We start from the raw sequence: 57,671 nt of genomic DNA on the forward strand, positions 1-57,671 counted from the left end.
TCGTGTCCATGCCTTGCAGCACCAGCAACACGCGACGCCTCTGCTGCGCGTGCAGGCACTCCTGCTGCATCTCGAGTTGCGCGCCGATCTGCGCGAGCCGATCGCGGTCCGTGTCTTTTGAGCCGGTTGAAAATGGCTTCGCGCCCGGGTCGAAGTCGTCGAGAGAGAACCTGGTTTTTTTCTTGCCGTCGTCGAAATACGGCACGCGGAAATCGTCGAGTTCGGGTTGCTTCGCCATCCACACACTCCCTGATCTGCGTTCGGGCGTCGCAAAAGCGGGCCCACAAAATGAAACGGGCCGTTGCCACACTTTCGTTTCCGGCAACAGCCCGTGGTGGCCCGCGCGCGAACGCCCGGGCCATGCCTCTTCAACTCAGGACAGCTTCTTCTTCAGCAGTTCGTTCACCTGCGCGGGATTGGCCTTGCCCTTGGTCGCCTTCATCGCCTGACCGATCAGCGCGTTGAACGCCTTTTCCTTGCCGGCGCGGAATTCCTCGACCGACTTCTGGTTCGCGGCGAGCACTTCGTCGAGGATCGCTTCCAGCGCGCCGGTATCCGAAATCTGCTTGAGCCCCTTCGCTTCGATGATGCGATCGGCAGCGGCTTCGTCGGTGGCCTTCTCTTCCCAGATCGCGAGGAAGATTTCCTTCGCAATCTTGTTCGAGATCGTGCCGTCGGCAATGCGTTGCAGCAGCAGCGCGAGTTGCGCGGACGACACCGGCGAAGCGTCGAACTCCAACCCTTCGCGATTCAGCTGCGACGACACTTCGCCCATCAGCCAGTTTGCCGCGACCTTCGCGTTGGCCGGGCCGACCTTGCCGACCACCGCTTCGTAGTACGCGGCCATGGCCTTGCTCGCGGTCAGCACGTTGGCGTCGTACGGCGTGAGGCCGTATTGCGACACGAAGCGCTGCTGGATCGCCACCGGCAGCTCCGGCATCTCGCCCTTCACGCGCTCGACCCATGCCGCGTCGATCACGAGCGGCATCAGATCGGGGTCGGGGAAATAGCGGTAGTCGTGCGCGTCTTCCTTGCTGCGCATGGAACGCGTTTCGCGCTTGTCCGGATCGTACAGACGCGTTTCCTGCACCACCGTGCCGCCGTCTTCGATCAATTCGATCTGGCGGCGGACTTCGTACTGGATCGCTTCTTCGAGGAAGCGGAACGAATTCAGGTTCTTGATCTCGGCACGCGTGCCAAATTCCGCCTGACCGACCGGGCGCACCGACACGTTCGCATCACAACGGAACGAGCCTTCCTGCATGTTGCCGTCGCAGATGCCGAGCCACGTGACGAGCGTGTGCAGCGTCTTCGCGTAAGCCACCGCTTCCGCCGCGCTGCGGATTTCCGGCTCGGTGACGATTTCGAGCAGCGGCGTGCCGGCGCGATTCAGGTCGATGCCGGTCATGCCTGCAAAGTCTTCATGCAACGACTTGCCCGCGTCTTCCTCGAGGTGGGCGCGCGTGAGGTTGACGACTTTCTCGTACGCTTCCTTGCCCGCCTTCTCATTGGCCGGCACCTGAATCGTCACCTGGCCGCCCTGCACGACGGGAATTTCGTACTGGCTGATCTGATAGCCCTTGGGCAGATCGGGGTAGAAATAATTTTTGCGCGCGAAGATGCTGCGCGGCGCCACCGTCGCGCCGATCGCGAGACCAAACTGGATCGCGCGCTCGACCGCACCGCGGTTCATAACCGGCAAGGTGCCCGGCAGTGCCAGATCGACGGGGCAGGCCTGCGTGTTCGGCGCGGCGCCGAACTGCGTGGCTGCGCCCGAGAAAATTTTCGATTGAGTCGACAGTTGCGCGTGGGTCTCCAGACCGATCACGACTTCCCATTGTTTGGCCATGGTGCTCACACTCCTGCCGGTGCTTTGCGGTGCCAGTCGGTCGCGCGCTGGAACGCGTCGGCCACCTGCAGCATCCGGGCTTCATTGAAATAGTTGCCGATGATCTGCAGACCCACCGGACGCTGCGCATTCGCGCCCGCGCCAAAGCCGCACGGCACGCTCATGCCCGGCAAACCGGCGAGGCTCACCGACAATGTGTAGATGTCGGCCAGATACATCTGCACCGGATCGTCGCCCTTCGCGCCGAGATCCCACGCCACTGACGGCGCGACCGGTCCCATGATTACGTCGCACTGCCTGAACGCTTCCTGGAAGTCCTGCGCGATAATGCGGCGAATCTTTTGCGCCTGCAGGTAGTACGCGTCGTAATAGCCATGCGACAGCACGTACGCGCCGACCATGATGCGGCGCTTCACTTCCGGACCGAAGCCTTCGGCGCGCGACTTCTTGTACATGTCGAGCAGATCGCGGTACTCAGCGGCGCGATGGCCGAAGCGCACGCCGTCGAAACGCGACAGGTTCGACGACGCCTCGGCCGGCGCGATCACGTAGTACACCGGGATCGACAGTTCGGTTTTCGGCAGCGAGACATCGACGAGCGTGGCGCCGAGTGCTTCGTACTGCTTGAGCGCCGCGTCGATCGACGCGCGCACGTCGTCGGCCAGACCCGCGCCGAAGTACTCCTTCGGCAGGCCGATGCGCAAGCCGGCGAGCGGCTTGTCCGCGCCGTCTTCCTTCCACGGCTTGCCGAGGTAACGCGTGTAGTCTTCGTCGTCGCGCACGAGGCTGGTCGAATCGCGCTCGTCGAAGCCGGCCATCGCGTTGAGCAGCGTCGCGCAGTCGGCGGCGCTCTTCGCCATCGGGCCGCCCTGATCCAGCGACGACGCGAACGCGATCATCCCGTAACGCGACACGCGGCCATAGGTCGGCTTGATGCCGGTAATGCCGGAGAACGACGCCGGTTGACGGATCGAGCCGCCGGTGTCCGTGCCGGTTGCGGCGGGCGCGAGACGCGCGGCCACGGCCGCCGCCGAGCCGCCCGACGAACCGCCCGGCACCGACTTGCGGTCCCACGGATTCTGCACAGGGCCGAAGTACGAATTCTCGTTGGACGAGCCCATCGCGAACTCGTCCATGTTGGTCTTGCCCACGCACACCATGCCGGCGTTCTGCAAGCGCGCGACCACGGTGGCGTCGAACGGGCTTTCGTAGTTCGCCAGCATCTTCGAGCCGGCGGTGGAGCGCCAGCCCTTGGTGACGAACACGTCCTTGTGCGCGATCGGCAGGCCGACCAGCGGACCGGCATGGCCGGTGTGGAGCAGCGCGTCGGCAGCTTTTGCCTGCGCGAGCGTCAGCTCGTGATCGACCTGGATGAACGCGTTCAGGCCATTGGCCGCGTCGATCCGCTTCAGGTACAGCTGCGCCAGTTCAACTGCGGAGCATTCCTTGGCCGACAGTGCGGCGCGCAGTTCGGTCAGACTCTTTTCATGCATTGCGTTTTATCCTGGAAAGCGCGGCAGCGCAGTCACGCTGCCGTGGAGGCGTTCGGCTGCCCGCCGGCGAGCCTGGCCGGGAACCCGGCGATGGCGGACACGCGCGCCCGTTGCGCGGAGCGCCCTGCCGCGGGCTCGCGAGCCGCGCCGGGCTTGCCGCGCGGGTCTTACTCGATCACCTTCGGCACGAGGTACAGGCCATCTTGCACAGCCGGCGCCGGGCGTTGGAAAGCTTCGCGTTCGACGGTTTCAGTTACGGCGTCGTTACGCAGACGCAGCGCGACGTCTTCGATCTGCTCGATCGGATGGGCTAGCGGGGCGATCCCGGTGGTATCGACCGCCTGCATTTGCTCGACGAGGCCGAAAAAATCGTTGAGCTGGGCACGCGTGTGCTCAGCGTCGGCGTCGGCCAGTTCGAGCCGCGCAAGATGCGCGATGCGCTTAACATCGGTCAGGGTCAGAGCCATGCAGTCACCGGAAAATGTGGTGGGCAGCCGCAGCGCGGAAAAACGACGCTGCGACAGCAAGTTACGACGCGATCGGACAAGTCGGAAAAGGGGGCGGCGGTGGCAAAAGTGCCATCCGTTTCCTTCAAAACAACCAAAATTATAAGGTATGATTACGCGTTCGACCCAAACCCGGACCGACTTACCAAGGCCTTTCTGAACAATTCCCAAAGATCGTTCGGAATTTCCCGCATTGGCTTTGCAACGGCCTCCGGTAGACTCCCTCGCAGCTTCAAGTTCCTGTGGCGCAACTCCCGCCAGGTTGAAGCTGTTATTTTTCCGCTGCCGCCCTACGCATACGTTGCGAGGCCCGGCCCCCAGCGAGACAGGATTTTGAATGTTCGGTTTTTTGCGCAGCTACTTCTCCAACGATCTGGCGATTGATCTCGGCACCGCCAACACGCTCATCTACATGCGTGGCAAGGGCATCGTTCTTGACGAACCGTCGGTGGTTTCGATCCGCCAGGAAGGCGGTCCCAACGGCAAGAAAACCATTCAGGCAGTCGGTAAGGAAGCCAAACAGATGCTCGGCAAGGTGCCGGGCAACATCGAGGCGATCCGCCCGATGAAGGACGGCGTGATCGCCGATTTCACCGTCACCGAACAGATGATCAAGCAGTTCATCAAGACGGCGCACGAGTCGCGCATGTTCTCGCCGTCGCCGCGCATCATCATCTGCGTGCCGTGCGGTTCGACCCAGGTCGAGCGCCGCGCGATCAAGGAAGCCGCGCACGGCGCGGGCGCCTCGCAGGTGTATCTCATCGAAGAACCGATGGCCGCCGCGATCGGCGCCGGCTTGCCGGTGTCGGAAGCCACCGGCTCGATGGTCGTCGACATCGGCGGCGGCACGACCGAAGTCGGGGTGATCTCGCTCGGCGGCATCGTGTACAAGGGCTCGGTGCGCGTGGGCGGCGACAAGTTCGACGAAGCCATCGTCAACTACATCCGCCGCAACTACGGGATGCTGATCGGCGAGCAAACCGCCGAAGCCATCAAGAAGGAAATCGGCTCCGCATTCCCAGGCTCCGAAGTCAAGGAAATGGAAGTGAAGGGCCGCAATCTGTCGGAAGGCATTCCGCGCAGCTTCACCATCTCCAGCAACGAAATTCTCGAAGCCCTCACCGATCCGCTGAACCAGATCGTGTCGTCGGTGAAGATCGCACTGGAGCAAACGCCACCGGAACTGGGCGCGGACATCGCCGAACGCGGCATGATGCTCACGGGCGGTGGCGCACTGCTGCGCGACCTGGATCGCCTGCTCGCCGAAGAAACCGGCCTGCCGGTGCTCGTCGCCGAAGACCCGCTGACTTGCGTCGTGCGCGGCTCGGGCATGGCGCTCGAACGCATGGACAAGCTGGGCAGCATCTTCTCGTACGAGTAAGCGAGCCTTTCTCCATGTCAGTTGCGCGGATCTGGCACACGGCCCCTTGCGGGCCGGTTTGCCGTTGGCTGGGCCAACCAGCCTCCGCGCGCTGACCACGCGCCCCTCGCGCGCCGCCGTCTCACCCAACTGCTCACGCCCCCGGCGCCGACCATGGAATACAGTCCGCCGCCCCTGTTCAAGCAAGGCCCGTCCGCACTCGCACGGCTGGTGTTTTTCGTCGTGCTGGCGATTGCCTTGCTGATCTCCGATGCACGCTTCCAGACGCTTGAAATCGTTCGCGGCGTGCTCGGCGCGGGTCTTTATCCGTTGCAACGCGCGGCTCTCGTGCCCCGCGACATCTTCATGGGCGCCGCCGATCTGGCCGTGACCAGCGCCACGCTGCGCAGCGAAAACGACAAGCTGCGCACCAAAGATCTGCAGCTCTCGCAGCAAGCCAACACGGCTTCCGAACTCGCCGCCGAAAACGCCCATTTGCGCGCGCTGCTGCAACTGTCGCAGCGCTCCACCACGGAATCCCTGCCCGCCGAAATCGAGTACGACACGCGCGATCCGTTCACGCAGAAGGTGGTCATCGGGCGCGGTGCGCAGCAGGGCATTCAGAACGGCTCGCCGGTCGTCAACGAAGACGGCGTGATCGGCCAGGTGACGCGCGTGTTCCCGCTGCAGGCCGAAGTCACGCTGCTGACCGACAAGGATCAGGCAGTGCCGGTGCAGATCGTGCGCACCGGCTTGCGCAGCGTGATTTACGGTACACCGAAGGGCGACACGCTCGACCTGCGCTTCGTGCCGATCAGCGCCGACGTACAGACCGGCGACGAACTCGTCACCAGCGGACTCGACGGCGTGTATCCGCCGGGGCTGCCGGTCGCCAAGGTGGTGCGGGTCGACAAGCAGGCCGATACGGCGTTCGCGCGCGTGGTCTGCCTGCCGGTGGCACCGGTGCGCGGCGCGCGTCAGTTGCTGGTGCTGCACTACGTGAACAATGTGCCCCCGCGTCCGGCCGAAGAACCCGACGCCGCCACGGTCGCGAAGGAAGCGAAGAAGAAGGGCGGCAAGCCGGCCGACGGCAAAGCCCCGGCGGACAAATCCGCGGCCAAGCCTGGCGAAAAAGCGGCCGCAGAAAAGCCGGCCGCCGTCGCTAAAAACGCCGAAAAAGCCCCGGCCAAACCGGCGGTTGCAGAGAAGAAGTCCGCCGACAAGAAGCCGGCTGCCGAGAAGAAGCCGGCCGCCGAGAAGAGCGCGAAGCCGCAAGCCGCGCCGGGGGCACAGCCATGAACCGTCCGCAATACATTCTGCAGCCGGTCAATCCGTACTTCATCGCGTTCAGCCTCGCCGCGGCGTTCCTGCTGAACCTGATGCCGTGGGGCCGCCTCATCGGCGTGCCGGACTTCGTCGCGCTCGTACTGTTGTTCTGGAACGTGCATCAGCCGCGCAAGGTCGGCATGGGTATCGCGTTTTTCCTCGGCTTGCTGATGGACGTTCACAACGCCAGCCTGCTCGGCGAGCACGCGCTGGCGTACACGCTGTTGTCGTATGGCGCGATCACGATCCACCGCCGCGTGCTGTGGATGTCGCTCGGCGTGCAGACTTTCGCGGTGATGCCGCTCCTGGTCGCCGCGCAACTGGTGCCGTTCGTGATCCGTCTGCTGACGGGCGCGGCGTTTCCGGGCTGGGGTTACCTGATCGACGGTTTCGTCGAAGCCGCGCTGTGGCCGATTGCCAGCGTGCTGTTGTTAATGCCGCAACGCCGCCCGGCCGATCCGGACGATACGCGGCCCATTTGATCCCGCATCGGGCTCGCCGGCCGTTCCGTTCTGCTGGAACTCATCCGCCCGACCCGCCCGACGCGCAGCGCTGTTCATGCCTCCCGGTTCCGGCCGGATTGGGCGCACACTCTTGATGGCCGTCACCCGGCCTTTTGCAGAATCGCATGACCGAATTCAAGGACACTCAGCAACAGCTCTCGAAATTCCGCCTGCGCGTCGCGGCGGCGGGCCTGTTCGTGTTCGTCTGCTTCGGGCTGATCGGCTTCCGCTTCCTGTTCCTGCAGGTCTGGCACTACAGCAAGTACTCGCTGCAGGCCGATGAGAACCGCATCTCCGTCGCGCCGATCGTGCCGAACCGCGGCATCATCACCGACCGCAACGGCGTGGTGCTCGCGAAGAACTACTCGGCCTACACGCTCGAACTCACGCCGTCGAAGCTGAACGACTCGCTCGAAAACGTGATCGACAATCTGGCCACCGTCGTGTCGATCGACGCGCGCGACCGCCGCCGCTTCAAGAAGCTGCAGGAAGACTCGAAGAACTTCGAAAGTCTGCCGATCCGCACCCGCCTGACCGACGACGAAGTCGCGCGCTTCACCGCGCAGCGCTTCCGCTTCCCCGGCGTCGAAGTGCGCGCGCGGCTGTTCCGCCAGTACCCGCTCGGGCCGACCGCGGCGCACGTGATCGGCTACATCGGCCGGATTTCGCAGCGCGACCAGGAGCGCATCGACGACGCCAGCGACCAGAACGACAGCGATCCGGACCACTACGATCCGCGTCTGGACGCGAACAACTACAAAGGCACCGACTACATCGGCAAGATCGGTGTCGAGCAGAGCTACGAAACCGAACTGCACGGCCAGACCGGTTTCGAGGAAGTGGAGGTGACGGCCGGCGGCCGGCCGGTGCGCACGCTGTCGCGCACCCAGGCGACGCCCGGCAACAACCTCGTGCTGTCGCTCGATATCGGTCTGCAGCAAGTCGCCGAGCAGGCGTTCGCCGGCCGCCGCGGCGCGCTGGTCGCGATCGAGCCGTCGACCGGCGATGTGCTCGCGTTCGTGTCGGCGCCGAGCTTCGATCCGAATTCCTTCGTCGACGGCATCGATCAGCAGACCTGGGACGAGCTGAACAACTCGCCGGACCATCCGCTGCTGAACCGGCCGCTGCACGGCACTTATCCACCGGGCTCGACCTACAAGCCGTTCATGGCGCTCGCCGCGCTGACGCTGCATAAGCGCACGCCGGGATGGGGCTTCCAGGATCCGGGTTCGTACACGTTCGGCGGCCACACGTTCCGCAACGACGTGCGCTCGGGCCAGGGCTGGGTCGATATGAACCGAGCGATTGTGGTGTCGAACGACACGTATTTCTACATGCTCGCGCACGATCTCGGCGTCAACAACATCGCCAACTTCATGAAGCCGTGGGGCTTCGGCCAGATCACCGGGATCGACATCTCGGGCGAGGCGCGCGGGATCCTGCCGTCGACGGAATGGAAGCGCAAGGCGTATCACAAACCCGAGCAACAACGCTGGTATGAAGGCGAGACGATCAGCCTCGGCATCGGCCAGGGCTACAACTCGTTCACCATTCTCCAGCTTGCTCACGCCACCGCGACGCTCGCGAACAACGGCGTCGTGATGAAGCCGCACCTCGTGCGCGACATCGAGAACCCGATCAACAAGGAAACGCGCGCGGTCGTGCGCGATCCGAGCGACAAGATCGCAGTCAAGCAGTCGGACATCGACATCATCAAGCGCGCGATGGAAGGCGTCGTGACCAACGGTACGGCGTCCAAACTGTTCATCGGCGCGCAGTACCAGGCGGCCGGCAAGACCGGTACGGCACAGGTCTACTCGCTGCAGGGCGCGAACTACAAGGGTCACGCGGTCGCCGAGCATCTGCGCGACCACGCGCTCTTCATAGCGTTCGCGCCCGCCGAGCAGCCGAAGATAGCGCTTGCGTTGATCGTCGAAAACGGCGGCTGGGGCGCGGAGTCGGCGGGTCCGATCGCGCGCAAGGTGCTGGACTACTACCTCGTCGGCAAGAACAAGCCGGGCGCCCAGGCGGCCGCGGTCGCGGCCGCGGCATCGGCGACGCAGGACGCATCCGCGCCGCAAGTCGGCGACGCGCCGCCGCAGCAGGAAGTGGCGGAGCCGGTCAAGATCGCGGCGGGTTTCACCGCGTTGCCGATACCTGGCGCGGCTTCGGCGGCAGCAGCGGCTTCGGCGGCTGCCGCCGCTTCGGGTGCCTCGGCCGCGAATGCCGCATCCGCGCCTGCAGCAGCTTCGGCAGCGGTGGCGGTAGCTGCGTCGGCGCCGGTGCCGGCCTCCGCGTCCGCAGCCGCGAAAAAAACAGCGCCGCGTAAATCGGGCGTTCCGCATCAACCCCGCCCGGCCAGCGATTCCGCGCCGACCGCCGCAGCCCCGTCACGCGACAACGCCATTCAGACCACGTCGCCACGCCAGCCGGTCGCCGGCGGCATCGACGAATAAGGAGAAAGGCATGCAATTCGACAAGCGCGCCTGGCTCGACCGCATCAAGCAGATGTTCGCGGGCTTCGACCGTCCGCTCGCACTGATCGTATTTCTGCTGCTGTGCGTCGGCATCGTCACGCTGTACAGCGCGAGCCTGGACGTCCCCGGCCGCGTGGAAGACCAGTTGCGCAACATCCTGCTGACGTTCGTGCTGATGTGGGCGCTCGCCAATGTGCCACCCACCACGCTGATGCGCTTCGCGGTCCCGCTCTATACGTTCGGGATCGCGCTACTGGTCGCGGTCGCGATGTTCGGCCTCACGCGCAAGGGCGCGAAGCGCTGGATCAACGTCGGCGTGGTGATCCAGCCGTCGGAGATCCTGAAGATCGCCACGCCGCTAATGCTCGCCTGGTACTACCAGCGCCGCGAAGGCGTGATGCGCTGGTACGACTATCTGGTCGGTCTGTTGATCCTCGCGGTGCCCGTTGGTCTGATCGCCAAGCAGCCCGACCTGGGGACGGCCGTGCTGGTGTTCGCGGCCGGCCTCTTCGTGATTTACTTCGCGGGTCTGAGTTTCAAGCTGATCGTGCCGGTGCTGATTGCGGGCGTGATCGCGGTCGCCTCGATCGCGGCGTTCCAGGACAAGATCTGTCAGCCCGAGGTGCAATGGCCGCTGATGCACGACTATCAGAAGCACCGCATCTGCACGCTGCTCGATCCGACCTCCGATCCGCTCGGCAAGGGTTTCCACACCATTCAGGCGGTGATTGCGATCGGCTCCGGCGGCCCGCTCGGCAAGGGCTGGCTGAAGGGCACGCAGGCGCATCTGGAGTTCATCCCCGAGAAGCATACCGACTTCATCTTCGCGGTGTTTGCCGAGGAGTTCGGGCTCGCCGGCGGGGTCGTGCTGCTCACGCTCTACATGCTGCTGATCGCGCGCGGACTATACATCGCGGCCAACGGCGCGACACTGTTCGGGCGCCTGCTGGCCGGATCGCTGACGATGGCGTTCTTCACCTACGCGTTCGTCAATATCGGCATGGTGAGCGGGATCTTGCCGGTGGTCGGCGTGCCGTTGCCGTTCATGAGCTACGGCGGCACTGCGCTGACCACGCTGGGGGTGGCGATCGGACTCATCATGAGTGTCGCGCGGCAGAAACGGCTCATGCAGAGTTAGCGCGACGCCGGTTGTCGGAGGTCGAGGCCGGCAGGCGCAGGCCTGAACGAAGAATCCAAATGCACAAGGGGCGCACCGTCAGGAGCGCCCCTTTTTTGTTTACTGCGGTTTCACTTCCTTCTGATCCCGCAACTGCGCGCTGAGCTGTTGATACTTCAGCCGCGCCGCCGGGTCGCCCTGCGCCGCCGCGGCCGCGTAATAGGCGCGCGCCACGTTCAGATTCTTGTCGACGCCGTCGCCGCCGCGCTCGTAGAAAGAGCCGGTCACGTATTGCGCGGTCATGTCGCCGCCCTGCGCCGCCTTCTTGTACCAGACGAACGCCTGCTGGTTGTCGCGCTCCGTGCCGCGTCCGTCGAGGAACTGGTTGGCGAGCGCCAGCTCCGCCTGCACATGGCCTTGTTGCGCGGCCTTCAGGAACCAGCGGTGCGCCTCGACCGGATCGCGCCCGACGAACTCGCCGTCGTCGTACATCTTGCCGTAGACGTATTGCGCATGCGACATGTTGGCGTCGGCGGCCTTGCGCAGCCATTTCTTGCCTTCGTCGACATTGACCGCGGTGCCCTCACCGTTGAGCAGCATCATCGCGTAGTTGAACTCGGCGAGCCGGCTGCCACGCTCGGCGGCCTTGCGGAATTCGGCAAGTGCCGCGCTCATGTTGCCGGCGTTGTAGTCGGCCACCGCGGTTTGCGTCTCTGGATCGTTCGACTTCGCCGGCCGGTCCTGCGCATAGGCCGCCAGATTCATCGCGCCGCTCGACAGCAACACTGCCGTGACCGCCGCGCGCATGACGACACGTTGCACCTTCCCCTTCATGACCTGACCTCCTGCAACGCCTGGCGAGTCGCGCGCAACATCCACATGACGTCGGCGGCCAGCGCGATGAAACGAAAACCGGCATCGCGATGCTGCTTCGCACTCGCGACATCCATGGCGAAAATGCCGGCCGCGATGTCGGCCTTGCCGGCGGCGCTGACGATGCGCGCCATCGCCGCCTGCACGTCGGCATGCTTCGAATCGCCGAGATGACCGAGGCTCGCGGCCAGATCGGCCGGTCCGACAAACACGCAATCGACACCCGGCGTCGCCGCGATCTGCTCGACCTCCCGCAAGCCGCGGGCCGACTCGATCTGCACGATGGTCGCGATCTGCGCGTTGGCCGTCTGCACGTAATCGCGCCGCATGCCGTAGCCCGACGCGCGCACCACGCCGGCGACGCCGCGCTGGCCGTCGAGCGCTTCAGCGGTCGGATATTGCGTGAGACGCACGGCGTGGGCGGCGTCGTCGGCGGATTCGATGTTCGGGAACATCAGCGTACGCGCGCCGGCATCCAGCACGCGCTTGACGAGCCACGCCTCGCTGGCGGGCACGCGCACCACCGGCTCGCTCGGCAGATGCGCAGCGGCGATCGCGCGCAGTTGCGACGCGACGTCGCCGCTATCGTTCGGCGCGTGCTCCATGTCGATCAGCAGCCAGTCAAAACCGGCGTGCGCGAGCGCTTCGGCCGCGGCATCGCTGCCGAGCGACAGCCACAGTCCGAACAGCGGATCGGTTTCGGTCAGACGTTGCTTGAGAGGATTGGTGAAGGTGCTCATCGCCGCGCTCCTTGAAGGTGGTGGCGATGGTGATGGTGATGGCAATCGTGATCGGACAGATCGTCTGGCACGCTGGAAAGCGCGCTGGCCTCGTGGCCGCGGCAAAGGTTCGGGCAAAGATCGAGGCTCAGGCCGTGTCGGCCTGGATGCCTGCTGCGACGCAATGCGGTGACCGGCATGTCTCGCTCCGTATGGTTATCGGAGCGATCATACCGTGGACAATAACGCGAGGGTTGTGCCGTCCGCCGAGGCGATTTCCTTGCGGCGCGGGCGGCCGTCAGAGGGTTTAGTCGCGGACCACGTCGGCCCAGCAGTTCGGCGTCTCGTATAGACGCACCTTGTGGAGGCGCAGATTCACGCCGTAGTGCGCGTCGTACACGCCCGCGAGAATGTCGAATGCGACAGCGGCAAGATTTTCCACTGTCGGGATGCGGTCGAGCACGACCGTCTTGTGACCAGCCATGCTTTCCAGAAAGCCGCGCACTTGCGTGTCGCCTTCGTAGACGAGGAACGCGTGATCCCACTTGTCGACCAGATGCTCGACCGCGAGCGACTTCACGTCGGCGAAGTCCATCACCATGCCGCGATCGGGCGCGCCTTCGGTGTCGACCAGATCGCCTTGCAGCGTGATTTCGAGCACATAGCGATGGCCGTGCAGATTACGGCACTGGCTGCGGTGATCGGGAATGCGGTGGCCCGCGTCGAATTCGAGTTTTCGTGTAATCGTCAGCACGGCAAATCAGGGAATGTTCAGATACTTGTGGGTCTGCATCGACAGGCGCCATTGCGGATGGCGTTTGCACCAGTCAATCGCGAGCTTGGTGTTGATGTCGCGCGACGGGCCGTCCATCGGCTGGACGAGGAAATACTCGAAGTCGAGCTTCGCATACTCGGACAAGCGCTGGTTGTCCTGCGGAATCACGACCTTCAGTTCGTTGCCTTTGGTGACGACGAGCGGCGCGTCGGCCTTCGGGCTCACGCAGATCCAGTCGATCGTGTCGAGCACCGGCAGCGAGCCATTGGTTTCGATCGCGATCTCGAAGCTCGCGGCATGCAGCGCATCGACCAGCGGCTGGTCGATCTGCAACATAGGCTCGCCGCCCGTGCAGACTACGAAGCGCTCGCCCTCGCCTTGCGGCCACAGCGATGCGATCATTGCCACGAGACCTTCAGCGGTGCGGTACTTGCCGCCGTTCTCGCCATCGGTGCCGACGAAGTCGGTATCGCAGAAACGGCACACCGCGTCGGCACGATCTTCTTCGCGACCCGACCACAGATTGCAGCCGGCGAACCGGCAAAACACGGCCGGACGCCCGGCATTCGCGCCCTCGCCTTGCAACGTGTAGAAGATTTCCTTGACCGCGTAAGTCATGCTGCTTTCTGCCTCGTGTTCCTGAATGTTCCTGAAGATGATCGCCTGATGCGCGCAGGTGCCGCGGCGCCCGCCGTCAGCCCGGCTCGGTGACTTTTTCGCCGGCCAGATAGGCTTCATAGCCGCGCTTGCGCAAGCTGCATGCCGGGCATTCACCACAGCCGAAGCCCCATGCATGCAATTCCGCGCGCTCGCCGACGTAGCAGGTATGCGTCTCGACGCGCACCAGTTCGACCAGTTCGTCGCCACCCAACTCGTGCGCGAGACGCCACGTGTCGGCCTTGTCTAGCCACATCAGCGGCGTCTCGAGCAGCAGACGCGTGTCCATGCCAAGATTCAGCGCGACCTGCAACGCTTTCATCGTGTCGTCGCGGCAATCGGGGTAGCCCGAAAAATCCGTCTCGCACATTCCGCCGACCAACACCTGCAAACCACGCCGATAGGCGATCGCCGCCGCGATGGTCATGAACATCAGGTTGCGGCCCGGCACGAACGTGTTCGGCAAACCGTTGGCCGTGGCTTCGATCTCGATCTCGCGCGTCATCGCGGTATCGCTGATCGCGCCGAGTACCGACAGGTCGATCATGTGATCGTCACCGAGGCGGCCGGCCCACGCCGGAATCGCGCGCGTGACGGCCTGGCGAAACCCTTCGCGGCATTCGAGTTCGACGCGGTGCCGCTGACCGTAATCGAAGCCGAGCGTTTCGACCGTTTCATAACGATCGAGCGCCCAGGCAAGGCACGTGGCGGAATCCTGGCCGCCGGAAAACAGCACGAGAGCGCTACGCTTGGCGTCTTTGCGGATCACCGTGAAACTCCGTGAATGAAGAGTGCCGCGTCGCACTGCGCGAGGTGCGCCATGCAAGCAACGCGGCGCGACGCGTGCCGGCATTGCTGCCGGCCCAAGGCAGTATAGGCCGCGCCTTCCGCATGCAGAGTCGCTGGGCGCTTATACCGTTAATCGTCGGGCGAGGGGTTCGGTGCGGGTGGCGGCCTTTGCCGCGCGACACCCTGGCGCGAATCAGGTGACATGCTCAGATGACGCCCATCGCGCAAGTCCTTGAACTGGCGCGATTTTATCACGCGAGGCCGAACGCCGCCGAACGCGTCCCGCTGTCTGCCTGCGCGCTCGCTGAAGCAACGAATACCCGTCAGTACCCGTTAGAAAAGGAAAAGCCCCAGGAATCTTGCGATTTCCTGGGGCTGAATCCTGGTGGCCTGGGACGGAATCGAACCATCGACACGCGGATTTTCAATCCGCTGCTCTACCAACTGAGCTACCGGGCCAACGAAGAACGAAATAATATCAAAGGGTCAGCAGCTGGGCAAGCCCCTCCGCGAAAAAAGTTATCGAGCCAGGGTGAGCGCATAGGACGTGCAGCGCGGAGCCCGCGCTCGCACGGACATCGTCGCGCTCACTCCCCTTTGTTCTTACCCAGATCGACACCGAGTTGCTTGAGCTTGCGATACAGATGCGTGCGCTCCAGCCCGGTCTTCTCCGCGACGCGCGTCATGCTGCCGTTCTCGCGCGCGAGGTGATATTCGAAGTACGCGCGCTCGAACGCGTCGCGCGCATCACGCAGCGGAATGTCGAACGAGATCGATGCCGTTTGCGCAGCCAGTGCGCCGCTGCCCATGCCATCGGTCGACAGCATCGGCAACGCGGCAGCCGAGGCCACCGCCGATGCGCTTACCGGCAACACCGGCTTGGCCGCCGCACCGCCCGGCACACCCGCCGAGTTGCCGCGCGCGAGACCCTGCTCGACAGCCTTCAGCAGCTTCTGCAACGCAATCGGTTTCTCAAGGAAATTGAGCGCACCGATCTTGGTGGCTTCAACCGCCGTGTCGATGGTCGCGTGGCCGGACATCATGATCACCGGCATGGTCAATTGCCCTTGCGCGGCCCACTCCTTGAGCAAGGTCACGCCGTCGGTGTCGGGCATCCAGATGTCGAGCAGCACGAGGTCCGGTGCCTGACGCAAGCGGAACTCGCGCGCCTCCTGCGCATTTTCAGCGGCCTCCACGACATGCCCCTCGTCGCTCAGGATCTCCGAGAGCAATTCCCGGATGCCCATTTCATCATCTACCACCAGGATGGTTGCCATTTACGCTGCCCTTGTCTGCACTGTTGCTTTTGTCTTTCCTTGCGACGCACTACCGCCGTGCGCCGGTCGCGGCCCTGCACCAGGTGCCGCGGCATCGTCCGCCAGTTGAAGGAAGAGGATCGAAATCTGCGCGCCCTCGATCACGTCGCCCGCTTTCATACGATTGCGAATGTCGATGCGCGCGCCATGTTCGTCGACGATCTTCTTGACCATCGCAAGACCCAAGCCCGTACCTTTGGCTTTGGTCGTTACATAAGGTTCGAATGCGCGTGTGAGGATACGCGCGGGGAACCCGGGTCCGTTATCCGACACTGTCAGACGCACCGCGACGTGTACCTTGCCTTCCGCGTCGGGGTCTCCGTATTCTACTGTCCTCGTCTCGAGCAACACACGCGGATGCTCGACCTCGGCAACCGCATCCTGCGCGTTCTGCAGCAGGTTGTGAATCACCTGACGCAATTGCGTCGCGTCGCCGCGAATCGCCGGCAACTCGGCAAGCTCCACCTGGATCGCGCCTTTACCTTCTTCGATACCGTACAGCGTGAGCACCTCGCTGACGAGATCGTTCAGTTGCAGATGCGCGAGCACGGCCGGCGGCGTGCGCGCGTAGTCGCGGAAATTGTCGACCATCTGCTTCATTGCGGCGACCTGGTTCACGATCGTGGTCGCGCCGCGCTTCAATACGTCGGCGTCGGATGGCGCGAGCTTGTCGGCGAGCTTCATTTGCAGACGTTCGGCGGAGAGCTGGATCGGCGTGAGCGGGTTCTTGATCTCGTGCGCGAGACGCCGCGCGACTTCGCCCCAGGCAATCGAACGCTGCGCGGAGATCACGTCGGAAATATCGTCGAACACGACGACGTAGCCGGAAGTCTGCATGTCTTCCGCGTCGCGGTCCGTCGCCGAAACGAGCCGCGCGCCGCGCACGAGCAACGTGAGCGGTTCGGTTTCGCCCGGCACCTGAATCGAGAACTGCTGCTGCCAGTGGCCGCGATCGTCGTGACCGTCGCCGCTCGCCGCCTCGCGATCGGCAAACGCCTTGCGGACCATGCCGCCGAATTCGCTCAGCGCGCCGATCTGATCGAGCGACGAGGCGAGCACGGTCTGGAACGGCTGACGGAAAATGCGCTCGGCGCCGCGATTCGCAGTGGTGAGCCTGAACTGCCGGTCGAACACGAACACGCCGGCGGTCAGATTCGCGAGGATGCTTTCCAGATACGCCTTCGAATGTTCGAGCGCGATGCGGTTGTTCTCGACCGCCGCGCGCGCTTCGGACAACTGCCGCGTCATCGCGTTGAACGACTGAGTGAGAAAGCCCAGTTCGTCGCGCGATTTGATTTCGCGCTTCGGCGTGTAGTCGCCTTCGGTAATTTCCTTGGTGCCTTGCGCGAGGAGGAACAGCGGCCGCGCCAGCTGATTGCCGAGCGCGAGCGCCAGCATCATCGCGATGAAGGTGGCGAGGAACAGCGCGAGCGTCAGCGTGCCGATGTACATCTTGCGCAAACCGGTACGCCCAAGCGCCTTCTCCTGATACTCGCGATAAGCGCGCTGCACCGCGTCTGCATTACGCGCGAGCGAGGGCGACACCGGCTGCGTGAGTTGCAGGAAGCGTTCGGTGGGTTGCAGCAGCGCCGCGTTCGAATCCGGAATGCGCTGCACGACCCGCAGGCGCAGCGCACCCTTGCCGCCGTGCGCGTGCGGATCGCCGTCCACTTCGCCTTCGATCGCCGCATAGCCGCGGCCACGCGCCTGATCGATCATCAGCGGCGTGGGCAAGTCGTTCGGCAAGAGCGTCGCGTAATTGCTGGACGCTTGCGCGACCACGTGCATTTCGGGTGTCGCGCCCGACATGCTGCGCGTCGGCTCGACGATGAGCGCGTCCTGCACGCCGAACTGATCGCGCAAACGCAACAGCGTGAGCGTGGTGCCGGCGGCATCCGCGCTGGCGATCTGCTCGGACATCAGGCGGCCCTTGGTCTGCAGATCGGACAGCGACGCGTCGAGCATGCCGCGCCCGAGATTCAGGCCGGACGTAAGCGCCGTTTCGACGTTCACGTCGAACCACGATTCGATACTGCGCGACACGAACTGATACGAGACCACGTAAATGATCCCGCCCGGCACCACGCCGACCAGCGCCATGAAGAACGCGAGTTTCGCCAATAGCCGCGTGCCGAACTTACCCTTGCGCAGCCGCGCGATGATGATGATGACGAGCGTCGCCACCACCAACAGGAAGATCATCGCGACTGCGACATTGGACGCGTACAGCCACTGGTAATAGCGGTCGAAGAATTCGGTATTGGCGCTGGCGGCGGCCAGCAGCACGAGCAGCAACACGGCCGTGACCGCGACCGTCGACACCAGCACGCGCACGACGATGCTGGTGACACTGGTGGTTGAGCGCACTTTATTTAGCACGTTCGGTCGCCGTGAAGGTAAAGCGCTTCCATTCGGAGGCGAGATTCCAGTCGCGGTTGTTCACCGCGTCGATCTGGAACGGCTTGGGCATCAGCGCGATGTCGAGCTGCATGCGCACCGACGCGTTGTAGGTCTCGCCGACCCGCACCTGGTTGCGGTCGATCACATGCCATGACGTGACGTGCTTGATCACCGCGAGCGCATCTTTGAGGGTAGTGAAACCAAGCTGCAAACCGCCCGACGACACACTCGACACGCGGTATTCACGTGTCAGCGGCTGAAACGACAGGCGGATGCTCTGCGACACGCTCACCGGCTGCTCGTCGAACCAGTACCAGCGCGGCCGGCTCAACTCGAAGTCGGTCGTGAAATAAAGCGGAATACCTTTGTTGACCGCATCTTCGAGGTTGCTGTTGAGTTCGAAATCGAAACGCGCGTCGAGACTCCAGCCGTTGTTGTCGGCCTGCAGCGACGCCCGCTGCACCGCGATCGAGTCAGCATGCGCCGCGCCCGGCGCCGCCAGCCATACGGCCAGCGCAATCCAGAGCACGGCAGCGAGCCGAAGCGGGAAAAAGCGTTTGATGGTCACCGTTTCTGAAAGCGCGCGTAGAAAAATCCGTCGTGGTCTGAGTTCGCACCGGCGCTGTCTTCAGCGGGTTGTCCGGCATGGGAACCGGCCGATGTATCGGCGGGCGCGCGAGCGACCGAAGGTAAAAGTTGCCCCGGCGCGTCCAATCGTACCGCATCCTGATACTTGTTTCCAAACCAGTGCGCCTGCAACTCGCCTTCTTCGGGAAAGATCGAACACGTAACGTAAAGCAACTCGCCGCCTGGTTTCAGGAGCGGCCAAAGCGCGTCGAGGATGCGACGTTGCTCGGCGACCAGCGCGGGAATGTCCGACGCGCGGCGCAGCCAGCGAATATCGGGATGACGGCGCACGATGCCCGACGCCGAACACGGGACGTCGGCGAGGATGCGGTCGAACGGCTGGTCGATGTCGTCGTGCCATTTCGCCGGCGCGCCCGCGTCGCCGATCCGGACTTCCGCCGCGAGCTGAAGCCGCTGCAGGTTTTCGCCGATGCGCCGCGCGCGCGACGCATCGCTTTCGAGCGCGACGAGCTGCAGATTGGCGAGTTCGAGCAGATGCCCGGTCTTGCCGCCGGGCGCCGCGCACGCGTCGAGCACGCGCATGCCGTCACGCACGCCGAGCAGTTGCGCGGCGAGTTGCGCGCCGGCGTCCTGCACCGAGACGACGCCGTCGTTGAAGCCGGGAATGCGGTCCACTGGCATCGGCGTGTCGAGCCTGACGGCGTAGTCGCCTGCTTTGCCCGCCGGAATGTGATGGTTTTGCAGCACTTGCAGGTAGGCGTCGACCGTCGAGCGGCGGGCGTTCACGCGTAACGTGAGCGGACCTTGCGTGTTGCCGGACGCTAGCACCGCTTGCCACGCGTCGGGCCATGCCCGTTTCACCGCGTCGATCCACCATGCCGGATAGTTCCAGCGCGCGACTTCGTCGGCTTGCGCGGCGTTCAGCAGCGTCTCGCGCTCCCGCAGGAAATTGCGCAGCACCGCATTGACGAGCCCCTTGGCGAACGCGAATTCGCGACGCGCGCCGATCGCGCTCACCGCCTGATCGACCACCGTGAACGGCGTGTACGCGGCGCTCGCTTCCTCGTCGACCAGCAGCGCGAGCGAGCAGGCGAGCACATGACCGACGTGCGGCGGCGGCGCCTTCTTCACCAGCTTCGAGATCAGCCATTCGGCGACGGCCAGACGCCGCATCGTGCGATACGCGATGTCTTGCACCGCGCCGCGCGCGGCGGCGGCGCTCCCTTCAGGCGCGGACACGAACACGGATTGCAGCGCGGCCGGCAAAGCCGCGCCGAGGCGCACGGCGCCGACAGCTTGCGCTGCGCAGTCGAGCGCAAAACCGAGCGATTCGGGCGCGAGATGCAGCGTCGACAAACGAGATTCGCGCGGACGCGCCATTGGGGAGGCAGAACGCGAAGAAGGCTTTGAAGTCATGAAAGAGGCAAAGGCAGGCCGCACGGTGCGCGCGACACAATCAGCGCACATTGTAGCGTGGCGCTGGGCGGGTGCCGCCGTGGGTGGCGGCGGGCAGGTGACGGCGCTGTGTGGGCGAATCGGCGGCCGGCACAACGCGGCCAGGACTGGCAACGGCGGATTGCCTGATGGCACAGGCCAGCGGCGTCGCCAGGTAAGAAGTCCGCAAGCCTCGTGGCCACCAGTCGAAGCTTTTTCTTGAAGTCAGCTGTCTTCGACAACGCTCGCACGCAATCCCGTTGCCGGAAATAAAAAGGCGGGCCCGCAGACCCGCCTTCATCACTCCACGCGCACCGCGCGGGCTTATTCGAAGCGCCCCGTGCGCGCCATTTCCATCAATCGCGCAATGCGTTCTTCAGTAGCCGGGTGCGTCGAGAACAGATTCGCGATGCCGCCGCCCGACAGCGGATTCATGATCATCATCTGCGCGGTAGCCGGATGCTGCTCGGCCACAGGAAACGGAATCCCGCTCGCGTAGCGATGGATCTTGTCGAGCGCCGAAGCGAGCGCTTGCGGATCGCCGGAAATCTGCGCGCCGCCACGATCGGCTTCGAATTCACGCGCACGCGAAATCGCCATCTGAATCAGCGCACCGGCGATCGGTGCCAACAACGCGACCGCAATGCTGGCGATCGGATTCGCCGGACGGCCGTTTTCGTCGCGGCCGCCAAAGAACATCGCGAAATTCGCCAACGCGGAAATGGCGCCGGCCATAGTGGCCGAAACGGTTGAGATCAGAATATCGCGGTGCTTCACGTGCGCCAGCTCGTGCGCCATTACCCCGCGCATTTCGCGCTCCGACAGCACACGAAGAATACCGGTTGTGGCAGCGACCGCCGCATGCTCCGGATTGCGCCCGGTGGCGAACGCGTTCGGCGCGTCTTCGTTGATCAGGTAGACGCGCGGCATCGGCAGATTCGCTCGCGTGGCGAGCTCCCGCACCATGCGGTAAAACTGCGGCGCGCTGTTTTCGTCGACTTCCTGCGCGTTGTACATGCGCAGCACCATCTTGTCCGAAAACCAGTACGAGAAGAAATTCATCCCAAGGGCGATCACGAGCGCGATCATCATGCCTCGCGACCCACCAATCATCCCGCCGATCACGATGAAAAGGGCCGTGATCGCGGCCATCAACATCGCGGTTTTGACCCAATTGAACATGTCTGCAACTCCTTGCCTTAAGCGCGGGCTTCATATCTGCGCCGCGCGGTCGCGGCGCCCGATTGTAAGCAAAACGTTAGATATGGGCAGGTGAGGATAATTCAATCATCTTGACGCAGTGGCGAGCTTGATACCCAGGCCGACGAACGCGCTGCCAACGCCGCGGTCCAGCCACTTCTTCACCGAAGGCTTGCCGGAAAAGCGCTGCGTCACACTGCCCGCGATCCACGCGACAAAGCTGTTCCAGAGCATGCTCATGGCCACGAACACCGCGCCGAGCGTGAGGAATGCGAGCGCTTTCTGATCGCTGCCGGTCGTCACGAATTGCGGGAAGAACGAGACGAAGAACAGCACGACCTTGGGATTCAGCACATTGGTCCAGAACCCTTGCAGGAACAGCTGCTTCAGCGACTTGGGCGCGCCCGCTGCGCGCGCTTCGCCCACCGCCGCAGCGGCTGCGGGTTTGGCGAAAATCAGGCGCGTGCCCAGATAGATCAGATAAATGGCGCCGGCGAATTTGATGACGGTAAACGCCGTGGCCGACGCCGCGAGCAGCGCGGTCAACCCAAACGCGCACGCAAGCGAATGCACACAGCAACCCGCCGAGATGCCGAGTGCGGACATCAAGCCCGCGCCACGGCCCTGAGCGACGCTGCGTCCGACGATATAAGCCGTATCCGGACCGGGCGTCACGTTCAGAAGAAAGACCGCGACGACAAAAAACTCGAAATGGGTAATGCCGAACATTGAGAACCTCGGAAACTGTGCCGTTGCATAGGCGATTCTAACGCGCGGCAGAGTCGCGGCGTGGTCTCGAACATCGGCCGAACGGCGGATGTTCGAGGCGTTCGCAGACTGTTATTTTGCTTCAGGAAGTTGGAAACGCTGGCCCGCGACGAGCGACGAACCGGCCAGGAATTCGCGCACCGGCAGGCGCTTGCCACCGGGTTTCTGCAGTTGCGTAAGACGCAACGCACCTTCGCCACAGGCAACGACCACGCCCTCGGGAGAGACTTCGGTAATCGTGCCGGGCGCGCTGCCGGCTTGAGCATCGGCGGTGACCGCAGCCCAGATCTTGATCGAACTGCCGTCTTCGAGCGTGCCAACTCCGCCGGGAAACGGGTCGAACGCCCGCACCTGGCGCGCGAGCAGCGCAGCCGGGCGGCGCCAGTCGAGCACGGCTTCCTGCTTGCCGATCTTTTCCGCGTACGTCACGCCGTCCGCCGGTTGCGGGGTGGAGGCCAGCTTGCCGTTACGCTCGAGTTCGATCAGTGCTTCGACGATTAGCCTCGCGCCGTCTTGCGCGAGACGGTCGTGCAACGAGGCCGTGGTGTCGTCGTCGGCAATGCGCGTGCGCGCTTCGGAGATCATCGCGCCAGTATCGAGGCCGACGTCCATCTGCATCAGCGTGATGCCGGTTTCCGCGTCACCCGCTTCGATCGCGCGATGGATCGGCGCCGCGCCGCGCCAGCGCGGCAGCAACGACGCGTGAATGTTGATGCAGCCAGACGGCGCAATATCGAGCACTTCCTGCGGCAGAATCAGCCCGTAGGCCGCGACCACCATCACGTCATGCGGCGTGGCGCAAAGCTGATCGATCGCGGCGGCGGCTTCCGCCGGATATTTGCCGGCGCGGCGCAGCGAAGGTGGCTGCGCGACCGCCAGCCCATGCTCCTGCGCATAGCGCTTGACCGGGCTTGCCTGCAATTTCATGCCGCGTCCAGCGGGCCGGTCCGGCTGAGTCAGCACGAGCGGCACCGGAAAACCGGCACGGTGAATCGCGGCCAGCGCGGCAGCGGCGAACTCCGGCGTGCCGGCAAAAATGACGCGCAACGAATGACTCATGAACGGGGACGGTAGACGAGGTGGACGCGCATTACATCGCGTGGGCGAGCTTCTTCATCTTGCTCTTGATGCGCGTCTGCTTCAGCGACGAGAGGTACTCGACGAACACGCGGCCCATCAGGTGGTCCATCTCGTGCTGAATGCACACAGCGAGCAATCCCTCGCAATCCATCTCGAAGGTTTCGCCCTTCCCGTTCAGCGCCCGCACGCGCACTTTCTCGGCGCGCTCCACGTTGTCGTAGATGCCCGGCACGGAGAGGCAGCCCTCTTCCGAGAGCTTCCTCTCATCGCTCGACCAGATGATTTCTGGATTGATGAAGGTGAGCAGCTGGTCGTGCGTGTCCGATACGTCGATCACGATCACCCGTTCGTGCACGTCCACCTGGGTGGCGGCGAGGCCCACACCGGGTGCCGCATACATGGTCTCGGCCATGTCCGCGACGAGACGGCGGATGCGGTCGTTGACCGTTTCAACCGGCTTCGCAATCTTGTGCAAGCGCTTGTCCGGGTAATTGAGGATGTTCAGTAAAGCCATGATTTTGAGTGTGATTTGCGGCGCCGCTGACCGTTGGAGGATTCACGTTGGCCTTTCGGCCAGGTTGTGAGCCCGCCGCATTGCGCAGAGGATAGATGGCGTCGAACCGGTTCGATTCAACGCGCCCCCTGCGCTAAACGACGAGCCCGCGCGGGTGGGCGCGGCGCTGCAGTTATTTCGGATGATGAAAATTTTAGCATGGTGCCCGCCTACCCGCTGGCCCTGAGGAGGAGCGACTCGCAATGCACACCTTGCCCGCAACCGATATCGAACTCGCCGCCTGGCTGCGGCTGTCGCTCGCGCCGGGGTTGAAACCGGCGGCGCTGCGCTTGATGCTGAGCGCTTTTGGACTTCCGGAGGCGATTTTCAGGCAATCGCCGGAAGCGCTAGCCGAAATCGCCGGCGAAGCCGCTGCGCGCGCTGTGCTGGCGCCGACGGGCCCCGAATTTGACAGCCGGCTCGACACCGTGATTGCGTGGCGCGAGCTGCCCGGCAATCAGGTCGTGACGCTCGATGACCCCGCGTACCCGCCCGCGCTGCTGACCATGCTCGACCCGCCGCCGCTGCTATATATAAAGGGCCGCCTCGATCTTTTGCATACGAGAGCAGTCGCGCTGGTGGGCAGCCGCAGCGCGACGCCGCAAGGCGTCGAGGACGCGGAACGTTTCGCGCGCGAACTGTCGGCGGCGGGCGTCACCATCGTGTCCGGGCTCGCGCTCGGCATCGACGGCGCTGCGCATCGGGGCGGGCTGGAAGGCTTCGGTGGCACGGTCGCCGTGATCGGCACCGGCGCGGACCTCGTCTATCCGGCGGCGCATCATGCTCTGGCGCGGCAGATTGCGGTGCAGGGCGCCATTGTCTCGGAATGGCCGCTCGGCACGCCCGCGCGCGCCGCCAATTTTCCGCAACGAAATCGCTTGATCGCTGGGCTGGTCAGTGGCGTGGTGATCGTCGAAGCGGCGATGCGCTCCGGCTCGCTGATCACCGCGCGGCTCGCCAACGAAATGGGACGCGATATTTTCGCGTTGCCCGGCTCGATTCACGCGCCGCTGTCGCGGGGGTGTCATCGGATCATCAAGCAGGGGGCAAAGCTGGTGGAGACGCCGGACGAGGTGTTGGAGGAACTGGGCTTTGCAAGGCGGTCGGCGGTCCGTGCGGCGCCGGAGTCGAAGCAAACCGTTGCGTGGGACGGCCTCGATTTGCGGAATGCACGGTCGGTCGAAACTTTGCCAATGGTCCAGCCGAACCTGGCAACTACGCACTCGTGCGGAACGGTCGCAACGGACTCGGGCGCAACTCTCACGCGATCAGCGGCTGCGGTTGGCTCAACTACGGTGCAAATAGCAACCGAGACTCGGCTGGAATCGCCAGAGGTTGTAGCCACGCGAGCAACGGCGGAAGCCACAGCGGCCTTCGCAGAAACAGAAGCGCCGCTGCCCGCGCCACCCGCCAAGCCAGTCAACTCAGAAGCGCAGCGACTCCTCGCAGCGCTCGGCCACTCGCCCACCACGCTTGAAATTCTCGCCACGCGCACCGAGATGGAGGACGCGGCCCTGCAAACCACGTTGCTGCAACTGGAACTTGCCGGCCAGATAAGCGTGCTGCCCGGCGGCCGCTTCATGCGGGCCACCCACAGCCGACCCCGCCTTGATCAGGGTTGACCACCATTCGGGATCGGCCATGCTACATTCGCGCCAAAGCACCTGACAAAGTACGCAAGGAACCCACCACATGCCCGCGCTGAATCTCGACACCGACCAAGACCGGATCGCCGAGCGCGTCAACGAACCCGAAACGCTGTTCGTTGCCTGCCTGTGCGCGGACTGGTGCGGGACCTGTCGTGAATATCGGGAAGCCTTCGACAAACTGGCCGACCGGCATCCGGAAATCTGTTTCGCATGGATTGATATCGAAACCCATGCAGACCGCTTCGACGATCTGGATGTCGAGAATTTCCCGACTATCCTGATCGAAGACTCGGTGACGACACGTTTTTTCGGCACCGTTTTGCCACAGGCGTCGATTGTGGAGCGGATGTTGTCGGACCTGACGGCCGTGCCTGGCATCACCGGCGCGCCCAAGCTGCGGCCCGCGCTGACGGTCGTCTGAACGCGATACCGTCGGCGCGCGAGCCCCGCGGCAAACACGTGTTGGGAGCGATGCACCGCGTGTTCTCCGCAACTTGCCCAATGGCAGAGCGCGCACTTATGATGGCGCGCTTTTATCGCACTTGACACGCCGCCTTCGCGCCGTGTGCTATAAAGCGGTCGTCAATGGGTCGCAAAGGTCGCAAACGAGGGTCGCGCGCTAATTTGGCGCACTCAAGGCCATCAACCCGGATTTACCTACCTCACATCGAGTCATGTCCAAAGCACTGATCATCGCCGAAAAGCCTTCCGTCGCGAACGACATCGCGCGCGCTTTGGGCGGCTTTACCAAGCATGACGAATACTACGAAAGCGACGACTACGTCCTTTCCTCGGCAGTCGGCCACCTGCTGGAAATCGCCGCGCCCGAAGACTATGAAGTCAAACGCGGCAAGTGGAGTTTCGCCAATCTGCCCGTCATCCCGCCGCATTTCGATCTGAATCCGATCGCCAAGAGCGAGTCGCGCCTGAAGGTGTTGACCAAGCTGCTCAAGCGTAAAGACATCGACCGCCTGATCAACGCATGCGACGCGGGGCGCGAGGGCGAGCTGATTTTCCGTCTGATCGCGCAGCACGCCAAAGCCAAACAGCCTGTGCAGCGTCTGTGGCTGCAGTCGATGACGGCGGGTGCGATCCGCGATGGCTTCGCCCGTCTGCGCAGCGACGAAGAAATGCAGCCGCTCGCCGATGCGGCGCGCTGCCGCTCGGAAGCGGACTGGCTGGTCGGCATCAACGGCACGCGGGCGATGACCGCGTTCAACAGCAAGGGCGGCGGCTTCTTCCTGACCACGGTCGGCCGGGTGCAAACGCCGACGCTGTCGATCGTCGTCGAGCGCGAGGAGAAGATTCGCCGCTTCGTGCCGCGCGATTACTGGGAAGTCAAAGCGGAATTCGTCTGCGCCGCCGGTTTTTACGAAGGACGCTGGTTCGACCCGAAGTTCAAGCGCGACGAGTTCGATCCGGAAAAGCGCGACTCGCGGCTGTGGGCGCTACCCGCGGCCGAAACGATCGTCGCCGCTTGTCGCGGCCAGATCGGCACGGTCACGGAAGAATCGAAGCCGTCCACGCAACTCTCGCCGGCGCTGTTCGATCTGACCAGCTTGCAGCGCGAGGCCAATGGCCGCTTCGGCTTTTCGGCGAAGAACACGTTGGGTCTTGCCCAGGCGCTGTATGAAAAGCACAAGGTGCTGACCTATCCCCGGACCGACGCTCGCGCGCTGCCGGAAGACTATATGGATACGGTCAAGCAGACGCTCGGCATGCTCAAGGAGAGCAACAACTATCTGCCGTTTGCCAAGCAGGTGCTCGACAAGGGCTGGGTGAAGCCGAACAAGCGTATCTTCGACAATTCGAAGATCAGCGACCACTTTGCAATCATCCCGACGCTGCAGGCGCCGAAGAATCTGTCCGAGCCGGAACAGAAGCTGTACGACCTCGTCGTGAAGCGTTTCCTGTCGGTGTTCTTCCCGGCCGCCGAATTCCGCGTGACGACACGGATCACGGAAGTGGTCCGCCATCACTTCAAGACCGAAGGCAAGGTGCTGGTCGAGCCGGGCTGGCTGCAGATCTACGGCCGCGAAATTAGCGGCGAAGACGCGAACCTCGTGCCGGTACAGAAGGACGAGAAGGTCAAGACCGACAAGATCGCCGCCCAGCAACTGGTGACCAAGCCGCCCGCACGCTACAACGAAGCGACCTTGCTGTCGGCGATGGAAGGCGCAGGCAAGCTCGTCGAAGACGACGAGTTGCGCGAAGCGATGGCGGCCAAGGGTCTCGGCACACCAGCCACGCGTGCCGCCATCATCGAAGGTCTGCTCGGTGAAAAGTATCTGATCCGCGAAGGCCGCGATCTGATTCCGACCGCCAAGGCGTTCCAGTTGATGACGCTGTTGCGCGGCCTCGGCGTGAAGGAGCTGACCGCGCCGGAATTGACCGGCGAGTGGGAATACAAGCTTTCGCAAATGGAACGCGGCAACCTGCCGCGCGACGCGTTCATGCAGGAAATCGCCCGCATGACGCAAACCATCGTCAAGCGCGCGAAGGAATACGATTCCGACACGATCCCGGGCGATTACGCGACGTTGCAGACGCCGTGCCCGAATTGCGGCGGTCAGGTGAAGGAAAACTACCGGCGTTTCGCCTGCTCGAAATGCGAGTTCTCGATTTCGAAGATTCCGGGCGGACGCCAGTTCGAAATTCCGGAAGTCGAAGAACTGCTGCAGAACAAGACGATCGGGCCGCTGTCGGGTTTCCGCAGCAAGATGGGCCGGCCGTTCTCGGCAATCCTGAAGCTTTCGTTCGACGACGAGATCAAGAACTACAAGCTCGAGTTCGACTTCGGCCAGGATGCGGGCGGTGAAGACGGCGAACCGCCTGACTTCTCGGATCAGCAATCGGTGGGCGCGTGTCCGAAGTGCAAGGGCCGCGTGTTCGAACACGGCATGAGCTACGTCTGCGAGAACTCGGTCGCCAATCCGAAGACGTGCGACTTCCGTTCCGGCAAGGTGATCCTGCAGCAGGAGATTGCTCGCGAGCAGATGGCCAAGCTGCTGGAAGATGGCCGCACGGATCTGCTGACCAACTTCAAGTCGTCGCGCACGGGCCGCAACTTCAAGGCATTCCTCGTCAAGCAGAACGACGGCAAGATCGGCTTCGAATTCGAGAAGAAGGAGCCGTCCGCCAAGACTGCCGCAAAGACCGCGGCGGCCAAGTCGGCTGCACAGGCTGCAGCAGAGCCGGAAGACGGAGAAACGACGGTGGCGGTGAAGGCCACGCCGGCAGCCAAAAAGGCGGCAGCCAAGAAGGCGCCAGCGACCAAGACCGCGGCAGCCAAGAAAGCCCCCGCGAAGAAAGCGGTGGCGCGCAAAACCGGCTCGTAATTCGAGGGGTCGGGCTGGAAGGCGATTCGTTTCCGGCCCGCTTCATTTGCACTTGCCGAGAAAAAAGGCGCATCACGTGAAGTGATTGCGCCTTTTTCATATCGGCCGGCGGGAACACCCACGACGGCATTGCCGCGCCGCTCAACCCAGCATTTATAGCGGCGACAAAGCCGTCGGCCGGGCACGATTCGTCGTCTTTGCCAGAGTCTTCGGCACCGGAGACAACTCGCTATCCAGCAGCCGCGACAGTGGCTCGGCGCCGTCGAACGCTTCCGGCGGCATGACGGCGCCGGCGGAATCGAACGCCGCCGATGCGGCGGGCCGTTCGAGGCCGTCCTTGATCCATTGCTCGCCAAGCAGGCTATTCGGCGTCTGGCTGAAATGTTCGACCAGATGATCGATGAACGTGCGCACCTTCGCCGGCAAGTGACGGCGGCTCGGATACGCAATGTTGATCTCGACCTGCGGCAAGCGGTAATCGCCGAGCAGGCGCACGAGCCTGCCGCGCGTCATGTCACGGCCGATCAGGTAGCTCGGCAGAATCGCGATGCCCATGCCGAGCAATGCGAATTGCCGCAACATTTCCGTGTTGTTCGCGACGATCACGTTCGACGGACGCACGCGCACTTCGCCTTCCGGGCCCGTGAACACACGCTCGTCACCCCAGTACTCGGACGGCAGGCTCAGACACGGATGCTCCAGCAGGTCCTCGGGACGCGCCGGCATACCGTGCGTCTCCAGATAAGCCGGCGTCGCGCACACGGTCATGCAACCGGTGGTAAGACGCCGCGTGACGATGCTTGCGCTGCGCATTTGCCGCGCAATCACGACGCCCACGTCGAAACCTTCTTCGACGAGATCGACCTGGCGGTCCACCAGCGTGACATCCGGGATCACTTTCGGATAGCGCTCCGCGTACGTTTGAAGCACGGGGGCGAGGTTATGCAAGCCGAACACGACGGGCGCGACGATTCGCAACGTGCCGACGGGTTCGTGATTGCGTGCGACCACCATCTGTTCGACGTCTTCCAGTTCGTCGAGAATCTGGCGCGCGCGCTCGAGATAGACCTGGCCGGATTCGGTCAGGGACAAGCTGCGGGTTGTGCGATTGAGCAGCCGCGTACCAAGACGGCCTTCGAGGTCCGCAACGTGACGGGTGGCGACCGCATTGGAAATATCCATCGCGCTCGCAGCACGGGCAAAACTGCCGAGATCCGCCACTTTGACGAAAACTCGCATCGACTGCAAATGATCCATAGGACAACTCCTGCCGTTTTACTGCTTCCTGACAATTAGTGAAAACCAGTGAAGCGAACTTGGAATTCTCCTACGACTCGCAAAATCGTGCAGAAGTTGCCCGCGAAACTCGAAATATTGCCAATTTCCGTGCAACTCTATTGCCCAATGCGGAGCAGGATCGCCGATTGTTCCGAAAATAGAAACAATCTGCCGCAGTGCACCTTGAACTGTGTTTTTTGTTCGAACAGATGTAAAGGTCGCTCCGGCATTGCGGAACTAGCAAAAATCGCTGAATCGGGATAGATCACAAAAAAGCCGCCCGGAGGCGGCTTTCTGCAAAGTGAATGATCACATGCTAAGCGGCGAGCTTTCCTTCGAGCGTGCGTTTGGCCTGCGTCAAAGCCGGCGGCAGACCTTGTTGCAATGTGTCAAAAAGCTCGGCATGCAGGGCGAGTTCATCGCGCCAGGCCGCGTCGTCGACAGAGATCACCTGCTGGAATTGCTCGCGGCTGAAATCCAGGCCGCTCCAGTCGATGTCCTCGTAGTGCGGCGACACGCCGAACGCATGTTCTTCGCCTTGAGCCGTGCCATCAATCCGGCCGACCATCCAGCTCAACACGCGCATGTTCTCGCCGAAGCCCGGCCAGACGAACTTGCCGTCCTCGCCCTTACGGAACCAGTTGACGCAGAAGATTTTCGGCAGCTTCGCGTTCAGTTTTTGCAGACGCTCGCCCGTTTTCAGCCAGTGGCCGAAGTAGTCGCTCATGTTGTAGCCGCAGAACGGCAGCATCGCGAACGGATCGCGGCGCACCACGCCCTGCTGGCCGGCCGCGGCGGCGGTAGTCTCGGAGCCCATGGTCGCCGCCATGTAGACGCCCTCGACCCAGTTGCGCGCTTCCGTGACGAGCGGCACGGTGGTGGAACGGCGGCCGCCGAAGATGAACGCGTCGATCGCCACGCCCACCGGATTTTCCCAGTCGGCATCGATCGACGGACATTGCGAAGCCGGCGCCGTGAAGCGCGCGTTCGGGTGCGCGGCCTTGCGCCCGCTCTCCTTCGAGGCGGCCGGCGTCCAGTCCTTCCCTTGCCAGTCGATCAGGTGCGCGGGCGGTTCGTCGGTCATGCCTTCCCACCAGACGTCACCGTCGTCCGTCAGCGCGACGTTCGTGAAGATCACGTTTTCCTTCAGCGTCGCCATCGCGTTGAAATTGGTTTTCTCGCTCGTGCCCGGCGCGACGCCGAAATAACCGGCTTCGGGATTGATCGCGTACAGGCGACCGTCCTGGCCCGGTTTGATCCAGGCAATATCGTCGCCGATAGTGGAGATTTTCCAGCCGTTCAGGCCTTCCGGCGGAATCAGCATCGCGAAGTTGGTCTTGCCGCACGCCGAAGGGAAAGCCGCCGCGACGTGATGCTTACGCCCTTCCGGCGACGTCACGCCGAGAATCAGCATATGTTCGGCGAGCCAGCCCTCGGCGCGGCCCATGGTCGACGCGATACGCAACGCGAAGCACTTCTTGCCGAGCAGCGCATTACCACCGTAGCCCGAACCGTAGCTCCAGATTTCGCGCGATTCGGGAAAATGGACGATATATTTGGTTTTGTTGCACGGCCACGGCACGTCCTGCTCGCCTGCCGCGAGCGGCGCGCCCACCGAATGGACGCACGGCACAAACTCGCCGTCGTCGCCCAGCACGTCGTACACCTCGCGGCCCATGCGCGTCATGATGCGCATGTTGGTCGCCACGTAGGGGCTGTCGCTCAGCTCGACGCCGATATGCGCGATCGGCGAGCCGAGCGGGCCCATCGAAAACGGGACGACATACATCGTGCGGCCGCGCATCGCGCCGTCGAACAGACCGTCGAGCGTGGAGCGCATTTCAGCCGGGGCAACCCAGTTGTTGGTAGGGCCGGCGTCTTCCGCGCGCTGCGAGCAGATGAAGGTGCGGTCTTCGACGCGCGCCACATCGGACGGATCGGACCATGCCAGGTAAGAGTTGGGACGTTTTGCCGGATTGAGTTTCTTGAGGGTGCCCGCTTCGACCATCTGCGCGCAAAGGCGGTCGTATTCCTCCTGCGAGCCGTCGCACCAGACGACCTTGTCCGGCTTGGTCATCGCGGCGACCCGACGAACCCAGTCGATCAGTTTTCGGTGCTTGACCCACGCGGGCGGCTCAATGGTGGCCTGTCCTTCGAATGAGGGATGATTCATCGACTTGTCTCCGTTTGAAAGCAATGGAAAAACGGCACAAGCCCGGCGACGCTGCATGCGAGAGGCGTTCAATTCATCGCGCCGAGGTTCATTACCCCGTCGCGCAATTGCGCAGGTCAACCTGGGCCATACAGCTTGCCGGGTGGAGGCGCCCTGCTGACGGGGCTTCTGCAACCGTCTGTAAAGCGGCTTGCCTCAACACGCAACAAACTGTTAAAAACGATGTCAATTTGCCATTACGTGGTGCTGCCGTACTTCGCGGCAGCTTCTACGGTAAGGCATCCAACCAGACCGGCATGTGACCTAAGGCACATGATGGGACAGTCAGCATAACACTCCGTTGCGCACCGCTATGGTGCCTCGCAAGACACATACCATGAAGATTGCCATCCTCGACGATTACCAGGACGCCGTTCGTAAGCTCGACTGCTTTCAATTGCTGGCCGACCAGGAAGTCAAAGTTTTCAACAATACGGTCCGCGGTCTGGGCCAACTGGCAAGCCGTCTTTCCGAAGTCGATGCGCTCGTCCTGATTCGCGAACGTACACGTATTAATTCACAACTGCTCGACAAATTGCCGCGTTTGCGCATGATCAGCCAGACCGGCAAGGTGTCCAGCCACATCGACCTGCCTGCCTGTACCGAGCGCGGAATCGCCGTGCTGGAAGGCAGTGGCTCGCCGTTCGCGCCGGCCGAGTTGACCTGGGCTCTCATCATGGCGGCGCAGCGCCGCATTCCGCAATACGTAGCTAACCTTAAGCAAGGCGCCTGGCAGCAGTCCGGGCTGAAGACTTCAGCGCTGCCGCCAAATTTCGGCTTGGGCCAGGTGTTGCGCGGTCAAACGCTGGGAATTTGGGGTTACGGCAAGATCGGGCGCCTGGTCGCCGGGTATGGCAAGGCGTTCGGCATGAACGTGCTGGTCTGGGGCCGCGAGCATTCACGCGAAGCCGCTCGCGCTGACGGCTACGGCGTAGCCGAGAGCCGCGAAGCGCTGTTCGAACAGAGTGACGTGCTGTCGCTGCACCTGCGCCTGCACGACGACACGCGTGGCATCGTCAAGCAGGAAGACCTGATGCGCATGAAGCCGACCGCGTTGCTCGTCAACACGAGCCGGGCCGAACTGCTCGACGATAGCGCGCTGGTGAACGCGCTATCGCACAACCGTCCGGGGATGGTGGCGATCGACGTCTACGAAAGCGAGCCGATCCTGCAGGGCTATAGCCTGCTGCGGATGGAAAACGTGATCTGCACGCCGCACATCGGCTATGTGGAGCGCGAGAGCTATGAGCAGTATTTCACCGCGGCGTTCAAGAACATTCTGGCCTTCGACGCCGGCGACACGGCCAGCGTGGCAAATCCGGAAGCGTTGCAGGGTGGGCGTCGGCGGTAACTTTGGGTGATGGCTTGCTGGGCGCGATTGAATTGCGCAAGCCATCCGATGCGCCGACTTCCGTGCCTTGTTTAGTTGCGGTCCGGGTTGCTGTTGATCTTGCGCGCGGCTCGCGAGCCGCGCATTGTTGCCGCAAGCCCGCGCCGCGACTCACTTCAGCGCGCTTCGTGCGCGCCAGCTTCCAGCAAATCAGGTATGCGCTCGAGGAAGCTCTCGCCGTCGGCGCGGCCGAGGTTATACGCATGCACCATCTGCGAAGGACTTGTGTAATCCCAGCTCGAAATCGGCACCTTGCGCGACGGCTGCACATAGAGCCGTTGCTGCACGCCGTGCGGCACGACGAACATCTGCGGCCGCGGGTAGAGGCGCGTGACCATCACCAGCACGTTGCCGGGCGCATCGGCGTCGAGCGCGCCGACCGGCACGTTGTCGACCATGCCGCCGTCGAGCACGGGCCGACCGTTGCGCCGCAGAACCGGCGTGAACGGCGGCGTACTCGACGATTGCAGGATCAGATCGGCAAGATCCTCGACGCTCGCGCAATCCTGCGCGCGCACGAATTCCGGATGGAAACCGAGCGTTTGCCCGAGCGTCGGATGCAATGTCTTGCGCACGTATTTTTCGATGTTGTACGCGATCAGGCCCGCGGCGACTGCGCTGCGCGCGCCGAGCCAGCGCGGCAGATGCGACACGCCGATGCGGATTTCCGGCGCGTCGGCCAGCGTCGAAAACTTCTCGCCGTAGATGTCGAGTAGCGCCTGCCGATAGATCCGGTAGTGCGGAAACACCGACTCGCCGCGCAGCAGGTTGCCCCAGTAGGCGTTGCGGGTGTTGTGGCGTAGCGCGTCCTGGTAATAGCGCATCACCCAGTCGGAATCGCGCGTGTAGAGCATGCACGCGGTGGCGGCGCCGGCCGAAATGCCGGTGATCACACGCGGACGGATATGCAGCTCCGGCTGCACCACGTCCCAGAAACCCGCCTGCCACCAGCAGCGATTGCCGCCGCCGGCGAATACGACCTGATCGAACATCTTGGGTACTTCCTCCGAGGCCGCTGCCGCCCGCTTCAGTCGAGCAACGCGTATGTGGTGGTGGCGTGGACGGCCATGTTGCCGGTTTCGTCGAACAATTCGACTTCGCCGAACACCAGGTTGCGGCCCATGCGCAGCACGCGCGCGGTGATCAGCACGTCGCCCTTGCGCACTGCGCGCATGAAGTTGATGTTCAGCGACACCGTGCTCATCGGCTTGAAGCCGCCGAGCGCGGCCGAAATGGCGACGATCATCGCGGTGTCGGCGGCCGCCATGAACACCTGACCGCAGATCACGCCGCCCGAATGGCGCAGGCCTCCGGAAAACGGTAGCCGCAGCGTCGCGCTTTCTTCGTCGACCTTGACCGGTGTCAGCGTGAGAGCCCGGACCCATGGCGCGAGAATGCGGTCGAGTAACTCGATAATCTCATTGTCATCCATGGCAGTTCCCGGTCGAAAGCTGCGCGACGCTTCGCGCGGCGAGGTGTCCGCGACATGATACCGGCACGCTGCGCGATGCGGCTTTTTCGCGGTTGCGCGTCTGTGGAGGGGTGGCTCGGGGCCTTCCGAGCGAATATTTTTAAGAAATCTGCTAAAGGGACTTGGCAAGCCCGGCAAGTTACTGCATAATTTCGCTTCTGTTGGGGGCGTTAGCTCAGTTGGTAGAGCAGCGGACTCTTAATCCGTAGGTCGAGTGTTCGAGTCACTCACGCCCCACCAAAGCATTCCGAAGCCCGGTTAGCGAAAGCTGACCGGGCTTTTTGTTTTGGCCGGGGAATTTCCGGTCGATCCATCCTTGTGAGCCCACTTCTGACGGGTGAAGAGATCAAGGCGAAGCGCACGCGCACTGTGAGCGGCATTCGCAATAACCCCACCGTCGCCGTCTGCCGCAAAGGCAAAGGCAAAGGCAAAGGCAAAGACGGCTCAAGTGTCAGCCGCCTGCCACCCGTCATTTCCCTTCGTCCGCAGACTCGCAGGCTAAAGGTAGTAGGCGACGACCGGTCTTGCCTTCGAATCGCCCTATGCGTCAACGTGAGAACGACTGTTCCTGCTCAAACCCTTTGCAGACTGAATTCCGTTAGTGCGTTCGCCAGAATGTTCACGGCCTGCTCTGTAACAGCGTTGTAAAGAGACGCCCGCAGACCGCCAATTGAACGGTGCCCTTCGAGTCCAACGATGCCCCGCTCACGAGCCGCCACGACAAACTCATCGTCGAGCCGCGAATCGCCGAATGTAAAAGCCACGTTCATCTGCGAACGCCAGCGACGGTCCGCGTGAATGGTCACGCCCCCCTCCAATGCGTCCAGCGTGTCGTACAGCCGCCGCGCCTTTCTTTCATTGATGCTTTGCATCGAGTGCAGACCGCCAACATCGAAGCGCAGCCAGCGCGTAATCAACGTCAGCACATAGATCGCGAACACAGGCGGCGTGTTGTAGTTGGAACCATGCGTCACATGGGTGCGAAAATCGAGGATTGCCGGCAATCCGTCGGGGATACGCTCAAGAAGCGAACGCTTGACTACCGCCACCGTCACCCCAGCGGGACCGAGATTCTTCTGGGCATGCGCATAGATCATCGAGTATGCGTCTGGCCGGATCGGCTTCGACAGAAAATCGGACGACATGTCCGCAATCAGCGGCACCTGTGTAGCCTCTTCGCAAACCGGAAATTGCAGACCTTCCACGGTCTCGTTCGACACGTAGTGCAAATAGGCAGCGGAGCTGGAAATGTCCAGTTCGTTGAGAGCGGGCAATTGACGGTAGCTAGTCGCGTGGCCGTCCCACGCAACTTTTCTGCTGGTCACCTTGGCCGCCTCCGATGTCGCCCGGCCGCTCCAGTAGCCCGACGTCACGTATTCAGGCGGCGCGAACCCTTCCCCGGCAAAATTCATCGGGACCATCGCGAACTGCAGACTACTGCCTCCCTGCTGGAAGGTAATGGCGTAGTCGTCGGAAATGCCAAGCAGAGCACGCAAATTTAATTCGGCTTCGTCCAGTATTGAACGGAACCAGTCTGAACGATGGCTCATGCCGAGTACGGAGATGCCGGTTTCCGGCAAAGCGTCGATCGCGACGCGCGTCTGCTCCAACACCGTTTCGGGGAGCGCTCCGGGACCACCGGAGAAATTCAGTGCATTGGACTTCACTATGCCTCCAAGGCCAGCCGTTGGATTGATCATGCGTGCGCAGCCGCGCGGCGCAGCATTTCATGAAAGGCGTCAGCGACCCGCCGAATTTGTGGAATCTTGTAAGGAAAGAGGTTCGGGTCGTCCATGTCGTGCACGACCATGCCCGTCGCGATCTCGAATATGAGCAGGCGGCCATCGCTCGTTTCGGCGCAATCGAATCCCACGTAGTCGAGACCCGTCAACTCGGCGACGTTGTGAAGCGCCTCGCGGTGACGCACCGCAAATTCGGTGTCAAAGTGCGCCATCAGGCGCGCTTCTTCCTCTCTCCGATCGGGATGGGCCAACATCTCCGCATAAGGGTAGTGAACCATCCATTCTTTTGAGATGCCCATATGGCACACGAAGGGCTTGCCCTCGATCATCACGATCCGGTATTTGCGAAACAGGCCGTCGGCGCTGCTGTAGTCGATGAAGGGTGCCATGTAGTATTCCGTCGCAGCCGACTCAGCCAGGTAACGGCCGAGCTCCTGTTTATCGGACACCTTTGCCAGCCCTTGTCCGGCGTGCGACCCTATCGGCCGGATGATGAACGGATAGTTTCCGTCCAGCACATCGGATAAATTGAACGCACCCGAGGCCGCTTCGCTGACCTGCTCGCGGGACAACCGCACCGTGTGGGCCATATAGATACCAGGGGCAGTGCCCAGCAGAGCGTAGGCGGCGTCGCGCATTGTCTTCGCAACGTGTTCGGCCCGGTTTAGCACGCGGCAGGCCGTCCCGCCGGTCAGTGACGTAATTTGGGCAAGAACACCAGCGGTTTCATCCGACGCACATGCCGCCACGAAAATAACGTCGTGCTCGGGCAAGCCTGCGTCCTCCAGAGGCCGCGCATCGGCATAGAGGACTTCTATCTGCAGGTCGGCGTTTTCAAGCAGGCATTCAAAAGGCGTGTTCGCCATCAGATCGCCCGGAGCCTTGAGTACCAGCACCTTCAAGAGAGACTGGGTCGTCTGGGCACTCTTCAATCGATAATGCCTGGTCATTTGAAACGCTTGCTGCTGAACCGCGAGAGCGGCCTCCTTCTGATACTTCATTTGGAGTACAAGCGACAAATCGAGCAGAGCGTAGGGGTCGTCATGGTGCTTGACGTGCTCGAGCAGCAGTTCGCCCAGCTGCGTCAGATCGTTCCCAGCGGTCGCTTCACGGAGCAGCGTCGCGAGTCCCAGTGGCTGATGTATCCATGGATGGCCGGCATCACCCGTTAATTGAGTTCGAACAGTATTCATGAATGGCGCGTGTCAGTGGAGTGAAGCCCCGGGCGCGAAAGAATGCGCTTGCCGGTGTGAGTTTTTAGTGAGGTCCATCCACGTCAGTCGCGGTGACTGTGAGCCGGGAAGCGAGCACCCGCCGGCGTTTCGCCGATGTAACCGACCTCTTCGTCGAACCATCCTTGTGGCATCGGCTCGGCCGTGGTTGCTTCACGCCTCGCGGGAATTGCAGCGGCGCTCAACTTGTTGAGTACGAGGGACAACCTGGCCGAGCTGGCGCGTCGATTCGCAACTGACATGTATCTCTTCCTTCGATAAAAACAGCAGGCTTTTGTAAGCCGCAACGTGTCCGGCAAGCTGCATTGTTCCTACGGTTTAACCCATGATACGAGCCTGAAGCTGAGCCAAAACGAGGGAACAGAGGGGCGATTGGTCCTCTATTCAGAGGTCTTTGAGTTGACGGCTGGTCGGAGGCAACTATTTTCCATCCTCGAACTCCAGCATTGCTGGCGATCCGCTGTGTGAAATCGCACAGGTCTGAGTATTGGTCGGGCAATACTGAAGAGGCTGGGTGGATCTTCGGCTTTCGGAAGCTAGCGCCTTGCATCTTCTGGCTCAATCAATTACCCGAAAATTTGCCCTGGTTCTCTGAATCCGTAGGCCGAGTATTCGAGTCACCCGCGCCCCATCAAAGATTCAAAGCAAAAAGCCCGGTCGCAAGGACCGGGCTTTTTGCTTTTCCGCGGTCGCCAGCCAGACAACCAGCCCAAAGCAATTTCCTTCAATACACCCCACCGCCTCGCCCGCTACCGTTGACCGTCGCAATTCCTGCGCACTTACGTCACGTACCGAGGCATCCGATGACCGTCTTACTTTCCATGGCCGCCTTTGCGCTCGCCAGTTCCATTTCTCCCGGCCCGGTGAACGTGGTGGCGCTCAGCGCCGGCGCCCAGCATGGGTTCATCGCAAGCATGCGTCACGTGAGCGGCGCGACGGTCGGTTTCACCGTGCTGCTCCTGCTGATCGGCCTCGGTCTGCACGAGCTGCTCGCCCGCTTTCCTAATCTGATCGACATCGTCAAATGGGCCGGCATCGGCTTCCTGCTCTACATGGCCTACAAGCTCGCCGTCGACGACGGTCAAGTCGGCGCCGGCAAACCGGCCCGCGTGCCATCCTTCGCCCATGGCGCAGCGCTGCAATGGCTCAATCCGAAAGCGTGGCTGGCGTCGCTGGCCGGCATGGGTGCGTACGCGGCCGACGGCGACGGCCAGCTCGTCTGGCAATTCACCGCTCTGTACTTCGTGATCTGCTACGTGTCGATTGCGAGTTGGGCGTGCGCGGGCACGTTCCTGCGCAAGTATCTGCAGGAGCCGAAGCGGGTGAGGCGATTCAACCGCGTCATGGCGGCCCTGCTCGCCGCCAGCGCGCTGTATCTGCTGATGGAATGATGATTGACCTGACACGCTGGACCGGCCGCGCCGATCAGCGCAGCCGCCGCATCAACTGCGATACTGCCCCGGCGTCGCCGCGACCAGCCGTTTGAAGGTCCGCTGTAAGTGCGCCTGGTCGGCGAAACCGGCATCGAGCGCGACGTCCGCGATCAGGCGTCCGCGCCTGAGTTGCGCGCGGCTGTATTGAATGCGTCGATTGATCAGGTACGCGTGCGGGGTCATCCCGTAGCGTTGTTTGAACGCGCGAATCAGATGCGACGCGGACAGCTCGGCCGCCTTGCAAACGTCGTCGAGTTTCAGAGCGCGCGTGCAGTTTTCCGCGATGAATTCCGCCGCCCGCGTGAGTTGACGGCTCGCATCATGATCCGGCAAGGACGCTGGATTCAGCTTGCGTTGCACTTCGGAGAAGAAAGTGACGGCCGCGCTTTCCTTGCGCAGCGTCTCGGTGTCGCTGTCGACCAGAACCGCGCACAGTCGGTTCAAGCCATCGAACAATGCCGGGTCCGGCGTCATGGTTTGCGAGAACGCGCGAAACGCGAGGTTCCCGCTGAAGCCCAGTTCGTGTTGCAGTGCCGTGAGCCATTCGACGTCGACATGCAGCATCCGATACGACCAGCGTTCGTCGGCGACCGGATTGCACGCATGCACGTCGTCCGGGTTCATCATCACGACCACGCCCGCCCCGATCCATTCACTCGCGTGGCGATTCAGGTACACGCTGCGGCCACCCGTCACAGCGCCGATCGAAAACGTTTCGTGCGAGTGTTTGGCGTAACAGACTTGGCGTCCGTCTTCGATGGAACGCGCTTCGATGAACGGCAACGCATCGCTGCGCCAGAACTTCGGCGCCGAAGCATGCTTGGCGTCATGAATTGCCGCCGCCGCTATCCCGCTCATTACCGCCCCCTCCGATGCTCACATAGACTTCGCTGGAAACGAAGCCTATGTATGCTAGCCGCCAAACACACGGTCAACAAGCAGAGTCACACGGGACGTCGACAGCACGGCGCACCCACCCGCGCCGCGCGATAAGTTACTTTGCGCTCACATCGATATTGCCGAGATATTTCGCGGCCAACGTCTTCACCGTCCCGTCGGCCTGCACCTTCGCGATCGCCGCATTCAACTGGTCGCGCAGCGCGGTGTCGCCCTTGCGAATCCCATACGCGATGCCGCTGCCGAGAATCTTGTCGTCACGCACCGGCTGGCCGACGAACGTGTAGTCCTTGCCGTTAGGCTTCGACAGAAAACCCGTTTGCCCTGCCGGCGCCAGCACGAGCGTCGCGTCGAGACGGCCCGCCATCATATCCGTGTACACCTGGTTCTGATCCTGGTACGGCACGACGGTTACGCCCGCCGGTTCCCAATGCGTTTTCGCGAAGGTCTCCTGAATCGACGCCTGCAACACGCCGACGCGCTTGCCCTTCAACGACTCCGGCGTCGGCATCAAACCGCTGTCGCGCCGGGCGATCAATTGCGTCGGCACGCGATACACGACCGTGGTGAAATCAATCGCCTGACGGCGTTGTTCGGTCGCGTTCATCGCCGAGTTGATCGCGTCGAACTTGCGGCCCTGCAACGCGGGAATCAGTCCGTCGAACGAGGTCTCGACCCATTTGCAGGTCATATGCGCGGCCGCGCAAACGGCATTGCCCACGTCGATATCGAGCCCCTGCAGTTCGCCATTCGGGCCTTTCGATTCGAACGGCGGATACTGCGCTTCGACTCCGAAACGCAGCGTCGAGGTGTCGGCGGCGTTCGCGGCAGACGACGCCGCGAGCGACGCGAATGCGCAGGCCAGCGCCAAGAGAGGCTTGAGCAACTTCATAACAGATCCCTTTCCCTTCGATTTCGTCGTAACACCCGCGCTGCAATACGCTGATGCGCACACGCGCGACGATCATACTGCGTTCAAAAATTGCGACCCCGGTGGACCGCCGTTCGCGCGCGCGATCAGATCTCGCAGAGGCGCCGCGCGCCTTCAATCAACGTGGCGTCGTCCTTCGAGAAACTCAGACGGATCAAGCCGGAATCCGTGCCATCTGTGTAAAACGCCGACAACGGAATCGTCGCGACGCGCGCATCGCGGATCAGGCGCAGCACGAAATCACTGTCGCTTTCATCGGAGAAACCGCGAAAGCGCGCGAGCATGAAGAAGCTGCCTTCGCTCGGCAACAATTCGAAGCGCGACTCGCGCAATGCGTGCGCGAGCAGATCGCGCTTCTTCTGATAGAACTCGGACAAGCCGAGATAGCTGTCGCGATTGGCCAGCGCATCGACGAACGCGTACTGCATCGGCGTATCGGCGGAAAACACCATGAACTGATGGACCTTACGGATCTCGTCCATCAGCGCGGCGGGTGCGAGGCAATAGCCGACGCGCCAGCCGGTTACGTGATACGACTTGCCGAACGACGACACGATCACGCTGCGCTCCGCGAGTTCGGCGTGGCATGCCATGCTCTGATGCTTCGCGCCGTCGAACACGACGTGTTCGTAGACCTCGTCGGCGAGAATCACGATGTCCGTATTGCGCGTGAGGGCCTTCAGCCGCGCGACGTCGGCTTCGCCGAACACGGTCGCGGTCGGATTGTGCGGCGTGTTGATGATGATCATGCGGGTCTTCGGCGTGATCGCCGCGGCGACTTCATCCCAGTCCACACGGAAATCGCTCAACGACAGTTTGATCGCCACCGGCGTTGCGCCTTGCAGCCGGACGATCGGGCCATAGCTGTCGAACGAAGGCTCGAAGTAGATCACTTCGTCGCCGGGATGCACCAGAGCGCTGATCGTCGAGTACAGCCCTTCGCTCGCGCTCGCGATCACGGTGACTTCGCTAGACGGGTCGTAGCGTACGCCGTACAGCGTTTCGACCTTTTCAGCGAGCGCTTCGCGCAACGCGGCGATGCCGGCCATCGGCGCGTACTGGTTGTGGCCCGCGCGCATCGCCTGAGCGACGCCTTCGATCAGTTTCGCGTCAGGCGCGAAATTCGGCGCGCCTTGCGACAGGTTCAGCGCATCGTGCTCGGCGGCCAGTTGGCCGATCACGGTAAAAATCGTCGTGCCTACGTCAGGCAGTTTCGAGCGGGCTTGCATGGCGCTCTGCATAAGGCTATCTCCCTTTCTCCATCCGGCTGCGGATTCGCGGACGGCCGACAGCGCGGCGATCCTTCCATTGGGGTGATTAGGCATCAGCCAAAGAACCGTCACAATCGAAACTTTGTCATGCGCGGCATGCGTTTATGTCATGACACGCGCGAAAGCGAGCCGCCTCGGACGAGGCCAGCCACATCAAGGCTTGCAGGGAAGAAACCGGGTGATGCGAAGAACGGGGAAAACTGCGGAGGTATGACGTAATGTGATGCGTGCGTGGACGGCTGCGCTGGCAGCCGTCCACGGCTATCAGGCGTCGTCCATCATACGGACCTTGACCTTCTTGCCCTTCACCTTGCCGGCGCTGAGCTTGCGCACCGCATCGCGCGCGACGCTGCGCTCCACCGCCACATAAGTCGACATTTCGGTCACGTTGATCTTGCCGATCTGCGTGCCGGCGAAACCCGCCTCGCCGGTCAGCGCGCCGAGCACGTCGCCGGGACGGATCTTTTCCTTGCGGCCGCCGAGAATCTGCAGCGTTTCCATCGGCGGCAGCAGCGGCTCGTTGCTCGCCGCCGTCAGTTCGGACAGCTTGTGCCATTCGACGTCGCGCTTTTGCGCCTGTTCGAGACTGCCGACGCGGCCCATCTCGTTCATGCTCGCGAGACTCAGCGCCCAGCCTTCCTGATCGGCGCGACCCGTGCGGCCGATGCGGTGCACGTGCACTTCCGGGTCCGGCGTCACGTCGACGTTGATCACGGCTTCGAGCTGCGCGATGTCGAGACCGCGCGCGGCGACGTCGGTCGCCACCAGCACCGAGCAGCTGCGGTTCGCGAACTGGATCAGCACCTGATCGCGCTCACGCTGATCGAGTTCGCCATGCAACGCGAGCGCATGAAAACCTTGCGCGCGCAGCACGTCGAGCAGATCGCGGCACTGCTGCTTGGTATTGCAGAACGCAAGGGTGCTCACCGGACGGTAGTGGTTCAACAGCAGACCAACGGCATGCAAGCGCTCATCTTCGGTCACTTCATAGAAGCGCTGGCGAATCTTCGTGTTGTCGTGCCGTTCGGCGAGCTTCACTTCCTTCGGATTGCGCAGGAACTGCTGGCTCAGTTTGACGATGCCCTCGGGGTACGTCGCCGAGAACAGCAGCGTCTGACGTTCCTTCGGGCATTGCTTCGCAACGGTCGCGATATCGTCGAAGAAACCCATGTCGAGCATGCGGTCGGCTTCGTCGAGCACCAGCGTGTTGAGCGACTGAAGCAGCAGGCTGCCGCGCTCGAGGTGATCCATGATACGGCCCGGCGTGCCGACTACGATGTGCGCGCCATGTTCGAGGCTCGCGGTTTGCGGGCGCATCGGCGTGCCGCCGCACAGCGTGAGCACCTTGATATTTTCTTCCGCGCGCGCGAGGCGGCGGATTTCCTGCGTGACTTGATCCGCGAGTTCGCGCGTCGGGCACAGCACCATCGACTGCACGGCGAAGGTGCGCGTGTCGAGGCGCGCCAGCAGCGCCAGCGCGAACGCAGCGGTCTTGCCGCTGCCGGTCTTCGCCTGGGCGATCAGATCGTGGCCGGCGAGCGCGATCGGCAGACTCGCGGCCTGAATCGGCGTCATCTCGACGTAGCCGAGCTGCGTCAGGTTCGCGAGGGTCGCGGGCGGCAGCGCTAGCGCGCTAAACGGCGCGCCGGCGGGGGTGGGACTGTTCATGGGGTGAGGGCTCGCTATGGGCTGAAGGCGGAAGATCAATCGGCCACGGGGCCGAGGTCGGGACGGCCTTCGAGCTGCTCGTACAGCACCGAGCCGTCTTCCCCTTCGAAGCGTTCGAGGTAATTGCGCGTGGCACACAGCGGGCAACGGAACAGCAACCCCTGCCCTTCATTCTTGATGACAACGTCCGACTCTTCCCACTGCGCTTCGCAGGTCTTGTTTCTACAGGTAAACACGTTGATTCTCCAACTGGATTCGATGATTGTTTGGCGGGTCCCACGAAGGCCCGGCCATGAAGGATTGCCGCCGCCTTGCCGCATTGCCGCGGCCGGGGCGCTTCAACCCAGATGCGTATGGCGCGGACGCGGTGCGCTCACGTCCATTTCGGTCAGACCGTGCACGATCCCGCAGTCTTCGACGGCCTGTTCGCCGGGGCATTGCTCGCGCAGCGTGGTCAGCTGCACTTTCAGTTGCTGGAGCTCTTCGATGCGGGTGTCGACGTGCGCGATGTGCTCGTCGATCAGCGCATCGATGCCGCCGCAGCCGTCCGCCGGCGCGTCCGTCAGATGCAGCAAGGCGCGGATTTCGTCGTGGGTCATGTCGAGCGCGCGGCAATTGCGGATGAAGCGCAACCGTTCGACGTGCGTCGCCGAGTAACTGCGGTAATTGGCCTCGGTGCGCTCCGCTTCGGGCAATAGCCCTTCTTTCTCGTAGAAACGGATGGTTTCGGTCGTGCAATGGGCGATTTTCGCCAATTCGCCGATCTTCATGCGCCCTCCAGATAGCGGCCTTGACCTCGGGCCTTGACCTTGTAGTGGCTTCAAGGTGTTTACTAGACCACAAATCGACCCAGGAAGCCACCATGCGTGATGCCAGCCAACTCGAAGCCGACCGTCGTGAGCAGGGCAAAGCCTGTGCTCACGGGGATGAAGGACATGCTCATTCGCATGGCCATGCACTTGGGCACGAGTACGATCATCGGCACGTCGCGGACGGCCACCGCGGCGGCCACCCGCACGCCCACGCTGATTGCTGCGCAAGCACGGCCGCCGTCCCCATGCCGCTCCCGTTGCCGCGATCCGAAGCCTTCGCCGCCGGCACACGCACCGCGATCCGCATCATGCAAATGGATTGCCCGACCGAAGAAGCGCTGATCCGCAAGAAACTCGACCGCATGCCGGAAGTGCGCAGCATCGACTTCAACCTGATGCAGCGCGTGCTGACCGTCGTGCACGCGCCGAATGCACTCGACTCGATCCTCGCCGCGTTACGTTCGCTCGACTTCACGCCTGAACTCGCGGACGCCGCCCCGAATGCGTTGCCTGCGGGCATCCGTCACGCGTCGCCCAAGCCGTGGTGGCCGCTCGCACTCGCTGGCGTCGCCGCCGCGGGTTCAGAAGCCGCCGGTTGGCTCGGCGCACCGGTCTGGCTGGCTGCGGGTCTGGCGATCCTCGCGATCGCTTCTTGCGGCCTCACAACGTACCGGAAGGGCTGGCTCGCGATCCGTAACGGCAACCTGAACATCAATGCGCTGATGAGCATTGCGGTGACCGGCGCGCTGATCCTGCGCCAGTGGCCCGAGGCCGCGATGGTGATGGTGCTTTTCACCGTCGCCGAATTGATCGAAGCGAAGTCGCTCGACCGTGCCCGCAATGCGATCCAGGGTTTGATGCAGCTCACGCCGGAACAGGCGAGCGTGCGGCAGCCCGACGGCGCTTGGCGTCTCACCGATCTCAACGCGATCCCGCCCGGCGCGCTGGTCCGCGTGAAGCCGGGCGAGCGGATCGCGCTCGACGGCGAGATAGTCGCGGGCCGCTCCAGCGTGGATCAGGCGCCGATCACCGGCGAAAGCCTGCCGGTCGACAAGACCATCGGGGACACGGTGTTCGCCGGCACGATCAATCACGCAGGCTCGTTCGACTACCGCGTCATCGCCGCGGCCTCCAACACGACGCTCGCGCGGATCATCCACGCCGTCGAAGAAGCGCAAGGCAGCAAGGCCCCGACGCAGCGTTTCGTCGACCGCTTCGCGCGGGTCTATACGCCGCTCGTGTTCGCTATCGCGCTCGCCGTCGCGGTCGTGCCGCCCCTGCTGTTCGGAGCAGCGTGGCACGAATGGGTCTACAAGGCGCTCGTCATGCTGGTGATCGCGTGTCCCTGTGCGCTGGTGATCTCGACGCCGGTGACGATCGTCAGCGGGCTAGCGGCGGCCGCGCGCAAAGGCATTCTGATCAAAGGAGGCGCCTACCTCGAAGAGGGCCGCAAGCTGAGCCGGCTCGCGCTCGACAAAACCGGCACGATCACGCACGGCAAACCCGTGCAGACCGGGTTCGAGATGCTGGCCTGCGCTAACGTCGCCGTCGGCGTCAACGCCGAACGTTGCCGGACGCTCGCAGCGAGTCTCACGGGGCGCTCCGACCATCCGGTGTCGATGGCGATTGCGGCAGCAGCGAAAAGCGATGGCATCGCGAACCTCGCAGTCGATTCGTTCGAGGCGCTCGCAGGACGCGGCGCGCGCGGCGTGATCGACGGCTCGCCGTATTGGCTCGGCAATCATCGGCTGGTCGAAGAGCTTGGCCGCTGTTCGGCGTCGCTCGAAGCCCGGCTCGACACGCTCGAACGCGAAGGCAAAACCGTCGTGATGCTGATGGATGCCAAGCGCGTGCTGGCGCTCTTCGCGGTCGCCGATACGGTGAAGGAGACGAGCCGCGCCGCCGTCGCCGAACTGCGGCGCCTCGGCGTCGCCATGACGATGCTCAGCGGCGACAACCGGCACACCGCGTCGGCGATTGCGCAGCAGGTCGGGATCGACGAAGCGCTCGGCGATCAGTTGCCGCAAGACAAGCTGAACGCTGTCGCGCGGTGGTCGGCGGACGGCGCGACGGTCGGCATGGTCGGCGACGGCATCAACGATGCGCCCGCGCTGGCGCGCGCCGACATCGGCTTCGCGATGGGCGCGATGGGCGCCGACACCGCGATCGAAACCGCCGATGTCGCGCTGATGGATGACGACCTGCGCAAGATCCCGCGGTTCATCCGCTTGTCGAAGGCGACGCACGCGGTGCTGGTGCAGAACATCGCATTGGCGCTCGGCATCAAGTGCGTGTTTCTCGTGCTGACCTTGATGGGCACAGGCACGATGTGGATGGCGGTATTCGCCGATGTCGGCGCGAGTTTGCTGGTGGTGGGGAACGGGTTGCGTCTGCTGCGCAAGTGAGCGCGCGCCTGGTGCGTGTTGCCCGCGTGCCGCTAGTGAGTGAGGGGGCACTCTCGCACGAACTGACGACCACCCATCGCCGCCTTTAACGTCTCCGAAGGCCGTACCCCGAACAGCTTCCGGTAATCGGTCGCGAACTGGCTCAGATGCCAGAAGCCCCACGCCGCCGCGACATCCTGCACTGAACGCGCGTCGTGCGAAGCATTCGAAAGATCGCGCCGCGCGCCGTTCAGGCGGATCGCGCGCAGATACGTGGCGGGCGCCATGCCGAGCACGTCCTGAAAGCAGTATTGCAGCGTGCGCCGGCTCACATGAAGACGCTCGCACAACTCCGGCACGTTCACCGCGCGCTCGCGATGGGCCAGCACATACTCGCGCGCTTCCGACACGATCGACTGCCGGCGCGGGCGCGCCGGCACCGCAACCGGTTCCGAAGCCGGCAATGCGCCGACATCGAACAGCGACGCCAGCACCGACGCCTGCAAACTGTTGCGCGCGACCGATGACAGCGGCGCGGCGCTCGCCGCGCCGTCGTCGAGCAGGCGGCGCAACGACGCGCACAACTGCTCCTTGCGCGCCATCCCAATCGGCACGACTTCCGTATTCGGCACATGATCGGCGAGGCCGATGCGCTCCACTTCCGCCGCGTACCGGCGCAGCACGTCGCCCTTCACCACCACGCCGAAAATCTCGTAGCCCGCCGAGGTCAGCAATTCGAATTCGACGCCGCCCGGACGGAACGCGAGCGCATCGGCCGCGATGACCTGCGCGTCGATGCGGCCTGAACCGGCCGGGCAAGTCGGAATGCCGAACCAGTAGGCGTCCTTCCGCACCTCGCAGGTTTGCCGCAACGTGTGGCTGGTCGTTTCGACGAATACCTGCATGTGATCGACACACAACTCCGTCAGTCCGCCGGTAAAACAGCCGGCGGCCAACTGGTCGTAGATCTGGTGCCAGCCATGGAGATTGCGCGCCTGCTCGTCGGCGTCGTGAGCAATGCGGGTTTGCACGCAGAAGCTCGGCTGCGGCGTGAGCGTCGAACTGGTCAGGCTGTCGCCTTGGGTATCAATCGTCATCGTCATACCGGATCTGTGCAAACGGAATCTAGAGGCGCAAAGAACGCAAGTCCCGTGCCGAACGCCCTCGCCGTGTTTCTCGGTCACTTCGCAACGCAGTCTGGGTGCCGCTGTTCAATTCATGAACAGCGCTGCAGACACTGCTCAGAAACGCAACGCCGCATTGCCGCGCTTTGAACAGCGTGACACGTGACGCCGCGCGCTGGCGCTTGCCGAGCATGCACGGATCACCAGCGCGGTGCATTGGCACACTTCTGGCTCTACGCTGTCACGGTCGAGCGAAATATTCGACCGGATATAGCCCATTCAAACATGTGAGGAGCACACAGATGAATCACGCGGAAATGCAGTTTCTGACCACCGAATTCCCGTACAAGAAGCAGTATGCGAATTTGATCGGCGGGGAATGGGTGAAGCCTGTAGGTGGAGAGTACTTCGACAACATATCGCCGATCACCGGCGAGCCCTTCACATCGATCCCGCGTTCGCGCGAGGCCGATATCGAACTTGCGCTCGACGCGGCGCATCGTGCGAAAACAGCATGGGGCAAAACCTCGACCGCCGATCGCGCGAACATCCTGAACCGCATCGCCGACCGGATGGAAGCGAACCTGCAACGCCTCGCGGTGGCCGAGACGATCGACAACGGCAAGCCGCTGCGCGAAACCATGGCCGCCGACATTCCGCTCGCGATCGACCACTTCCGCTATTTCGCCGGCGCCGTGCGCGCGCAGGAAGGCTCGATCTCGGAGATCGACCACGACACCGTCGCTTATCACTTTCATGAGCCGCTCGGCGTGGTCGGGCAGATCATCCCATGGAATTTCCCGATTCTGATGGCGGTATGGAAACTCGCGCCCGCGCTCGCCGCGGGCAATTGCGTGGTGCTGAAGCCGGCCGAGCAAACGCCCGCTTCGATCCTCGTGCTGCTCGAACTGATTCACGACCTGCTGCCGCCGGGCGTCATCAACGTGGTTAACGGCTTCGGCCTGGAAGCCGGCAAGCCGCTCGCGTCGAACAAGCGCATCGCGAAGATCGCGTTTACCGGCGAGACCACAACCGGCCGTCTGATCATGCAGTATGCGAGCCAGAACATCATTCCGGTGACGCTCGAACTCGGCGGCAAGAGCCCGAACATCTTCTTTGCCGACGTGATGAACGCGGACGACAGCTACTTCGACAAGGCGCTGGAAGGCTTCACGATGTTCGCGCTGAATCAGGGCGAAGTGTGCACGTGTCCGTCGCGCGTGCTGGTCGACGAGAAGATCTACGACCGTTTCATGGAGCGTGCGTTGAAGCGCGTCGCCGCGATTGCGCAAGGGCATCCGCTGGACAGCAAGACGATGATCGGCGCGCAAGCCTCGCAGGAGCAGCTCGAAAAGATTCTCTCGTATGTCGATCTCGGCAAACAGGAAGGCGCCGAATGTCTGATCGGCGGTGAACGCAACATGCTCGACGGTGAACTGAGCAAGGGCTATTACGTGAAGCCGACCGTGTTTCGTGGCCACAACAAGATGCGCATCTTTCAGGAGGAGATCTTCGGGCCAGTGGTGTCGGTCACGACGTTCAAGACCGAAGAGGAAGCACTCGAAATCGCCAACGATACGCTCTATGGTCTCGGCGCCGGCGTATGGACGCGCGACGGCACGCGCGCGTACCGCTTCGGCCGGCAAATCCAGGCGGGACGCGTGTGGACCAACTGCTATCACGCGTATCCGGCGCATGCGGCGTTTGGCGGCTACAAGCAATCGGGCATCGGTCGTGAGAATCACAAGATGATGCTCGATCACTATCAGCAGACCAAGAACCTGCTCGTCAGCTATAGCGAGAAGCCGCTCGGCTTCTTCTAAGCTTCCCGCTGGCGCTTCAGTCCTGTTCGAGCGGGCCGCGTTGCGCGGCTCGCTCTTTTTCAGCGAGGGCATGTGATGGCCGATGAAAAGAAAGTCGCCCGCGTGGTGGCGACGCCTTCCGCGATCGAGTTGATCGAGACGTTGCGCACCCAGCATGGGGACGTGCTGTTTCACCAATCCGGCGGATGCTGCGACGGCAGCGCACCGATGTTGTTTCCTCGAAGCGAGTTCATGGTCGGCTCGTCCGATGTGAAACTCGGGACGATTGCCGGCGTGCCGTTCTACATGAGCGAATCGCAATTCGAATACTGGCAGCACACGCAGTTGATCATCGACGTGGTGCCGGGAAATGGCGGGATGTTTTCTTTGGAACGCCCGAGCGGCATGCGGTTTCTCACGCGCTCCCGGCTTTTCGAAGATGACGAGAACGCGTGGCTGCAAACGCATCCGGTGGAACGGGCCGAGGCGTGATTGCTTACGCTGCGCCTGGATTCTTTGATTCGTCGCTCACCGCGGGTGTGGCCGACATACTCGCCAGCAGCGCATCGCTATCGTCTTTCAGGCCGACGCCGGTGAGTCCGAGACGCCGTGCATGCGTCAGCAGGTAATGCAGCTTGTGCGCGGCCAACGGATAGTCGAGTCCTTCGGGACGCACGTTCGAAATGCAGTTGCGTTGCGCGTCGCTACAGCCTACTTTCGGCGCGTACGTCAGATAGATACCGAGGCTATCGGGCGAACTCAAGCCAGGCCGTTCGCCGATCAGCATCACTACGATCTGCGCATTGAGCAGCTCACCAATCTCGTCGCCGAGCGCGACCCGCGCCTGACGCGCGACCACCACGGGCCCGATTTTCCAATCCGCGAGTTTTGGACGAACGGCTTGCAGCAGCGGGATTGCTTGCCTCGATGCGGCGAACGCCGACAGACCGTCGCCGATCACGAACACCACGTCGCTCGGCTGTGCCGACCGCTGAACGAGCGTCGCGCGGCTGGCTTCCGACAAACGCCGTCCGAGATCGGGACGCCGCAAGTAATGCTCGCGATCAGGCGCGGCGCTATGCACGTCCACTGACTCGAGGCCTTGCGCGTGCAACTGCTCGTGCAACACGTCGGCATCGAGCGGATGGTGCACGGCGTCGCGCGCCTGTGCATGCGACAGGTTGAACGCGAGCAATGGCGCAGTCGGCAAGCTGCTGCCCGCGCGACCCAATGCGATGCGCGCGTTGGTGAACTGGCGCAGCGCGTTCCACGGATTCTTTTCGAGGAAGTCGCTCATACGATGCCCATCCAGTCGCCCGCACCTGCCAGCAGCGGTTGTTGCGCAGAAGCGCTCAGCAATGCGCCGCGCGAGTCCGTGATCTGCATCGACTCCAGCCACTCTTCGAACTCGGGCGCGCGACGCAAGCCGAGCACGTCACGCACATACAGCGCGTCGTGGAAAGACGTGCTCTGATAGTTGAGCATCACGTCGTCCGCGCCCGGAATGCCCATAATGAAATTAATGCCCGCTACGCCGAGCAGCGTCAGCAGGTTGTCCATGTCGTCCTGATCGGCTTCGGCGTGGTTCGTATAGCAGATGTCGCAACCCATCGGCACGCCGAGCAGCTTGCCGCAGAAATGGTCTTCGAGACCGGCGCGCGTGATCTGCTTGCCGTCGTACAGATACTCCGGGCCGATGAATCCCACCACCGTATTCACCAGAAACGGATTGAACTTGCGCGCCACCGCGTACGCGCGGACTTCGCAAGTTTGTTGATCGACGCCGAAATGCGCATCGGCCGACAGCGCGCTGCCCTGGCCGGTTTCGAAGTACATCAGGTTATTGCCGACCGTGCCGCGTTTCAGCGACAGTCCCGCTTCATACGCTTCCTGCAGCAGCGCGAGCGAAATGCCGAAGCCCGCGTTCGCTTTTTGCGAGCCCGCGATCGACTGGAACACCAGATCGACCGGCGCGCCTTTTTCGATTGCGGCGATCGTATTGGTGACGTGTGTCAGCACGCACGATTGCGTCGGCACCTGATAGCGTTGACGGAACTCGTCGATCATCAGCAACAGCTTCGTGATCGCGGCGAGATTGTCGCTCGCCGGATTGATGCCGATCATCGCGTCGCCACAACCGTACATCAGGCCGTCGAGCATCGACGCGGCGATACCTTTGACGTCGTCGGTCGGATGATTCGGCTGCAGACGCACCGACATGTGCCCCGGTAACCCAACCGTGTTGCGAAAGCGCGTGATCACCGGACGTTTACGCGCCGCTGCGATCAGATCCTGATTGCGCATCAGCTTCGACACCGCCGCGACCATCTCCGGCGTGAGGCCGGCGGCGATGCGCGTAAGCGCGTCGGCATCGGTCGTGCCGCTTAGCAGCCAGTTGCGGAAATCGCCGACCGTCAGATGCGCGATCTCGGCGAACGCCTGCGGCGAGTGATCGTCGATCACGAGACGCGTGACCTCGTCGCTCTCATAGGGGATCAACGCTTCGTTGAGGAAAGCGCGCAGCGGCACCTGCGCGAGCGCCATTTTTGCAGCGACGCGTTCCTCTTCGCTCGCCGCCGCGACACCCGCGAGTTGGTCGCCGGATCGTAGCGGACTGGCCTTCGCCAACAACGTTTTCAGATCCGCGAAGCGATACGTGCGGCTGCCGATCGACTCGGTGTAGCTCATGTTTGCGACTCCATCGCCGCTGCACGCGCAGCGGCCCGATCCGTCATTCTTCGAGCAAACCATCCGCTGGCGCCGTGTCGCGTTGATGGCGCGTCAACAGGAAGTAGACGTAGCCCAGCGCGAGAAAGATTGCGAACACGATCGCCACCAGAAAGTTGAAGTAGACCATCGTCGCCAGACAGATCAGCGCGGCGATCAACGCGAACGCCGGGAACAATGGAAAGAGCGGCGCGCGGAACGGGCGTTCCATGTTCGGCGCCGTGCGCCGCAGCTTGAACAGCGACAACATGCTGATGATATACATCACGATAGCGCCAAACACGGACATCGTCACGATGTTTGCGGTCAGCGTCTGTCCGCCGAACTGGATCAGCTCGTCGCTATAGATCGCGGCGATGCCGACCACGCCGCCCGCAAGAATCGCGCGATGCGGCGTCTTGAAGCGCGGATGCACTTTCGACAACCACTCCGGCAGGTAGCCCGCGCGAGCCAGCGCGAAGATCTGCCGCGAGTAGCCGAGGATGATGCCGTGAAACGACGCGACGAGCCCGAACAGCCCGAGCCATACCAGCATATGCATCCAGCCGCTGTGTTCGCCGACGATGAACTTCATCGCTTGCGGCAGCGGGTCGTTGATATTTGCGAGCTTGGTCCAGTCGCCCGCTGCGCCGGCAAACACCATCACGCCGATCGCGAGCACGACCAGCGTCAGAATGCCGGTGACGTAGGCGATCGGAATCGAACGCTCCGGGTTTTTCGCTTCTTCGGCGGCCATCGCGACACCTTCGATCGCGAGGAAAAACCAGATCGCGAACGGAATTGCCGCGAACATGCCGTGGAACGAACCCATGCTGAAGGTGTTCGCGCCGGCCCAGCCGCCCGCCGTGAAGTTCGACCAGCGGAAGCCCGGCGACACGACGCCCATGAAGACGAGCAGTTCGAAGATGGCGAGCAGCGTCACGCACAACTCGAAGGCCGCGGCAATCTGCACGCCGACGATGTTTAACGCCATGAACACGAGATATGCGCACATTGCCGCGTGCTTCGGTTCGAGGCCGGGAAACTGCACGTGCAAATAGGCGCCGATTGCGAGCGCGATGGCCGGTGGCGCGAACACGAATTCGACCAGCGTCGCCGCGCCGGCCAGATAGCCGCCGGTTGGGCCGAACGCCTGGCGCGCGTAGGCGAATGGGCCGCCTGCGTGCGGGATCGACGTGGTGAGTTCGGTAAAACTGAAGATAAACGTCGTATACATCGCGGCAATGAAAATTGCTGTGATGACGAACCCGAGTGTGCCAGCGGTCGCCCAGCCGTAGCTCCAGCCGAAATACTCGCCGGAGATGACGAGGCCGACTGCGATGCCCCATAGCTGCCATGTGCCGAGCGTCTGCTTCAGCTCGTGATGCATGATTTTGCCGATGGGCTGATTGCTGGACTCTGATTTCATCGGACGCTCCTGATGTTTACCGTTTGCTGCGTGGGCCGACAGGTTTCAGCCGATGGTAGTAAGCCATTAATCGAGGTGTTATCGAAATTCGGCAATTCTCCGGGCGTGTAGCGGGATCAGCGGATGTCTAAATGCGTTTACATGCCGCTCGTGAAGTTCGCAGGATTTGGTAAACGGCGACGTGGTACTTTTGTTCTTGTCCGTATCCCATTCCCGTCGTTTTTCTGTTCACTTAGTCATGAACGATTCAGGCAATCGGGCTCGATATGAAACGCGGCTCGCACGCGTGCTCGACCATATCTACGATCATCTGGACGAACCGCTCGATATCGGCCGGCTGACGGATATCGCGTGTTTGTCGCCATATCACTGGCATCGGATTTATCAGGCGATGTACGGCGAGACGGTCGCGACGACGGTGCGCTGCTTGCGCTTGCATCGCGCAGCGGGTTATCTCGCGAACAGTTCGATGCCGATCGCGGAGATCGCCGAACGTTCGGGGTATAGCAGTTTGCAGTCTTTCTCGCGCACGTTTCGTGCGGCCTTTGGCATGCCGCCCGCGCAATACCGGAAGCAAGGCACTCATAGCCGGTTCCGCCCGGCGCTCTCAGGAGACGATCAAATGACCATGCGTGAAGTCGTGATTCGGAACGTGGAGCCGATGGAAATTCTGTCGGTGGATCACGTGGGCCCGTATATGCAGATCGGCAAGGCGTTCGATGCGCTGTTCGGCTGGTTGGCGAAACATAATCTGCTGGCGGCGCAGATGCGGATGATCGCGGTTTACTTCGACGATCCCGGAGTTGTGGAAGAGAACGCGCTGCGCTCGACGGCGGGCGTGTTGTTGCCGCACCCGATACAGGCTTCGGTGACGGTGAGCGCGCCGGTCTCTGTGACTCATGTGAAAGGCGATGAGTACGCGGTGTTGCGGCACAAGGGCCCGTATAGCGATCTGCGTGCGGCTTATGAATGGTTGTATGGGACGTGGCTGGTGCAGTCGGGTCGCGAGGCAGCGGATGCGCCAGTGTTCGAGGAGTATCTGAATAGCCCGAAAGAGACTGCGCCGGCGGAGTTGCTTACCGAGATCTGTTTACCGTTGGTTTGATGTGTTGCTGGGTTTGTGTGTGCGGTTGTGCACGTATACGCAGCGCGCTTTATGGATGCCTCTCTGGTTTTTATAGTCTTTGTATATGTATACGTAGTAATAGTTAACAAGCATCGCTCCTGGCTGTGGATAACTTGGAACTTCGTTTACGGATCAAGGGGCTGCAGAATCGATAACCCTTGGGAGCAAGCGCGAACAGAAACGCGGAGCCAGGGACAACTTTTGTGCGACCTAGTTAACCTGCGGTTTTATCAAGGTTTCGCCCACAAGGTGCCAGGGGGCTTTTACAAAAGTTGTCCAGAGGGGGCTGTGGATAAGTTTTTGGGTGTGGCGGATCGTGCGGCGAGTTTTTCGCGACCAACGAAGTGCTTTCCTTTATGGATGCAGGAACGTTTTTTTCGCCCCTCGCGACTATTGCGGATCTCGATGATCGTAGTGTGGTTGACGACAAAATTCGATTCGTACTGCGAAGGTGTCGGCAGGTTTTTTGTCCCGCTCGCGTATCGCCATCACGTGGGATAGCTGGTCAGGTTTGTCAGGAAGTACGCTTCAGAAAACAAAAAGGGTTACGAGCAAAAAGCTCGTAACCCTTTCGAATTTATCGGTGGGATGTAGATGACTCGAACATTCACCGCGCCGCGCCTAACAGGCCACAAATCAAAATGCAGAGGCTGCTCTCCCATAAGGTATGGCCAGTCGCGATTACTCTGGCGCCCTACGGGAAAACAACAACAACAACCTCAAACGTCAATATTCCCCGCCCGCAACGCATTCGACTCGATGAAAGCCCTACGCGGCTCCACATCATCGCCCATCAGCGTAGTAAAGATGCCGTCGGCAGCAATAGCATCCTCAATCTGCACGCGAAGCAAACGCCGCACAGCCGGATCCATCGTCGTCTCCCAAAGCTGTTCAGGGTTCATCTCGCCGAGGCCCTTATAGCGCTGCTTGGAGACATTGCGTTCAGCATCAGCCAAAAGCCACTTCATAGCGCTCTTGAAGTCGCTGACGGCCATACTCCGCTCCCCACGCTTGATCACGGCCCCAGCGCCAATCAACCCCTTGAACGTATTCGCGGTATTGACCAGCTGCTGATAATCCGCGGTCAACTGAAACTCTTCATCGAACACGGAGACCTTCTGATTGCCATGATGCGTCCGCGCGACGCGCAGCGAGCGCAGCTCACGCACCGGGTCATACATCGTCGTGACCGTCACTTCAGGTTTTAGCGCATCATCGCGCAGCTTCGCTTCGAGGGCCTTAGCCGACGTCTCCGCCTCCGCTTCGCTAGAGAAGTCGATAGCAACCCCATCCATCACAGCCTCGAGCGCACCGGCGTCATACAACCGGCTCAGACGATTGACCACAGCTTGCGCAAGCAAATAAGCGCGAGCCAATTCGCCCAGCGCATCGCCGGTAATCGGCGTTGCATTCTCGGCCGGCACAAGCTCCGACCCTTGCAGCGCAAGCTTCAGAATATGAGCATTGACCTCGGACTCGTCCTTCAGATACCGCTCGTCCTTGCCGGCCTTGATCTTGTACAGCGGCGGTTGCGCGATATAGATATACCCACGTTCGATCATCTCCGGCATCTGCCGATAGAAGAACGTCAACAACAGCGTCCGGATGTGCGCCCCGTCAACGTCAGCGTCGGTCATGATGATGATCCGGTGATAACGCAGCTTGTCGAGGTTGTAGTCTTCCTTGCCGATCCCGCATCCGAGAGCAGTAATCAGCGTCACGATCTGCTCCGAAGAAAGCAGCTTGTCATAGCGCGCTTTCTCGACGTTGAGCACCTTGCCGCGCAGCGGCAAGATCGCCTGAAACTTCCGGTCACGCCCCTGCTTCGCCGAGCCACCTGCCGAGTCGCCCTCGACGATGTAGATCTCCGACTTGGCCGGATCCTTCTCCTGGCAGTCCGCGAGCTTCCCCGGCAAACCAACGCCGTCGAGCACGCCCTTGCGACGCGTCATCTCACGCGCCTTGCGAGCCGCATCACGCGCGCGCGCCGCAT

Annotated in this window: 49 protein-coding genes and 2 tRNA genes (2 of these 51 running past the window's edge); 15 read left to right on the plus strand and 36 right to left on the minus strand. The window is 62.6% G+C overall.

Annotated elements, in window-relative coordinates:
* The 4 genes from P0D89_RS01930 to gatC form a co-directional block, all read right to left on the minus strand.
* Positions 1-238, minus strand: the 5' end (the start) of a protein-coding gene (locus tag P0D89_RS01930; protein WP_408356572.1) for a PPK2 family polyphosphate kinase. The gene continues 602 nt to the left of window position 1, outside the view; only the first 238 of its 840 coding nucleotides appear in the window; its start codon is at positions 236-238; its stop codon lies off the left edge, out of view.
* A 135-nt stretch (positions 239-373) separates the two neighbouring features.
* Positions 374-1,849 (minus strand): Asp-tRNA(Asn)/Glu-tRNA(Gln) amidotransferase subunit GatB, encoded by a 1,476-nt coding sequence (gatB, locus tag P0D89_RS01935; RefSeq protein WP_408356570.1) that lies wholly within the window; start codon positions 1,847-1,849, stop codon positions 374-376.
* A gap of 5 nt (positions 1,850-1,854) precedes the next feature.
* Entirely contained in the window at positions 1,855-3,342 is a 1,488-nt protein-coding gene (gatA, locus tag P0D89_RS01940; RefSeq protein ID WP_408356568.1) for an Asp-tRNA(Asn)/Glu-tRNA(Gln) amidotransferase subunit GatA, read from the minus strand.
* A gap of 167 nt (positions 3,343-3,509) precedes the next feature.
* On the minus strand, positions 3,510-3,809 hold the full coding sequence (gene gatC / locus P0D89_RS01945) for an Asp-tRNA(Asn)/Glu-tRNA(Gln) amidotransferase subunit GatC (RefSeq protein WP_074762686.1): 300 nt from the start codon (positions 3,807-3,809) through the stop codon (positions 3,510-3,512).
* Positions 3,810-4,185: 376 nt separating this feature from the next.
* On the opposite strand from gatC, the gene P0D89_RS01950 reads away from it, so the two are divergent.
* The 5 genes from P0D89_RS01950 to rodA all read left to right on the plus strand — a co-directional run bounded on the left by P0D89_RS01950 (position 4,186) and on the right by rodA (position 10,652).
* Positions 4,186-5,229 (plus strand): rod shape-determining protein, encoded by a 1,044-nt coding sequence (locus P0D89_RS01950; RefSeq protein ID WP_004189550.1) that lies wholly within the window; start codon positions 4,186-4,188, stop codon positions 5,227-5,229.
* Positions 5,230-5,382: 153 nt separating this feature from the next.
* Entirely contained in the window at positions 5,383-6,507 is a 1,125-nt protein-coding gene (gene mreC / locus P0D89_RS01955) for a rod shape-determining protein MreC (RefSeq protein ID WP_408356566.1), read from the plus strand.
* Entirely contained in the window at positions 6,504-7,016 is a 513-nt protein-coding gene (mreD, locus tag P0D89_RS01960) for a rod shape-determining protein MreD (protein ID WP_408376066.1), read from the plus strand. Before mreC ends, mreD begins: the two co-directional genes overlap by 4 nt.
* A 146-nt stretch (positions 7,017-7,162) precedes the next feature.
* Entirely contained in the window at positions 7,163-9,493 is a 2,331-nt protein-coding gene (mrdA, locus tag P0D89_RS01965) for a penicillin-binding protein 2 (protein ID WP_408356562.1), read from the plus strand.
* 10 nt (positions 9,494-9,503) lie between these two features.
* Positions 9,504-10,652, plus strand: a complete 1,149-nt coding sequence (gene rodA / locus P0D89_RS01970) for a rod shape-determining protein RodA (RefSeq protein ID WP_408356560.1) — start codon at positions 9,504-9,506, stop codon at positions 10,650-10,652.
* A gap of 99 nt (positions 10,653-10,751) precedes the next feature.
* On the opposite strand, the gene P0D89_RS01975 is transcribed toward rodA, so the two are convergent.
* The 14 genes from P0D89_RS01975 to def all read right to left on the minus strand — a co-directional run bounded on the left by P0D89_RS01975 (position 10,752) and on the right by def (position 23,744).
* The gene (locus tag P0D89_RS01975; protein ID WP_408356558.1) at positions 10,752-11,465 is read right to left on the minus strand and encodes a tetratricopeptide repeat protein; all 714 of its coding nucleotides are present in this window, start codon (positions 11,463-11,465) and stop codon (positions 10,752-10,754) included.
* Entirely contained in the window at positions 11,462-12,244 is a 783-nt protein-coding gene (locus tag P0D89_RS01980; protein ID WP_408356556.1) for an HpcH/HpaI aldolase family protein, read from the minus strand. Before P0D89_RS01980 ends, P0D89_RS01975 begins: the two co-directional genes overlap by 4 nt.
* Positions 12,245-12,530: 286 nt before the next feature.
* Entirely contained in the window at positions 12,531-12,974 is a 444-nt protein-coding gene (gene queD, locus P0D89_RS01985) for a 6-carboxytetrahydropterin synthase QueD (RefSeq protein ID WP_408356758.1), read from the minus strand.
* A gap of 9 nt (positions 12,975-12,983) precedes the next feature.
* Complete coding sequence (gene queE / locus P0D89_RS01990; RefSeq protein ID WP_408356756.1) at positions 12,984-13,616, minus strand: 7-carboxy-7-deazaguanine synthase; 633 nt, start codon at positions 13,614-13,616, stop codon at positions 12,984-12,986.
* Between the two features lie 76 nt (positions 13,617-13,692).
* Entirely contained in the window at positions 13,693-14,424 is a 732-nt protein-coding gene (queC, locus tag P0D89_RS01995; protein WP_408356554.1) for a 7-cyano-7-deazaguanine synthase QueC, read from the minus strand.
* A gap of 403 nt (positions 14,425-14,827) precedes the next feature.
* Positions 14,828-14,903, minus strand: a tRNA-Phe gene (locus tag P0D89_RS02000).
* A gap of 128 nt (positions 14,904-15,031) precedes the next feature.
* Positions 15,032-15,721 (minus strand): response regulator transcription factor EsaR, encoded by a 690-nt coding sequence (esaR, locus tag P0D89_RS02005; RefSeq protein WP_149670163.1) that lies wholly within the window; start codon positions 15,719-15,721, stop codon positions 15,032-15,034.
* Entirely contained in the window at positions 15,722-18,139 is a 2,418-nt protein-coding gene (locus P0D89_RS02010) for a sensor histidine kinase (RefSeq protein WP_408356551.1), read from the minus strand.
* Positions 18,129-18,728 carry a DUF4390 domain-containing protein gene (locus tag P0D89_RS02015; protein ID WP_408356549.1) on the minus strand — a complete coding sequence of 200 codons (600 nt, stop codon included), beginning with the start codon at positions 18,726-18,728 and terminating at the stop codon, positions 18,129-18,131. Before P0D89_RS02015 ends, P0D89_RS02010 begins: the two co-directional genes overlap by 11 nt.
* Positions 18,725-20,164: a 16S rRNA (cytosine(967)-C(5))-methyltransferase RsmB gene (gene rsmB / locus P0D89_RS02020; protein ID WP_408356547.1), complete on the minus strand. Its 1,440-nt coding sequence runs from the start codon at positions 20,162-20,164 to the stop codon at positions 18,725-18,727. Before rsmB ends, P0D89_RS02015 begins: the two co-directional genes overlap by 4 nt.
* 342 nt (positions 20,165-20,506) lie before the next feature.
* Positions 20,507-21,364: a zinc metalloprotease HtpX gene (gene htpX / locus P0D89_RS02025; RefSeq protein ID WP_408356545.1), complete on the minus strand. Its 858-nt coding sequence runs from the start codon at positions 21,362-21,364 to the stop codon at positions 20,507-20,509.
* Between the two features lie 105 nt (positions 21,365-21,469).
* Positions 21,470-22,111 (minus strand): LysE family translocator, encoded by a 642-nt coding sequence (locus tag P0D89_RS02030; RefSeq protein ID WP_408356543.1) that lies wholly within the window; start codon positions 22,109-22,111, stop codon positions 21,470-21,472.
* 111 nt (positions 22,112-22,222) lie between these two features.
* A complete protein-coding gene (gene fmt, locus P0D89_RS02035) occupies positions 22,223-23,209 on the minus strand; it encodes a methionyl-tRNA formyltransferase (protein WP_408356541.1) in 987 nt (328 codons plus the stop codon).
* A gap of 31 nt (positions 23,210-23,240) precedes the next feature.
* Complete coding sequence (gene def / locus P0D89_RS02040) at positions 23,241-23,744, minus strand: peptide deformylase (protein WP_408356539.1); 504 nt, start codon at positions 23,742-23,744, stop codon at positions 23,241-23,243.
* Positions 23,745-23,986: 242 nt separating this feature from the next.
* Here def and dprA point away from each other — a divergent pair, with 242 nt between their 5' ends.
* The 3 genes from dprA (at position 23,987) to P0D89_RS02055 (ending at position 28,770) form a co-directional block, all read left to right on the plus strand.
* Complete coding sequence (dprA, locus tag P0D89_RS02045) at positions 23,987-25,405, plus strand: DNA-processing protein DprA (protein ID WP_408356537.1); 1,419 nt, start codon at positions 23,987-23,989, stop codon at positions 25,403-25,405.
* Positions 25,406-25,475: 70 nt separating this feature from the next.
* Positions 25,476-25,853 carry a thioredoxin family protein gene (locus P0D89_RS02050; protein ID WP_408356535.1) on the plus strand — a complete coding sequence of 126 codons (378 nt, stop codon included), beginning with the start codon at positions 25,476-25,478 and terminating at the stop codon, positions 25,851-25,853.
* 253 nt (positions 25,854-26,106) lie between these two features.
* Positions 26,107-28,770: a DNA topoisomerase III gene (locus tag P0D89_RS02055; RefSeq protein WP_408376067.1), complete on the plus strand. Its 2,664-nt coding sequence runs from the start codon at positions 26,107-26,109 to the stop codon at positions 28,768-28,770.
* A gap of 153 nt (positions 28,771-28,923) precedes the next feature.
* Here P0D89_RS02055 and P0D89_RS02060 read toward each other — a convergent pair whose 3' ends face one another.
* Together P0D89_RS02060 and P0D89_RS02065 are read right to left on the minus strand one after the other, a co-directional pair.
* Complete coding sequence (locus P0D89_RS02060; protein ID WP_408356531.1) at positions 28,924-30,027, minus strand: LysR family transcriptional regulator; 1,104 nt, start codon at positions 30,025-30,027, stop codon at positions 28,924-28,926.
* 337 nt (positions 30,028-30,364) lie between these two features.
* Positions 30,365-32,221, minus strand: coding sequence for a phosphoenolpyruvate carboxykinase (GTP) (locus P0D89_RS02065; protein ID WP_408356529.1), 1,857 nt, complete (start codon positions 32,219-32,221; stop codon positions 30,365-30,367).
* Positions 32,222-32,597: 376 nt separating this feature from the next.
* Here P0D89_RS02065 and P0D89_RS02070 point away from each other — a divergent pair, with 376 nt between their 5' ends.
* Positions 32,598-33,611: a D-2-hydroxyacid dehydrogenase family protein gene (locus tag P0D89_RS02070; protein WP_408356527.1), complete on the plus strand. Its 1,014-nt coding sequence runs from the start codon at positions 32,598-32,600 to the stop codon at positions 33,609-33,611.
* Positions 33,612-33,766: 155 nt separating this feature from the next.
* Here P0D89_RS02070 and P0D89_RS02075 read toward each other — a convergent pair whose 3' ends face one another.
* Positions 33,767-34,642: a patatin-like phospholipase family protein gene (locus P0D89_RS02075; RefSeq protein ID WP_408356525.1), complete on the minus strand. Its 876-nt coding sequence runs from the start codon at positions 34,640-34,642 to the stop codon at positions 33,767-33,769.
* 35 nt (positions 34,643-34,677) lie between these two features.
* Positions 34,678-35,082, minus strand: coding sequence for a PaaI family thioesterase (locus P0D89_RS02080; protein ID WP_408356523.1), 405 nt, complete (start codon positions 35,080-35,082; stop codon positions 34,678-34,680).
* A gap of 203 nt (positions 35,083-35,285) precedes the next feature.
* On the opposite strand from P0D89_RS02080, the gene P0D89_RS02085 reads away from it, so the two are divergent.
* Positions 35,286-35,361, plus strand: a tRNA-Lys gene (locus P0D89_RS02085).
* A 332-nt stretch (positions 35,362-35,693) separates the two neighbouring features.
* Here P0D89_RS02085 and serC read toward each other — a convergent pair.
* The 3 genes from serC to P0D89_RS02100 form a co-directional block, all read right to left on the minus strand.
* Positions 35,694-36,788, minus strand: coding sequence for a 3-phosphoserine/phosphohydroxythreonine transaminase (gene serC / locus P0D89_RS02090; RefSeq protein WP_408362232.1), 1,095 nt, complete (start codon positions 36,786-36,788; stop codon positions 35,694-35,696).
* 29 nt (positions 36,789-36,817) lie between these two features.
* A complete protein-coding gene (locus P0D89_RS02095; RefSeq protein WP_408362231.1) occupies positions 36,818-38,056 on the minus strand; it encodes an ATP-grasp domain-containing protein in 1,239 nt (412 codons plus the stop codon).
* A gap of 83 nt (positions 38,057-38,139) precedes the next feature.
* The gene (locus P0D89_RS02100) at positions 38,140-38,337 is read right to left on the minus strand and encodes a hypothetical protein (RefSeq protein WP_408362230.1); all 198 of its coding nucleotides are present in this window, start codon (positions 38,335-38,337) and stop codon (positions 38,140-38,142) included.
* 561 nt (positions 38,338-38,898) lie between these two features.
* Here P0D89_RS02100 and P0D89_RS02105 point away from each other — a divergent pair.
* Complete coding sequence (locus P0D89_RS02105) at positions 38,899-39,486, plus strand: LysE family translocator (protein ID WP_408362229.1); 588 nt, start codon at positions 38,899-38,901, stop codon at positions 39,484-39,486.
* Between the two features lie 51 nt (positions 39,487-39,537).
* Here P0D89_RS02105 and P0D89_RS02110 read toward each other — a convergent pair whose 3' ends face one another.
* From P0D89_RS02110 to cadR, 6 genes are all read right to left on the minus strand, one after another.
* The gene (locus P0D89_RS02110) at positions 39,538-40,386 is read right to left on the minus strand and encodes an AraC family transcriptional regulator (protein WP_408362228.1); all 849 of its coding nucleotides are present in this window, start codon (positions 40,384-40,386) and stop codon (positions 39,538-39,540) included.
* A gap of 136 nt (positions 40,387-40,522) precedes the next feature.
* The gene (locus P0D89_RS02115; RefSeq protein ID WP_408362227.1) at positions 40,523-41,317 is read right to left on the minus strand and encodes an ABC transporter substrate-binding protein; all 795 of its coding nucleotides are present in this window, start codon (positions 41,315-41,317) and stop codon (positions 40,523-40,525) included.
* 125 nt (positions 41,318-41,442) lie between these two features.
* Entirely contained in the window at positions 41,443-42,597 is a 1,155-nt protein-coding gene (locus P0D89_RS02120) for a pyridoxal phosphate-dependent aminotransferase (RefSeq protein WP_408362226.1), read from the minus strand.
* 294 nt (positions 42,598-42,891) lie between these two features.
* A complete protein-coding gene (gene dbpA / locus P0D89_RS02125) occupies positions 42,892-44,295 on the minus strand; it encodes an ATP-dependent RNA helicase DbpA (RefSeq protein ID WP_408362225.1) in 1,404 nt (467 codons plus the stop codon).
* 35 nt (positions 44,296-44,330) lie between these two features.
* Positions 44,331-44,531: a hypothetical protein gene (locus P0D89_RS02130; RefSeq protein ID WP_149670100.1), complete on the minus strand. Its 201-nt coding sequence runs from the start codon at positions 44,529-44,531 to the stop codon at positions 44,331-44,333.
* Between the two features lie 102 nt (positions 44,532-44,633).
* Positions 44,634-45,065, minus strand: coding sequence for a Cd(II)/Pb(II)-responsive transcriptional regulator (cadR, locus tag P0D89_RS02135; protein WP_408362224.1), 432 nt, complete (start codon positions 45,063-45,065; stop codon positions 44,634-44,636).
* 92 nt (positions 45,066-45,157) lie between these two features.
* Between cadR and P0D89_RS02140 the strand changes: the two genes are divergently transcribed.
* Positions 45,158-47,512, plus strand: a complete 2,355-nt coding sequence (locus P0D89_RS02140) for a heavy metal translocating P-type ATPase (protein ID WP_408362223.1) — start codon at positions 45,158-45,160, stop codon at positions 47,510-47,512.
* Positions 47,513-47,544: 32 nt separating this feature from the next.
* Here P0D89_RS02140 and P0D89_RS02145 read toward each other — a convergent pair whose 3' ends face one another.
* Positions 47,545-48,588, minus strand: coding sequence for a helix-turn-helix domain-containing protein (locus P0D89_RS02145; RefSeq protein ID WP_408362242.1), 1,044 nt, complete (start codon positions 48,586-48,588; stop codon positions 47,545-47,547).
* 329 nt (positions 48,589-48,917) lie between these two features.
* On the opposite strand from P0D89_RS02145, the gene adh reads away from it, so the two are divergent.
* Entirely contained in the window at positions 48,918-50,438 is a 1,521-nt protein-coding gene (gene adh / locus P0D89_RS02150; protein WP_408362222.1) for an aldehyde dehydrogenase, read from the plus strand.
* A gap of 75 nt (positions 50,439-50,513) precedes the next feature.
* Positions 50,514-50,909 carry a DUF779 domain-containing protein gene (locus P0D89_RS02155; RefSeq protein ID WP_408362221.1) on the plus strand — a complete coding sequence of 132 codons (396 nt, stop codon included), beginning with the start codon at positions 50,514-50,516 and terminating at the stop codon, positions 50,907-50,909.
* Between the two features lie 4 nt (positions 50,910-50,913).
* Here P0D89_RS02155 and eutC read toward each other — a convergent pair whose 3' ends face one another.
* Genes eutC through eat form a run of 3 tightly spaced genes read right to left on the minus strand, consistent with a single transcriptional unit; the run spans position 50,914 to position 54,552 of the window.
* Positions 50,914-51,714, minus strand: a complete 801-nt coding sequence (gene eutC / locus P0D89_RS02160) for an ethanolamine ammonia-lyase subunit EutC (RefSeq protein WP_408362220.1) — start codon at positions 51,712-51,714, stop codon at positions 50,914-50,916.
* Positions 51,711-53,105 carry an ethanolamine ammonia-lyase subunit EutB gene (locus P0D89_RS02165; protein WP_408362219.1) on the minus strand — a complete coding sequence of 465 codons (1,395 nt, stop codon included), beginning with the start codon at positions 53,103-53,105 and terminating at the stop codon, positions 51,711-51,713. The genes eutC and P0D89_RS02165 overlap by 4 nt, the downstream gene beginning before the upstream one ends.
* A gap of 43 nt (positions 53,106-53,148) precedes the next feature.
* On the minus strand, positions 53,149-54,552 hold the full coding sequence (eat, locus tag P0D89_RS02170) for an ethanolamine permease (protein ID WP_408362218.1): 1,404 nt from the start codon (positions 54,550-54,552) through the stop codon (positions 53,149-53,151).
* Between the two features lie 238 nt (positions 54,553-54,790).
* Here eat and P0D89_RS02175 point away from each other — a divergent pair, with 238 nt between their 5' ends.
* The gene (locus P0D89_RS02175; protein WP_408362217.1) at positions 54,791-55,657 is read left to right on the plus strand and encodes an AraC family transcriptional regulator; all 867 of its coding nucleotides are present in this window, start codon (positions 54,791-54,793) and stop codon (positions 55,655-55,657) included.
* Positions 55,658-56,397: 740 nt separating this feature from the next.
* On the opposite strand, the gene gyrB is transcribed toward P0D89_RS02175, so the two are convergent.
* Positions 56,398-57,671 carry the 3' portion of a DNA topoisomerase (ATP-hydrolyzing) subunit B gene (gene gyrB, locus P0D89_RS02180; protein WP_408362216.1) on the minus strand. The gene runs 1,198 nt beyond the window's last position, so the window shows 1,274 of its 2,472 coding nt (coding positions 1,199-2,472); the start codon falls outside the window, past its right edge; the stop codon is at positions 56,398-56,400.

The organism is Paraburkholderia sp. RL18-085-BIA-A, from assembly GCF_046027075.1.
Taxonomy (GTDB): domain Bacteria; phylum Pseudomonadota; class Gammaproteobacteria; order Burkholderiales; family Burkholderiaceae; genus Paraburkholderia.

Bases quoted from the DNA above. Each gene is read 5' to 3' on its own strand.
- gatA (WP_408356568.1), bottom strand. From the start codon at position 3,342: ATGCATGAAAAGAGTCTGACCGAACTGCGCGCCGCACTGTCGGCCAAG.
- P0D89_RS02105 (WP_408362229.1), top strand. From the start codon at position 38,899: ATGACCGTCTTACTTTCCATGGCCGCCTTTGCGCTCGCCAGTTCCATT.
- rodA (WP_408356560.1), top strand. From the start codon at position 9,504: ATGCAATTCGACAAGCGCGCCTGGCTCGACCGCATCAAGCAGATGTTC.
- P0D89_RS02070 (WP_408356527.1), top strand. From the start codon at position 32,598: ATGAAGATTGCCATCCTCGACGATTACCAGGACGCCGTTCGTAAGCTC.
- P0D89_RS02075 (WP_408356525.1), bottom strand. From the start codon at position 34,642: ATGTTCGATCAGGTCGTATTCGCCGGCGGCGGCAATCGCTGCTGGTGG.
- rsmB (WP_408356547.1), bottom strand. From the start codon at position 20,164: ATGACTTCAAAGCCTTCTTCGCGTTCTGCCTCCCCAATGGCGCGTCCG.
- dprA (WP_408356537.1), top strand. From the start codon at position 23,987: ATGCACACCTTGCCCGCAACCGATATCGAACTCGCCGCCTGGCTGCGG.
- P0D89_RS01980 (WP_408356556.1), bottom strand. From the start codon at position 12,244: ATGAGCACCTTCACCAATCCTCTCAAGCAACGTCTGACCGAAACCGAT.
- P0D89_RS02115 (WP_408362227.1), bottom strand. From the start codon at position 41,317: ATGAAGTTGCTCAAGCCTCTCTTGGCGCTGGCCTGCGCATTCGCGTCG.
- P0D89_RS02110 (WP_408362228.1), bottom strand. From the start codon at position 40,386: ATGAGCGGGATAGCGGCGGCGGCAATTCATGACGCCAAGCATGCTTCG.
- eutC (WP_408362220.1), bottom strand. From the start codon at position 51,714: ATGAGCGACTTCCTCGAAAAGAATCCGTGGAACGCGCTGCGCCAGTTC.
- htpX (WP_408356545.1), bottom strand. From the start codon at position 21,364: ATGTTCAATTGGGTCAAAACCGCGATGTTGATGGCCGCGATCACGGCC.
- P0D89_RS01950 (WP_004189550.1), top strand. From the start codon at position 4,186: ATGTTCGGTTTTTTGCGCAGCTACTTCTCCAACGATCTGGCGATTGAT.
- P0D89_RS02175 (WP_408362217.1), top strand. From the start codon at position 54,791: ATGAACGATTCAGGCAATCGGGCTCGATATGAAACGCGGCTCGCACGC.
- esaR (WP_149670163.1), bottom strand. From the start codon at position 15,721: ATGGCAACCATCCTGGTGGTAGATGATGAAATGGGCATCCGGGAATTG.
- fmt (WP_408356541.1), bottom strand. From the start codon at position 23,209: ATGAGTCATTCGTTGCGCGTCATTTTTGCCGGCACGCCGGAGTTCGCC.
- dbpA (WP_408362225.1), bottom strand. From the start codon at position 44,295: ATGAACAGTCCCACCCCCGCCGGCGCGCCGTTTAGCGCGCTAGCGCTG.
- queE (WP_408356756.1), bottom strand. From the start codon at position 13,616: ATGACTTACGCGGTCAAGGAAATCTTCTACACGTTGCAAGGCGAGGGC.
- P0D89_RS02120 (WP_408362226.1), bottom strand. From the start codon at position 42,597: ATGCAGAGCGCCATGCAAGCCCGCTCGAAACTGCCTGACGTAGGCACG.
- cadR (WP_408362224.1), bottom strand. From the start codon at position 45,065: ATGAAGATCGGCGAATTGGCGAAAATCGCCCATTGCACGACCGAAACC.
- P0D89_RS02140 (WP_408362223.1), top strand. From the start codon at position 45,158: ATGCGTGATGCCAGCCAACTCGAAGCCGACCGTCGTGAGCAGGGCAAA.
- P0D89_RS02155 (WP_408362221.1), top strand. From the start codon at position 50,514: ATGGCCGATGAAAAGAAAGTCGCCCGCGTGGTGGCGACGCCTTCCGCG.
- P0D89_RS02100 (WP_408362230.1), bottom strand. From the start codon at position 38,337: ATGTCAGTTGCGAATCGACGCGCCAGCTCGGCCAGGTTGTCCCTCGTA.
- mreC (WP_408356566.1), top strand. From the start codon at position 5,383: ATGGAATACAGTCCGCCGCCCCTGTTCAAGCAAGGCCCGTCCGCACTC.
- P0D89_RS02050 (WP_408356535.1), top strand. From the start codon at position 25,476: ATGCCCGCGCTGAATCTCGACACCGACCAAGACCGGATCGCCGAGCGC.
- P0D89_RS02060 (WP_408356531.1), bottom strand. From the start codon at position 30,027: ATGGATCATTTGCAGTCGATGCGAGTTTTCGTCAAAGTGGCGGATCTC.
- eat (WP_408362218.1), bottom strand. From the start codon at position 54,552: ATGAAATCAGAGTCCAGCAATCAGCCCATCGGCAAAATCATGCATCAC.
- mreD (WP_408376066.1), top strand. From the start codon at position 6,504: ATGAACCGTCCGCAATACATTCTGCAGCCGGTCAATCCGTACTTCATC.
- P0D89_RS02095 (WP_408362231.1), bottom strand. From the start codon at position 38,056: ATGAATACTGTTCGAACTCAATTAACGGGTGATGCCGGCCATCCATGG.
- gatB (WP_408356570.1), bottom strand. From the start codon at position 1,849: ATGGCCAAACAATGGGAAGTCGTGATCGGTCTGGAGACCCACGCGCAA.
- mrdA (WP_408356562.1), top strand. From the start codon at position 7,163: ATGACCGAATTCAAGGACACTCAGCAACAGCTCTCGAAATTCCGCCTG.
- P0D89_RS02080 (WP_408356523.1), bottom strand. From the start codon at position 35,082: ATGGATGACAATGAGATTATCGAGTTACTCGACCGCATTCTCGCGCCA.
- P0D89_RS02145 (WP_408362242.1), bottom strand. From the start codon at position 48,588: ATGACGATTGATACCCAAGGCGACAGCCTGACCAGTTCGACGCTCACG.
- P0D89_RS02055 (WP_408376067.1), top strand. From the start codon at position 26,107: ATGTCCAAAGCACTGATCATCGCCGAAAAGCCTTCCGTCGCGAACGAC.
- def (WP_408356539.1), bottom strand. From the start codon at position 23,744: ATGGCTTTACTGAACATCCTCAATTACCCGGACAAGCGCTTGCACAAG.
- P0D89_RS02065 (WP_408356529.1), bottom strand. From the start codon at position 32,221: ATGAATCATCCCTCATTCGAAGGACAGGCCACCATTGAGCCGCCCGCG.
- P0D89_RS01975 (WP_408356558.1), bottom strand. From the start codon at position 11,465: ATGAAGGGGAAGGTGCAACGTGTCGTCATGCGCGCGGCGGTCACGGCA.
- adh (WP_408362222.1), top strand. From the start codon at position 48,918: ATGAATCACGCGGAAATGCAGTTTCTGACCACCGAATTCCCGTACAAG.
- P0D89_RS02030 (WP_408356543.1), bottom strand. From the start codon at position 22,111: ATGTTCGGCATTACCCATTTCGAGTTTTTTGTCGTCGCGGTCTTTCTT.
- P0D89_RS02165 (WP_408362219.1), bottom strand. From the start codon at position 53,105: ATGAGCTACACCGAGTCGATCGGCAGCCGCACGTATCGCTTCGCGGAT.
- gatC (WP_074762686.1), bottom strand. From the start codon at position 3,809: ATGGCTCTGACCCTGACCGATGTTAAGCGCATCGCGCATCTTGCGCGG.